The organism is Cupriavidus sp. GW823-FHT07A04 (assembly GCF_058794615.1).
The window spans coordinates 228,905-284,906 of sequence record NZ_JBXAHA010000006.1; the positions used below are offsets into that span (position 1 = coordinate 228,905).

Annotated in this window: 50 protein-coding genes and 2 pseudogenes (2 of these 52 cut by a window edge); 17 read left to right on the plus strand and 35 right to left on the minus strand. The window is 65.2% G+C overall.

From position 1 onward, the window contains the following. Nucleotides 1–221, minus strand: the 5' portion of a protein-coding gene (gene tsaB / locus AC1Q7Q_RS12695) for a tRNA (adenosine(37)-N6)-threonylcarbamoyltransferase complex dimerization subunit type 1 TsaB (protein ID WP_492371674.1). It extends 547 nt beyond the left edge of the window; 221 of the gene's 768 nt are visible here — the first part of the coding sequence; its start codon is at nt 219–221; the stop codon falls past the left edge of the window. 200 nt (nt 222–421) lie between these two features. Between tsaB and AC1Q7Q_RS12700 the strand changes: the two genes are divergently transcribed. Next, complete coding sequence (locus AC1Q7Q_RS12700; RefSeq protein WP_150983548.1) at nt 422–691, plus strand: acyl-CoA-binding protein; 270 nt, start codon at nt 422–424, stop codon at nt 689–691. A gap of 45 nt (nt 692–736) precedes the next feature. Here the strand turns inward: AC1Q7Q_RS12700 and AC1Q7Q_RS12705 are convergent, their stop codons facing one another. Continuing rightward, nucleotides 737–2,206: a DHA2 family efflux MFS transporter permease subunit gene (locus AC1Q7Q_RS12705; RefSeq protein ID WP_492371673.1), complete on the minus strand. Its 1,470-nt coding sequence runs from the start codon at nt 2,204–2,206 to the stop codon at nt 737–739. Then, complete coding sequence (locus AC1Q7Q_RS12710) at nt 2,203–2,673, minus strand: SRPBCC family protein (protein ID WP_492371672.1); 471 nt, start codon at nt 2,671–2,673, stop codon at nt 2,203–2,205. Before AC1Q7Q_RS12710 ends, AC1Q7Q_RS12705 begins: the two co-directional genes overlap by 4 nt. Before the next feature lie 81 nt (nt 2,674–2,754). Between AC1Q7Q_RS12710 and AC1Q7Q_RS12715 the strand changes: the two genes are divergently transcribed. From AC1Q7Q_RS12715 to AC1Q7Q_RS12750, 8 genes are all read left to right on the plus strand, one after another. After that, nucleotides 2,755–3,471, plus strand: a complete 717-nt coding sequence (locus AC1Q7Q_RS12715) for an SGNH/GDSL hydrolase family protein (protein WP_492371671.1) — start codon at nt 2,755–2,757, stop codon at nt 3,469–3,471. Nucleotides 3,472–3,635: 164 nt separating this feature from the next. Further along, entirely contained in the window at nt 3,636–4,079 is a 444-nt protein-coding gene (locus tag AC1Q7Q_RS12720) for a VOC family protein (protein WP_492371670.1), read from the plus strand. 165 nt (nt 4,080–4,244) lie between these two features. After that, nucleotides 4,245–5,432 (plus strand): acyl-CoA dehydrogenase family protein, encoded by a 1,188-nt coding sequence (locus AC1Q7Q_RS12725; RefSeq protein WP_492371669.1) that lies wholly within the window; start codon nt 4,245–4,247, stop codon nt 5,430–5,432. Nucleotides 5,433–5,464: 32 nt separating this feature from the next. After that, the gene (locus AC1Q7Q_RS12730) at nt 5,465–5,809 is read left to right on the plus strand and encodes a DUF3088 domain-containing protein (protein WP_492371668.1); all 345 of its coding nucleotides are present in this window, start codon (nt 5,465–5,467) and stop codon (nt 5,807–5,809) included. A 33-nt stretch (nt 5,810–5,842) separates the two neighbouring features. Then, the gene (locus AC1Q7Q_RS12735) at nt 5,843–7,090 is read left to right on the plus strand and encodes an acyl-CoA dehydrogenase family protein (protein WP_492371667.1); all 1,248 of its coding nucleotides are present in this window, start codon (nt 5,843–5,845) and stop codon (nt 7,088–7,090) included. After that, nucleotides 7,087–8,439, plus strand: a complete 1,353-nt coding sequence (locus tag AC1Q7Q_RS12740; RefSeq protein WP_492371666.1) for an LLM class flavin-dependent oxidoreductase — start codon at nt 7,087–7,089, stop codon at nt 8,437–8,439. The genes AC1Q7Q_RS12735 and AC1Q7Q_RS12740 overlap by 4 nt, the downstream gene beginning before the upstream one ends. A 37-nt stretch (nt 8,440–8,476) precedes the next feature. After that, the gene (locus AC1Q7Q_RS12745; protein WP_492371665.1) at nt 8,477–9,853 is read left to right on the plus strand and encodes an LLM class flavin-dependent oxidoreductase; all 1,377 of its coding nucleotides are present in this window, start codon (nt 8,477–8,479) and stop codon (nt 9,851–9,853) included. Next, on the plus strand, nt 9,850–11,322 hold the full coding sequence (locus AC1Q7Q_RS12750) for a SidA/IucD/PvdA family monooxygenase (RefSeq protein WP_492371664.1): 1,473 nt from the start codon (nt 9,850–9,852) through the stop codon (nt 11,320–11,322). The genes AC1Q7Q_RS12745 and AC1Q7Q_RS12750 overlap by 4 nt, the downstream gene beginning before the upstream one ends. Before the next feature lie 190 nt (nt 11,323–11,512). On the opposite strand, the gene AC1Q7Q_RS12755 is transcribed toward AC1Q7Q_RS12750, so the two are convergent. After that, the gene (locus tag AC1Q7Q_RS12755) at nt 11,513–11,881 is read right to left on the minus strand and encodes a hypothetical protein (protein ID WP_492371663.1); all 369 of its coding nucleotides are present in this window, start codon (nt 11,879–11,881) and stop codon (nt 11,513–11,515) included. Nucleotides 11,882–12,377: 496 nt separating this feature from the next. Between AC1Q7Q_RS12755 and AC1Q7Q_RS12760 the strand changes: the two genes are divergently transcribed. Together AC1Q7Q_RS12760 and AC1Q7Q_RS12765 are read left to right on the plus strand one after the other, a co-directional pair. Continuing rightward, nucleotides 12,378–15,656, plus strand: a complete 3,279-nt coding sequence (locus tag AC1Q7Q_RS12760) for a hybrid sensor histidine kinase/response regulator (protein WP_492371662.1) — start codon at nt 12,378–12,380, stop codon at nt 15,654–15,656. A 46-nt stretch (nt 15,657–15,702) separates the two neighbouring features. Next, nucleotides 15,703–16,353, plus strand: coding sequence for a response regulator (locus AC1Q7Q_RS12765; RefSeq protein ID WP_492371661.1), 651 nt, complete (start codon nt 15,703–15,705; stop codon nt 16,351–16,353). A gap of 278 nt (nt 16,354–16,631) precedes the next feature. Here the strand turns inward: AC1Q7Q_RS12765 and AC1Q7Q_RS12770 are convergent, their stop codons facing one another. Further along, nucleotides 16,632–16,829, minus strand: coding sequence for a hypothetical protein (locus AC1Q7Q_RS12770; RefSeq protein WP_492371660.1), 198 nt, complete (start codon nt 16,827–16,829; stop codon nt 16,632–16,634). 854 nt (nt 16,830–17,683) lie between these two features. Here AC1Q7Q_RS12770 and AC1Q7Q_RS12775 point away from each other — a divergent pair. Further along, nucleotides 17,684–18,310 carry a LuxR C-terminal-related transcriptional regulator gene (locus AC1Q7Q_RS12775; protein WP_492371659.1) on the plus strand — a complete coding sequence of 209 codons (627 nt, stop codon included), beginning with the start codon at nt 17,684–17,686 and terminating at the stop codon, nt 18,308–18,310. Nucleotides 18,311–18,504: 194 nt separating this feature from the next. Then, complete coding sequence (locus AC1Q7Q_RS12780) at nt 18,505–20,829, plus strand: ATP-binding protein (RefSeq protein ID WP_492371658.1); 2,325 nt, start codon at nt 18,505–18,507, stop codon at nt 20,827–20,829. 196 nt (nt 20,830–21,025) lie between these two features. On the opposite strand, the gene AC1Q7Q_RS12785 is transcribed toward AC1Q7Q_RS12780, so the two are convergent. Then, the gene (locus AC1Q7Q_RS12785; protein ID WP_492371657.1) at nt 21,026–21,316 is read right to left on the minus strand and encodes a hypothetical protein; all 291 of its coding nucleotides are present in this window, start codon (nt 21,314–21,316) and stop codon (nt 21,026–21,028) included. A 362-nt stretch (nt 21,317–21,678) separates the two neighbouring features. Here AC1Q7Q_RS12785 and AC1Q7Q_RS12790 point away from each other — a divergent pair. Beyond that, a pseudogene (locus AC1Q7Q_RS12790) lies at nt 21,679–21,885 on the plus strand (hypothetical protein); the annotation flags it as partial. Nucleotides 21,886–21,909: 24 nt separating this feature from the next. On the opposite strand, the gene AC1Q7Q_RS12795 reads toward AC1Q7Q_RS12790, so the two are convergent. From AC1Q7Q_RS12795 to AC1Q7Q_RS12830, 8 genes are all read right to left on the minus strand, one after another. Then, nucleotides 21,910–22,239 (minus strand): hypothetical protein, encoded by a 330-nt coding sequence (locus tag AC1Q7Q_RS12795; protein WP_492371724.1) that lies wholly within the window; start codon nt 22,237–22,239, stop codon nt 21,910–21,912. A gap of 209 nt (nt 22,240–22,448) precedes the next feature. Beyond that, nucleotides 22,449–23,669, minus strand: coding sequence for a fimbrial protein (locus AC1Q7Q_RS12800; protein WP_492371656.1), 1,221 nt, complete (start codon nt 23,667–23,669; stop codon nt 22,449–22,451). A gap of 223 nt (nt 23,670–23,892) precedes the next feature. After that, nucleotides 23,893–26,919: a two-partner secretion domain-containing protein gene (locus AC1Q7Q_RS12805; protein WP_492371655.1), complete on the minus strand. Its 3,027-nt coding sequence runs from the start codon at nt 26,917–26,919 to the stop codon at nt 23,893–23,895. An 81-nt stretch (nt 26,920–27,000) separates the two neighbouring features. Beyond that, complete coding sequence (locus AC1Q7Q_RS12810; protein WP_492371654.1) at nt 27,001–28,821, minus strand: ShlB/FhaC/HecB family hemolysin secretion/activation protein; 1,821 nt, start codon at nt 28,819–28,821, stop codon at nt 27,001–27,003. A gap of 105 nt (nt 28,822–28,926) precedes the next feature. Beyond that, nucleotides 28,927–29,712 (minus strand): fimbria/pilus periplasmic chaperone, encoded by a 786-nt coding sequence (locus AC1Q7Q_RS12815; RefSeq protein WP_492387166.1) that lies wholly within the window; start codon nt 29,710–29,712, stop codon nt 28,927–28,929. A gap of 95 nt (nt 29,713–29,807) precedes the next feature. Next, nucleotides 29,808–32,666, minus strand: coding sequence for a fimbria/pilus outer membrane usher protein (locus AC1Q7Q_RS12820; protein ID WP_492371652.1), 2,859 nt, complete (start codon nt 32,664–32,666; stop codon nt 29,808–29,810). An 88-nt stretch (nt 32,667–32,754) separates the two neighbouring features. Then, nucleotides 32,755–33,519 (minus strand): fimbria/pilus periplasmic chaperone, encoded by a 765-nt coding sequence (locus AC1Q7Q_RS12825; RefSeq protein ID WP_492371651.1) that lies wholly within the window; start codon nt 33,517–33,519, stop codon nt 32,755–32,757. Nucleotides 33,520–33,549: 30 nt separating this feature from the next. Then, nucleotides 33,550–34,137 (minus strand): fimbrial protein, encoded by a 588-nt coding sequence (locus AC1Q7Q_RS12830; protein ID WP_492371650.1) that lies wholly within the window; start codon nt 34,135–34,137, stop codon nt 33,550–33,552. A 387-nt stretch (nt 34,138–34,524) separates the two neighbouring features. Here AC1Q7Q_RS12830 and AC1Q7Q_RS12835 point away from each other — a divergent pair. Then, nucleotides 34,525–34,683: pseudogene (locus tag AC1Q7Q_RS12835) on the plus strand (IS4/Tn5 family transposase DNA-binding protein); the annotation flags it as partial. A 168-nt stretch (nt 34,684–34,851) separates the two neighbouring features. Here the strand turns inward: AC1Q7Q_RS12835 and aceB are convergent. Further along, on the minus strand, nt 34,852–36,438 hold the full coding sequence (gene aceB, locus AC1Q7Q_RS12840) for a malate synthase A (RefSeq protein ID WP_174427333.1): 1,587 nt from the start codon (nt 36,436–36,438) through the stop codon (nt 34,852–34,854). A 43-nt stretch (nt 36,439–36,481) separates the two neighbouring features. Then, on the minus strand, nt 36,482–37,183 hold the full coding sequence (locus tag AC1Q7Q_RS12845) for a haloacid dehalogenase type II (RefSeq protein WP_492371649.1): 702 nt from the start codon (nt 37,181–37,183) through the stop codon (nt 36,482–36,484). Nucleotides 37,184–37,445: 262 nt separating this feature from the next. On the opposite strand from AC1Q7Q_RS12845, the gene AC1Q7Q_RS12850 reads away from it, so the two are divergent. Together AC1Q7Q_RS12850 and AC1Q7Q_RS12855 are read left to right on the plus strand one after the other, a co-directional pair. After that, nucleotides 37,446–38,399: a LysR family transcriptional regulator gene (locus tag AC1Q7Q_RS12850; protein ID WP_150983570.1), complete on the plus strand. Its 954-nt coding sequence runs from the start codon at nt 37,446–37,448 to the stop codon at nt 38,397–38,399. Between the two features lie 123 nt (nt 38,400–38,522). Further along, nucleotides 38,523–38,957, plus strand: a complete 435-nt coding sequence (locus AC1Q7Q_RS12855; protein WP_006161942.1) for a universal stress protein — start codon at nt 38,523–38,525, stop codon at nt 38,955–38,957. Between the two features lie 114 nt (nt 38,958–39,071). Here the strand turns inward: AC1Q7Q_RS12855 and loiP are convergent, their stop codons facing one another. The 19 genes from loiP to ssuC form a co-directional block, all read right to left on the minus strand. Continuing rightward, the gene (gene loiP / locus AC1Q7Q_RS12860) at nt 39,072–39,821 is read right to left on the minus strand and encodes a metalloprotease LoiP (protein ID WP_150983571.1); all 750 of its coding nucleotides are present in this window, start codon (nt 39,819–39,821) and stop codon (nt 39,072–39,074) included. Nucleotides 39,822–40,171: 350 nt separating this feature from the next. Further along, nucleotides 40,172–41,464 carry an isocitrate lyase gene (gene aceA, locus AC1Q7Q_RS12865; protein ID WP_416048836.1) on the minus strand — a complete coding sequence of 431 codons (1,293 nt, stop codon included), beginning with the start codon at nt 41,462–41,464 and terminating at the stop codon, nt 40,172–40,174. A gap of 352 nt (nt 41,465–41,816) precedes the next feature. Then, nucleotides 41,817–42,764 (minus strand): alpha/beta fold hydrolase, encoded by a 948-nt coding sequence (locus AC1Q7Q_RS12870; RefSeq protein ID WP_492371648.1) that lies wholly within the window; start codon nt 42,762–42,764, stop codon nt 41,817–41,819. 105 nt (nt 42,765–42,869) lie between these two features. Further along, nucleotides 42,870–43,271: a gamma-glutamylcyclotransferase family protein gene (locus AC1Q7Q_RS12875; RefSeq protein WP_492371647.1), complete on the minus strand. Its 402-nt coding sequence runs from the start codon at nt 43,269–43,271 to the stop codon at nt 42,870–42,872. 2 nt (nt 43,272–43,273) lie between these two features. Beyond that, nucleotides 43,274–43,771 (minus strand): ribonuclease E activity regulator RraA, encoded by a 498-nt coding sequence (gene rraA, locus AC1Q7Q_RS12880; protein WP_492371646.1) that lies wholly within the window; start codon nt 43,769–43,771, stop codon nt 43,274–43,276. A 63-nt stretch (nt 43,772–43,834) separates the two neighbouring features. Next, nucleotides 43,835–45,100, minus strand: coding sequence for an MFS transporter (locus tag AC1Q7Q_RS12885; RefSeq protein WP_492371645.1), 1,266 nt, complete (start codon nt 45,098–45,100; stop codon nt 43,835–43,837). A 118-nt stretch (nt 45,101–45,218) separates the two neighbouring features. Then, nucleotides 45,219–46,049, minus strand: coding sequence for a LytR/AlgR family response regulator transcription factor (locus AC1Q7Q_RS12890; protein WP_492371644.1), 831 nt, complete (start codon nt 46,047–46,049; stop codon nt 45,219–45,221). Nucleotides 46,050–46,128: 79 nt separating this feature from the next. Next, a complete protein-coding gene (locus tag AC1Q7Q_RS12895; RefSeq protein WP_492371643.1) occupies nt 46,129–47,319 on the minus strand; it encodes a sensor histidine kinase in 1,191 nt (396 codons plus the stop codon). 43 nt (nt 47,320–47,362) lie between these two features. Further along, complete coding sequence (locus AC1Q7Q_RS12900; RefSeq protein ID WP_492371642.1) at nt 47,363–47,791, minus strand: terminase; 429 nt, start codon at nt 47,789–47,791, stop codon at nt 47,363–47,365. Then, entirely contained in the window at nt 47,788–47,994 is a 207-nt protein-coding gene (locus tag AC1Q7Q_RS12905) for a LiaI-LiaF-like domain-containing protein (protein ID WP_150983578.1), read from the minus strand. Before AC1Q7Q_RS12905 ends, AC1Q7Q_RS12900 begins: the two co-directional genes overlap by 4 nt. Before the next feature lie 223 nt (nt 47,995–48,217). Further along, a complete protein-coding gene (locus AC1Q7Q_RS12910; RefSeq protein WP_441630199.1) occupies nt 48,218–49,165 on the minus strand; it encodes a CysB family HTH-type transcriptional regulator in 948 nt (315 codons plus the stop codon). Next, nucleotides 49,162–50,286, minus strand: a complete 1,125-nt coding sequence (locus AC1Q7Q_RS12915) for a sulfate/molybdate ABC transporter ATP-binding protein (protein ID WP_174427321.1) — start codon at nt 50,284–50,286, stop codon at nt 49,162–49,164. Before AC1Q7Q_RS12915 ends, AC1Q7Q_RS12910 begins: the two co-directional genes overlap by 4 nt. Further along, a complete protein-coding gene (gene cysW, locus AC1Q7Q_RS12920; protein WP_416048845.1) occupies nt 50,283–51,224 on the minus strand; it encodes a sulfate ABC transporter permease subunit CysW in 942 nt (313 codons plus the stop codon). The genes AC1Q7Q_RS12915 and cysW overlap by 4 nt, the downstream gene beginning before the upstream one ends. Before the next feature lies 1 nt (nt 51,225). After that, nucleotides 51,226–52,170, minus strand: a complete 945-nt coding sequence (cysT, locus tag AC1Q7Q_RS12925; protein WP_492371641.1) for a sulfate ABC transporter permease subunit CysT — start codon at nt 52,168–52,170, stop codon at nt 51,226–51,228. A 190-nt stretch (nt 52,171–52,360) separates the two neighbouring features. After that, nucleotides 52,361–53,071 carry an RBBP9/YdeN family alpha/beta hydrolase gene (locus tag AC1Q7Q_RS12930; protein ID WP_416048847.1) on the minus strand — a complete coding sequence of 237 codons (711 nt, stop codon included), beginning with the start codon at nt 53,069–53,071 and terminating at the stop codon, nt 52,361–52,363. After that, nucleotides 53,068–53,970 carry an EAL domain-containing protein gene (locus AC1Q7Q_RS12935; RefSeq protein WP_492371640.1) on the minus strand — a complete coding sequence of 301 codons (903 nt, stop codon included), beginning with the start codon at nt 53,968–53,970 and terminating at the stop codon, nt 53,068–53,070. Before AC1Q7Q_RS12935 ends, AC1Q7Q_RS12930 begins: the two co-directional genes overlap by 4 nt. Before the next feature lie 41 nt (nt 53,971–54,011). Next, nucleotides 54,012–54,227 carry a TOBE domain-containing protein gene (locus AC1Q7Q_RS12940; RefSeq protein ID WP_006161487.1) on the minus strand — a complete coding sequence of 72 codons (216 nt, stop codon included), beginning with the start codon at nt 54,225–54,227 and terminating at the stop codon, nt 54,012–54,014. Nucleotides 54,228–54,452: 225 nt separating this feature from the next. After that, nucleotides 54,453–55,328, minus strand: coding sequence for an ATP-binding cassette domain-containing protein (locus AC1Q7Q_RS12945; RefSeq protein WP_492371639.1), 876 nt, complete (start codon nt 55,326–55,328; stop codon nt 54,453–54,455). Nucleotides 55,329–55,354: 26 nt separating this feature from the next. Further along, nucleotides 55,355–56,002, minus strand: partial view of an aliphatic sulfonate ABC transporter permease SsuC gene (gene ssuC / locus AC1Q7Q_RS12950; RefSeq protein WP_043347110.1) — the 3' portion only. Its footprint extends 162 nt past the window's final position; only the last 648 of its 810 coding nucleotides appear in the window; the start codon falls outside the window, past its right edge; it ends in the stop codon at nt 55,355–55,357.

Below are 56,002 nucleotides of genomic sequence, written 5' to 3' on the forward strand. Positions count from 1 at the left end.
AAGGAGCCCGGCCCGGCGCCAAAGGCGATGGCGGCACAGTCCGACAGGGCAATGCCGGCTTCGGCCAGCAACTCGCCGGCGGCCGGCAGCACGCGCGAAGACGAGCGCGGGCCGGTGTGTTCATGACGAACCAGGCACTCCAGGGCGCCGCCATCGGCAATGCGCCCGAGCGCGACGGAACACCACTCGGTGGAGGTTTCAACTGCAAGAATCCAGGACATGGCGAGATTGTATCCGGAGCGGCCCCAAAAGCTGAACTAGCGCGCGGTGCGCACGCCTCGCCCGGGGTGCGCCGGACTGAAGCGTTCTTCGGTTTCTTTCGGCTCAAACGCGCGGTGGCGGGCGCTATCATCGCGGCTACCGGGTTTTTCCCGAACACCGAACCCAAAACGCATCCCCCCCATCCAGCCAGGAGAACCCCATGAGCGACCTGCAGGCACGCTTTGCCCAAGCCCAGATCGACGTCAAGCAATTGACCGAGCGCCCCAGCAACATGACCCTGCTGCGCCTCTACGCGCTGTTCAAGCAAGGCAGCGAGGGTGACGCCCATGGCGACAAGCCGGGCATGACCGATTTCGTCGGCCGCTACAAGTTCGAAGCCTGGGAAACGCTCAAGGGCACCGCCCAGGAAGACGCGCAGGAAAAATACATCGCGCTGGTGGAAGAACTGCGCAGCGGCGCCACCGCCTGAAGCCATATGCCATATGGGTTAGCCGGCGCTCGGCCGGCTAACCCTTCAGGCCTCGGCCAGCGGCCTAGGCCGTATCCGCCAGGCTGCCAGGATGGCGGTGGCAATGACAAGGCCAACCGCCAGGAAGGTCTCGTCGAAGGCGCGAATGCGCGCGGCCGGGTCGCCGTCGGTACCGAGCACCGCACCCTGCGCGGCCAGCCGCCATTGCAGGCCGACGCCGGCCAGGCTTACCCCGATCGCACCGCCCAGTTGCCGGATGAAGTTGATGCAACTGGAACCCTGCGCAATCAGCGAATAATCCACGCCCCGCATCGAGCCCAGCGTCAGCGACGGCAGGATGCAGCCAAGCCCGATCCGCCCCAGCACCGCAAACCCCACCAGCAGCAAGTAAGGCGTGGCCTGGGACCCCATCGCCATCAGCAGGAACGAAGCCGACAGCAGCGCGAGCCCGAACGACACCTGCAGGTGTGGCGGGATGCGATGAGTCAGCCGCCCCGCCGCGGCAATGGTCAGGGCCAGCGCGATGCCGGCCGGCAGCAGCACCAGCCCGGCGCGCGACGGCGTATAGGCCAGCGCCATCTGCATGTAGACGGGCAGCAGGTAGGTCGATCCGAACAGCCCCGCGCCATAGATGAACGCCACCACCGCCCCGGCCGAAAACTGCCGGTAGCTGTACAGGCGCATGTTCATCAGCGGGTTCTCCGCGCGCAACTGCCACAGCACGAACACCACCAGCATCAGCACGCCAAAGCCTGCCAGCGCCATGCCGGCAGGCACGCTCTCGCGCATCTGCACCAGCCCGTTGAGCAGGCTCACGGTGGCAATGCCGGCCAGGCCCAGGCCCTGCCAGTCGAGCGGCTTGCGCTCGCCCATCATGGCCGAGTCCACCGCCATGAAGCGGCGCGCCATCCACAGCCCGATCAGCGTCAGCGGCACCACCACGAAGAAGATCGAGCGCCAGCCGAAGGCCTCCACCAGGAAGCCGCCCACGCTGGGGCCGAGCGCCGGCGCCAGCACCACCCCAAAGCCAAACATGCTGATCGCCTTGCCCTGCTCGCGCTCCTCGAACACCCGCAGGATCAGGATATTGGGCAACGGCTGCAGGATCCCCGCCGCAATGCCCTCGGCCACCCGCATGGCGATCATCACCCCATAGGTGGGCGAGAATCCGCCGACCAGCCCGCCCATGCCCAGCAGCAGCAAGCTGCCAATGAACGTGCGGCGCAAGCCGTAGCGGTTAAGCAGCCAGGGCGTGAGCAGCATCGACAGCGTCATGGCAATCATGAAGCTGGCCGCCACCCATTGCGCGCTGTCCTGCCCCAGCACGAAATGCCGGCTCAGGTCAGGAATGGCTACATTGACGATGGTCGACGACACGATCGAGGAGACCGTGCCCAGCATCAGCGTCAGCAGCACCAGCCAGCGCAGCTGGCTGCCATAGCGTGCCCGCAGCGATTCCCGGGTCGGACCGCCCGGCTGCCCGCGGGAGGCGGGCGACGAGGGCTGCTCGCTCACCCCAGCCGTCCGAGGGCGGCCAGTTCGCGGATTTTGCGCACGGTGTCGAGGTCGGCCTCGTGATAAGCCGACTTGACGATTTCGGCGAAACGATCGTCGCCGCTGTCGTCCACCGCGGGCATGGTGGTCTCGTAGACAAAGCGCAGCAGCAAGGCGCCAGGGCCCGGCGTCTCGATCGCCATGGTCAGGGTGCCGCCGGCGTGCTCGTCGGTAGGGGCGGTTTCATAGCGCACGACGCGGCGCGGCTCGAAGACGACGCGGTCGCGAATCGTGGCCTTGCCGAAATGCAGCTTGCGCTCGACCCAGTCGTCGCCGCGCTCCACGATCTCCGCGCGGTCCAGCCCCATGACAAACAGCTCGGGCTCGGCACTGCGCAGCACCAGCCCTTGCCAGAGCTGCTCCGGCGTGAGCGTGTCCAACTGGATATTTTGTGGATCGTTGATCTCCACCAGGTGCTCGAAACGCAACTTAACTCTCCCGATCTATAGTTAGCCGATATTATGAAGGTCTGTGCCAAGGTCCGCAGCAAAACTTCCCGGAGCCCACCCATGAGCGCCCTGCCGTCTCCCGACACACGAACCGATGTCCTTAGCGCCATCGATCCGCTGCAGGTACTGGTCTACGCCGACTCGCTATCGTGGGGCATCGTGCCGGGCACGCGGCAGCGCCTGCCCTGGCCGGTGCGCTGGCCCGGCCGGCTGGAGCTTGCACTGAACGGTGCCAAGGCCGGCGGGCAGCGCCCCGTGCGGATACTGGAAGACTGCCTCAACGGCCGCCGCACGGTCTGGGACGATCCCTTCAAGCCGGGCCGCAACGGCATCCAGGGCCTGGCGCAGCGCATGGAGATGCACGCGCCACTGGCGCTGGTGATCCTGATGCTCGGCAGCAACGATTTCCAGTCCATGCACCCGCATCACGCCTGGCACGCCGCGCAAGGCATCGGCGCCCTGCTCGACACCATCCGCGGCGCACCCATCGAGCCGGGCATGCCCGTGCCACCGGTGCTGGTGCTGGTGCCCCCGCCCATCACCACGCCGCGCGGGCCGCTGGCGCCGAAGTTTGCCGGCGGCGAGCACAAATGCGCGGGGCTGGCGCAAGCCTTCCAGGAAGTCTGCCGCGCGCGCGGCTGCGACTGGTTCGACACCGGCACGGTCATCCATAGCAGCGAAGTCGACGGCGTGCACCTGGACGCCGCCGACCACATCGCGCTGGGCGATGCGCTGGCACCCGTGGTCGATGCCCTGCTGGCGCCAATGCGCGCCTGAGGCCCTCCGGGGGCCCTCCCGGGGCCGCTTTCAGCCTTGCGCGTCACAGGCGCCGAGTAGAACACTCCTGACAGTACGTGTCAGGAGTGCCGGCGCACAATCCTGATCTTCGGGCGAAGTGCTTCCTTGCGGGCCGCGCCCCCCATTCCAAGCAGGAGACCGCGATGCAATTGCTGATCAATATCGACGTCGACGACCTCGCGCACGGCATCCGCTTCTACCAGCACGGCCTTGGCCTGCGCCTGGCGCGCAAGCTGTTCGACGGCTCCGTGGCGGAAATGCTGGGCGGCGGCGCGCCGATCTACCTGCTGGCCAAGGCACCGGGCACCAGGCCCAGCACGCGCGCCGACGGCCGGCGCGACGATCGCCGGCACTGGACGCCGGCGCATCTCGATTTCGTGGTGGCGGACCTGGAAAGCGCGGTGGAGCGTGCGCTGGAAGCCGGCGCCGAGCTGGAGGACTGGCCGCAGGATTTCGCCTGGGGGCGGCAGGCGATGCTGTCCGACCCTTTTGGCCACGGGCTCTGCCTTATCGAGTGGAAGGGTGACGGTTATAGCGCCGCCGAAACGGGAAAGGAAGCCAGGGTGCCGGCGTTGCAGGATCAATAGCGCCATAGCCCGGCCATGCCCGCGCGGCCGGGCCAAAGGAAGTACGCCGGCTCGCGGCGCAAGGCCATCCACAAAAGTGGATATGCAAGCGCGGTTTGCTTCGTTGGTGGCGCGCAAGCCTTGCTCTATCGTCTCTCGGGTGCAACTTCGAGAAGACAACGCGGCATGTCCAACTTCGACCCGGATCTGAACGATCCCTTCGTCGCCCGCGCGGTGGTACTGCGCGAGACCTTCCATACCGATGCCGTCGCCCGCGACAAGGCTGGCGGCCGGCCTACCGAGCAAATCCGCTTGCTCAAGGAAAGCGGCCTGCTTTCAGCGGGCATTCCCACGGCCTACGGCGGGGGCGGTGCTTCGTGGCTTTCACTGCTGCGCGTGGTGCGCGAATTCGCACGTACCGATGGCTCGCTGGCCCACCTCTTCGGCTACCACCATCTGCCCGTGCACGCCGTGCAGGCGCGCGGCACGCCGGCGCAGCAGGAGCGCTGGCTGCGCGCCGCCGCCAAGGCGCAATGGCTGTGGAGCAACTCGGGCAATGCGCTGTCGAAGACGTCCAGTGCACAGCGCGCCCCCGGCAACGAGGGCTGGGTGGTCACCGGTTTCCGGCCCTTCTCCAGCGGCAGCCATGTGGCCGACGTGATCCAGCTGGCATGGGAGAACGCGCTGGGCCAACGCCTGATGGGCGTGGTGCCCGCCGATCGCGCGGGCATCGTGATCGAGGATGACTGGGATGGCATCGGCCAGCGCCAGACCGGCAGCGGCACCGTGACGTTCAACAGCGTGCTGGTACGCGACGATGAACTGCTCGGCAAACCCGACGATCCGCTCACCCCTTTCGCATCGCTGACCACGCTGCTGCAGCAAAGCGTGCTGCTCAACGTGTTTGTCGGCACGGCACAGGGCGCGCTCGACGAAGGCCGCGCCTATACCGCCACGCAGTCGCGCCCATGGATCCACTCAGGCGTGGAGCGCCATGTCGATGATCCGTGGGTCCAGCGCAAATACGGCGAGCTTGCCATCCGCACCTTGGCGGCAACCGAGCTGGCCGACCAGGCGGCGCGCAGCCTGGATGCCATTTACGGCTACGGACAGGCGCTGACGCTGGAGCAGCGCGGGCCGGTAGCCATCGCGCTGGCTACCGCGAACCTGTACGCAGGGGAAACCGGCCTGGCCGTATCGAACGAGATCTTCGAGGTGATGGGCGCGCGTTCGGCCACCAACGCCAACGGCTTCGACCGTTTCTGGCGCAACGTGCGCACCCACACGCTGCACAACCCGGCCGAGTACAAGAAGCGCACGGTGGGCACGTGGTTGCTCACGGGCGAGTTCCCCTCGCCTGCCATCTATCGCTGACCCCGCCGAACCTGCCGACCCCACCAAACATCATGAGCCGCGACCGACTGTTCCTGCTGCAACCCGGATTTACCGACCCCAAGCATCCCGGCGAACACTTCGTCTGCCCGGACTGCCTGCCGATCGAAGGCCTGCTGGCCAGCGCGCCCGCACTGGCAGCGCGCCTGGACATTTCACGCGAGCCGTTTGCGCGACCGCGCGAGGCGGTGGCCGCCCTGCTGGGCGAGGCGCACCAGGGCCTGCCGGTGCTGATCCTGGGCGACGCCGCGCCGGCACCTGCCGACGCCCAGCGGCATGGCGGACTGCGCTTCGTCACCGATACCCGCCGCATCCTTGCCTTGCTGGCGGAGCGCCATGGCTTTGCCAAGGTGCATTGAGCCTTCGATGACGGCTACCGACCGAGACCCAACATGACCGCCAACGTCGCCTTTCTTCACACGCCGGGCGAACCAGCGCCCGCGCTGTTCGAGCCGGACACCGGCAACCCCTTCATCGCCCGCGCGGTCTCGCTGCGCGAGCGCTTCGCCGACGACGCCATCGCCCGCGACCAGGCCGGCGGGAAACCCGCCGAGCAGATCCGCTTGCTCAAGGAACACGGCCTGCTTACGCTGCTGCTGCCGCGCGAAGTCGGCGGCCAGGGCGAAACCTGGTCGACCGTGCTGCGCATCACGCGCCTGTTCGCGCAGGTGGACGGCTCGCTCGGCCATCTGTTCGGCTATCACTACAGCAGCCTGCTGAGCCCGCGCTTGCGCAACGCACCGGAGAAGGCCGCCAGCCTGTGGCGCCGCTCGGCCGAAGGCAACTGGTTCTGGGGCAACACGGCGAACAGCTTTTCCAGGAGCCTGTTTGGACGGCGCGATGGCGAGTGGTTCGTGCTGGACGGCTATCGCCCCTTCACCTCCGGCTCGCACGTGGCCGACTTCCTGGCGATTGCCTGGGAAGACGCCGACAGCGGCGAACGCCGCTTTGCCGCGATTCCCGCGGACCGCGCAGGCATCGTGATCGAGGACGACTGGGACGGCATCGGCCAGCGCCAGACCGGCAGTGGCCGCGTCACCTACCAGGGTGTGCGCGTGCACGAGAGCGAAGTGCTCGGGCAGCCGGTGCCCTTGAACCCCACCGGCGCGCCGGCCGAGCCCTACCGCACGGTCACGCCGCTGCAGCAGCAAAGCGTGCTGCTCAATGTGTTCATCGGCACGGCGCAAGGCGCGCTGCGCGCCGGGCGTGAATACACGGTGCATGAGTCGCGCCCATGGATTCACTCTGGCGTGGAGCGCCATGTGGACGACCCGTGGGTGCGCCGGCAATACGGCGAGCTCTGGGTCAAGACCCAGGCCGCCACCGCGCTGGCCGACCGCGCGCTGCTCGCGCTCGACGCCGTGATCGCACGCGGCGAAGCGCTCAGCGCCGAGGAGCGCGGCGAAGCAGCCGTGGCCATTGCGGCGGCCAACGTGCTGGCCGGCGAGGTCGCGCTGCAGGTCTCCAGCGAGATCTTCGAGGTCACGGGCGCGCGCTCGGCGGTGCGCAAGACCGGCCTGGACCGCTTCTGGCGCAACGTGCGCATCCATACCCTGCACAACCCGTCCGAGTACAAGACCCGCAATGTCGGCCGCTGGGTGCTGGGCGAAGGCCATCCGGAACCGGGGACCTACCAATGAGTGCATCGAACGGGGCGCGCCAGCGCCAGCTCCACCTCAACATCAACATCCTGCACTCGGGCTTCGTGCCCTCGGCGTGGCGGCTGCCCGACAGCGATCCCGCCGCCTTTACCGACGTGCGGCACTACATCCGCGTGGCGCAGATCGCCGAAGCCGGCAGGCTCGACGCGGTGTTCCTGGCGGACAACGCCGCTATCGTCGACCAGATTCATTTCCGCCCGATCCCGGCGCTGGAACCCACGGTGCTGCTGGCCAGCATCGCGGCAGCGACCACGCATATCGGCCTGATCGGCACGGCGTCCACCAGCTACAACGAGCCCTACAACATCGCGCGGCGCTTCGCCACGCTAGACCATGTGAGCGCGGGGCGCGCCGGCTGGAACGTGGTCACCACGGCCGATGTGCCGTCGGCGCGCAATTTCGGGCGCGATGCGGCGCCGGACCACGCGCAGCGCTATGCGCGGGCGGCCGAATTCACGTCCGTGGTCAAGGCCCTGTGGGACAGCTGGGAGGACGACGCCTTTATCGGCGACAAGGCATCGGGCCGCTTCGTCGACACCGCCAAGGTGCAGCCGATTGCGCACCAGGGCGAGCATTTCAGCGTGCAGGGGCCACTCAACCTGCCGCGCTCGCCGCAAGGCCATCCGGTGGTGGTGCAGGCCGGCGGCTCCGCCGACGGGCGCGAGCTGGCCGCACGCCATGCCGAGGCTGTGTTCTCGGCATCGCAATCGTTCGAGGAATCGCTGGCCTACGGGCGCGAGCTCAAGGCGCGCGCACAAGCGCTTGGGCGCGGGCCCGATGCCGTGCAGGTGCTGGCCGGCCTGACCACCATCATCGGCGCCACCGAAGCCCAGGCCCGCCGGCGGCGCGACGAGCTGATCGACCTGATCCCCTGGGACTACAGCCTGGCGCGGCTGGCTGGCACGCTCGGCATCACGCCGGACCGCCTGAAGCTGGACGAGCGGCTGCCGGACAACCTCGCCCTGCCCGCCAACGGCAATGGCAACCACACCTTCTTCAACGCCACGCTCGCGCTGGCGCGGCGCCATGGCTACACCGTGCGCGAACTGATCCGCGAGCTGGCGGGCGGCGGCGGCCACCGCGTGATCGTGGGCACGCCCGAGCAGATTGCCGACGACATCGAGCACTGGTTCCGCCACGGCGCGGCCGATGGCTTCAACCTGATGCCCGATGCGCTGCCCGACGGGCTGCAGGACTTTGTCGACGGCGTGGTGCCGATCCTGCAGCGGCGCGGCATTTTTCGCACGCAGTACGAAGGCAGCACGCTGCGCGAGCACCTGGGGCTGGCACGGCCGCAGGGCCGGCAAGGCACACGCATAGCCGCCTGATATCCCTCAACAACCGATAAGCAATCGATAAGCAATCATGGCTCAACGTAGCGGTTTCCTCAGCCTGGGCGCCTTCCTTTACCCCAGCGGCCACCATATCGCCGCCTGGCGCCATCCCGATGCCAAGGCCGACGCGGGCATCGACTTCAAGCACTACATCGCGCTCGCCCAGGCCGCCGAGGCGGCGAAGTTCGATCTGGTCTTCCTGGCCGACGGCGTAGGCACGCGCGGCGACGATGTCGAGTTCCTCAGCCGTACCGCGCACAGCTACCAGGCGCAGTTCGAGCCTATTACGCTGCTGTCCGCGCTGGCTGCGGTGACGCAGCGCATCGGCCTGGTCGGCACCGCCTCGACGAGCTTCAACGAGCCGTATCACGTGGCGCGCAAGTTCGCCTCGCTGGACCATATCTCGGGTGGGCGCGCCGGCTGGAACCTGGTCACCTCATCCAACGAGCACGAAGCGCGCAACTTCAACCGCGACCACCATTTCGCCCACGCCGAGCGCTACGAGCGCGCGGCGGAGTTCGCCGATGTGGTCACCGGGCTGTGGAACAGCTGGGAGGACGATGCCTTCCTGCGCGACAAGGCCAGTGGCCGCTACTACGAGCCCGCCAGGCGCCATGTGCTGGGCCATAAGGGGAAGCATTTCTCGGTGCAGGGGCCGCTCAACGTATCGCGCACGCCGCAGGGCCATCCGGTCGTGGTGCAGGCCGGCTCCTCCGAAGCCGGCAAGGAACTGGCCGCACGCACGGGCGAAGCCGTGTTCACGGCGCAGCAGACGGTGGAGGATGCCGTGGCGTTCTACGCTGACGTCAAAGGCCGGCTCGCCCGCTACGGGCGCGAGCCGGATGACCTGAAGATCCTGCCCGGCGTATTCCCGGTGGTGGGCCAGAGTGAAAGCGAAGCCAAAGAGAAATTCGAGCAACTGCAAGCGCTGATCGACCCGGTGGTCGGCCTGGCACTGGTGTCTGGCCTGACGGGCGGCTTCGACCTGTCAGGCTATCCGCTCGACGGCCCGATTCCCGAGTTGCCCGAGACCAATGCCAGCAAGAGCCGCCAGCGCCTGGTGATCGACCTTGCGCGGCGCGAGAACCTGACCATCCGCCAGCTTTACCAGCGCGTTGCGGGTGCGCGCGGCCACTGGCAGGTGATCGGCACGCCCGAGCAGATCGTCGACCAGCTCGAAGAGCGCTTCCGCAAATACGGCGCCGACGGCTACAACATCATGTCGCCGGTGCTGCCGGGCGGACTCACCGATTTCATCGCGCTGGTGCTGCCTGAGCTGCGCCGCCGCGGCCTGTTCCGCGCGGAGTACGACGGCCGCACGCTGCGCGAGCACCTTGGGCTCAAGCGCCCCGCGCATCCAGCCGCTTCCTCCAGGCCCGCCGCCTCAACCCTTGCCGCTGCAGCATGACGACAACTTCTTCCTTCCCCGGCTCCGATCCCGATTTCCTCGCGCGCGAAACGCTGCGCCTGCTCGGCCCCGCGCCCGACAACTGGGTGCCGGACCATGCCGGCATCGACCACAACGTGGCCATCGTTGGTGGCGGCCAGAGCGGCAGCGCCTATGCCTTCGCGCTGCGCCGCGCGGGCATCGGCCGCGTGACGGTGCTCGACGCCGCGCCAGACGGTGCGCTGGCCGGCGTCTGGCGCACGCGCGCCCGCATGCAGAAGCTGCGCACGCCCAAGAACCTGGTCGGGCCGGAGCTCGGCCTGCCGACGCTGGGCTTCCAGGCCTGGTATGAAGCGCGGCACGGCGCCGAGGCCTATGCCGCCATCGACCGCATTGCGCGCCTGGACTGGGCGGATTACCTGGACTGGTACCGCGACTTCCTCGGCGTGCCGGTGCGCTACGCCACGCGTGTGGTACGCATCGAGCCCGTAACCGGCGCCGCGCTGCAGCACTTCCGGCTGCATCTTGACGTGAATGGGCAGCCGCGCATCGAGACCGCGCGCAAGGTCATCCTGGCCAATGGCGTGGCCGGCAATGGCGCGCCGTTCGTGCCCGCTGTGTTGTCGCAGGCCGTGGCCGCCGGGCTGGCCGCGCATACGGCCGATGCCATCGACTTCGGCGCGCTGCGTGGCAAGACGGTAGCCGTGCTGGGCGCGGCGGCCTCCGCCTTCGACGCCGCCGCCGTGGCGCTGGAATCCGGCGCGGCCGCCGTGCACCTGTTCGCGCGCCGCGACCATATCGCCGCCACGCCGGTATCGCGCGTGCGCGCCTACCCCGGCCTTTACGACAATTACCACGCCCTGCCCGATGCCACGCGCTGGGAGCAAGCCATCCGCTATCGGCGCGCCGGATCCACGCCACCGGCCGACTCGGTGGAGCGGGCGCTCAAATTCCCGCAGTTCCATTTGCACCTGAGCACCTCGCTGTGCGCCGCCGAAGTGGAGTCCGGCCGCATCGTCACCGAGGTGCAAGGGCAGACCCTTCGCTTCGACTTTGCGATTGCCGGCACGGGCTACCTGGTGGATCCGTCGGCGCGGGCGGAACTGGCCGACATTGCGCCGCATATCCTGCGCTGGCGCGACCGCTACCAGCCTCCGGCCGATGCGCGCGACGACGAACTCGCCGCGTCGCCTTATCTGGGCAGCGGCCTTGAGTACCTTGAGAAAACACCGGGTGCCGCGCCGTGGCTACGCAATCTCCACATGCATAACCCAGCAGGCTTTGCCAGCGTCGGCGTGCCGCTGGGCGATGTGCCCAGCATGCGGCGCGATATTCCGGCCTCGGTCGCCCGCATCAGCCGGGATCTGCTGCTGGCCGACCTGACGCTGCACGAGCAGCGGATTCGTGGAGACGTGCCGGCGGATTTTGGCGCGGAGTTTTATGCTGGCGCGGTCTGGAAGCCCGCGGGCGCAGCGCTCGCTGCGGCTTGAGGCGGCTTGAGGCGGCTGTCAGCGCCACCGGACGACCCGCCTGGGGTGCGTGCCGCGCCAAGCGGATGCCGCGTGCGCCCATATGGCGGGTTGTAGCTTTCGAACGGCAGGTAGAGGTCGATGCGCCACTGCTTGGATAGCGGCTTGCCCGAAGCGTCGAGAACTTGAAGAGATCAAGCCAGAAATCCCATCAAGATCCAATGTACTTGTAGTACAGATCCAGTTTTTCGTTGTCTTCTGAAACTTCAATATGGAGAATAGCCTCACCGGGCCTGCCATTTTCAAAGAGTACACACTCCATTCCTAATGCCTTTTCATTGGTTTCATAGACATCAATGCATGGCCTTTTCTGCGTACGCGAATCAAAGGCCACCTCCAGTGGCGCAATGGATAGGATCACCCCCTCATCGAAGTATTCATCGATGCACTCGAATATCTCTTCGGCCACTGCGCTGGAAATGCCAAACTTGTGCCGTAGCGCCTGCGCATCTCGCAGGCCGATGGTCTCGATAAATCGCTTCGCCTCGTCATAGGCTTGCTGCCTTGTTGGCGTTCGCATGGGTCGGCTCCGTGATGGCAAGACATCGAGGCGCCAATCTAGCACGCCAAGGACTTGGCGTAAATTCTGCAGGGAGTCCCGTGGATAGGCTCCAAGATCAGCAGAGAAAGAAGGCTGCAAGCTCAGCACAGGTCCTCGCCAGCGCAGCAGTCACCACAGTCACCTTGCCGATCCGCCACGCAAGTCAGCCGGAGCCCCGCTGCCGCCATCACGATCTACCGTCAACTGGCATCGTCCGGGCCCTTCCTGCATGCCGGGATATGATCCGGGGCTATTGAGCAATCGTCGGATCTGGTGTACACATCGAGTTGCCCCACTTTCAGTGACACGTCCAGTGACGCTTATGTATTGCTCGGGGCAGAGCAGGCCATTCTCCGTCCTTTGGCGTGTGCGCGATGCCGGCCACACCGGGCTGCAGCGTGGTGCTGCCGTAGAGGTTTCCAATTTCCCCGGGTATCCATCGCAGACACGATGCCTTTCACCACCTGCCGCGCTAATGGAAAGCAGTCCGATCCGCCACCTTGCCCGCATGCAGAGGCAACTGAGTCTCGTCCTGTTCGTCGTCATTCCGTTGGCGCTGATGTTGGCCGGCACGCTTGGCTGGGGCATGTTCCGCGTTGTGGAGGATCAGGAAGAACGGATCGCCATCCATTTTTCCAGACTCACTGGCTATATCCGGGAGCAGGAGGCCTTCCTGATACGCCTGCGCACGCGAGTCCAGAGCTTGCATCCCGATGATTACACGGGCGATGTCAAGCTGCGGCGCATCGATTCGAGCGTCCATGGCGGCGTGATGCTGTTCGAGGCGCGGGTTCCGCGCACGTCGGTCATGTTCAGCATTGCCTGCAGGGGCACGGCGGACTGTCCTCCGCAAGACAGATCCGTGCTCCGGTTTGGCACATTTTTTTTCGATTACTACAGCGCGTACTGGGCAGCATCCCAACATCCTCCGGCAGATGTCTTCCTGATCGCGACGCACGCCGATACCAGTGTCGGCATGCAGGCGTTCCGCTCCAATTCGGACAACAGGTCCGAGGAGTACGGCGTGGTGTTCTCGATGGGCTCGCAGCATGCCGGCACGCACGCAGGCGGGCGCGACGTTGCATCGGAGGCTGTCAGCTGGCTCCGCGCAGATCCGGCGGCCGGGGGGGCAGGCAAGATGCTCGCCGTCCTGCCTCTTGATGCCGCGGCGGCCATACCGCGAGAGACGCAATCCGGGAACGATACGCTCTACGCTGCCGCGCTGTTGAACCTGGATAGCATTGGCAGTGTTCGGGGTTCTCTGGAAACACCCGGCTACGACGATTTCTGGCTGGAAGACAAGGCCCGCACCGCCTTTGCAGGCAAGGCGCCGATGCCCGCATCGAAGGCGGATGGCGTTAGCTTTGCCGCCGATGGACTGTACTTCCGGCTAAAGGACCCGAGCGGCTCGTGGCACGCGCTATATCGCATCAGCTATCCGACCTTCTTCCGCCATAACAAGGGCCTGCCAGTCATCCTCGCAATGCTGGTGCTATTCGGGCTGGGCGGCGGTTTGTCCTTCGTCCGCTGGCACAACCGGCGCGTGGTAGTGCCGGCGCGCCGGGCGCACGAGCGGCTGGCGGAAACCGACTCATTCATCCACGCGCTCATCGAGACCGCGCCTGTGGCGCTGTGCATTTACAACCGGGCGGACGGTACGGCGCTGTGCGGCAACCATCTGGCAAAGCAATGGCTGAACCTGGACCCGGGCCTGGATCCGGACCTGGATCCGGACCTGGATCCGGACCTGGATACGCACCAGGACCTGCAGTGCGTTCTCGACAATGCCTCCCAGGCCACGCAAGTGCTTGCTGCTACCCTGCCCGGCGCGATCGAGGAAATCCGGGGCGACGGCAGCAGGCCGCTCTCCCTGGCTTTCGCGCCGACCCGCTACCGTGGTCAAGCCGTGCTGCTGTGCGCGTTTGCCGATATCAGCGCACGCAAGGAAATCGAACGCGCCCTGGCCAAGGGAAAGCAGGACGCCGACAACGCGAGCGAGGCCAAGACCACCTTCCTGGCCTCGATGAGCCACGAAATCCGGACGCCGCTGTATGGCGTAATGGGCGCGTTGGAACTCCTGGATCTCACCGGCCTCGGCAACGCGCAGAGGCAGTATGTCCAGACGATCCGTAACTCGTCGGAAATACTGATGCAAATCATCAGCGACGTCCTGGATATCGCCAAGATCGAAGCGCGGCAGCTGTCAGTCGAGGCGGACGACTTCTGCCTGCTATCGCTGGTGGAGGCTAGCGTCAGCCGCTTTGCCGCCAGCGCCCGGCAAAAGGGCCTGCTCCTGTACGCCTGCGTTGCGCCCGATCTGCCTGAGCACCTGCGTGGCGACACCATGCGGATTCAGCAAATACTGAACCATCTCCTGAGCAACGCCATCAAATTTACCGAAACCGGTCACGTGATTCTCCGCGTCCGGCAAGATTCAGCAGAGCGCGATGGCGTGACGCTCGTGTTCCAGGTGGTGGACACGGGGGTCGGGATCGCGCGGGAACGTCAAGCGGAACTCTTCACCCCGTTCTACCGGATCGACAGCAATATGCATACGGTAAGCGGCGCCGGATTGGGCTTGTCCATCTGCATGCGCCTGGCAAGGCTGATGCATGGGGACATCCGGGTGTTCAGCGATCCTGGCCTGGGAAGCAGCGTTTCGCTGATGCTCCCCTTGTCGCACGCTGCGGTGCAGGTACCGTCGCAAGCGCCCGTGCTGACGGGGGAAGCCGTCTACGTGCGATCCCCGGGCAAGGAGTTGACCGACAATGTGTGCGCATGGCTGAAGCGCTGGGGGGCCACCACGCACACGGCAGACGATGTTCCTGTCGATGCTGCGCGGCACGTGCGTGTGCTGGACCTTCTCGTCGCCTACCCGGTGCCCGAGGGCTGGACCGGGAATTATCTGTTTGCCGGCAGCGAGCCTGCCGCGGCGGACGCGGCGTTGTCGGCGGGACGTGGCTACCTGAGTGCGCACAGCATTCAAGCGATCGGCAGCGCCATCGCCCTCGCGGTGCCGGGTATATCCGAGCCAGTTGACAGGCAGGCGGAGCCGCTCGCTGCCTGCGCACAGCTTCGGGTCCTCGTGGCCGAGGATAACGCTATCAACGGCATGATCCTGAAGGAGCAACTTGAACAAATCGGCTGCCTGGTTGTCCTGGTCTGCGATGGGGTGGATGCGCTGGCCCGATGGCACCCCGATCTGTTCGATGTCGTGATCACGGACATCAACATGCCGAGGGCAAATGGCTACGAGTTGGCCGAAGCGTTGAGACAACAAGGCTACGAGGGCCCTATTATCGGGATCACCGCCAATGCGATGCGCGAAGAGGAGCAACGCTGCATGGACGCAGGCATGACGTCCTGGCTGGTCAAGCCATTTGACCTGGGGGCGCTACGGTCTCATCTGCGCTCGCCTGCGGTCATACGGCACGCGCCGGAGGCAGTCCCGGAGTCCCCGGCCAGCCATGATGAAATCGGGATCGTGCCGCTCAGGTTCCGCGACGTATTCTCCGAGACCATGCGTGGCGATATCACGGCGCTCAATCGAGCAAGCGTGAATTCGTCCACCGGCGCTGCCCTGGATACGTTGCATCGTATCCGCGGAGCACTTGCTACCGTAAAATTGTTCAGACTCGTGAAATACTGTGAAGCCCTGGAGGAAGACATTCGCAGCGAAGGCCTTCAGCAAAAGCAGAAGGCAGGCATAACGCTGGTTGCCTCGCAGATCGAGGCCATTCTCGCTGAGTTTTGACAATCGACCAGGCGGCGGCTTCCCTTTATCCGATTTTTTGAACTCCATGAAAAAGACCAAAATCATCTTAGCGGACGATCATCCCCTGGTACTCATGGGAATACGCGAAGTCATCGAACGGGACCTGCGTTTCGTGGTGGTGGATTCCGCCTCGGGCCCCTCGGACCTGATCGCCAAGATTCCCCTTGCCCGTCCGGATATTATTGTCACCGACTTTGCCATGCCCGGTGATCCGGTCTTCGGGGATGGACTGAAGCTCATCGCATACCTGGCCAGGACGTTCCCCGGCGTCAAGCTGCTGGTGCTGACAATGCTCACCAACCCGATCATCGTATCGGCCCTTTACGATACCGGCGTGCACGGCGTGGTGTTCAAGGGCGACTCTCTCAACGACATCCTCGCCGCCCTGTTCGCGATCCGGAGTGGCCGCAGATACATTCCAGCATCCCTCCAGGGGTCTCTTCGCGAGAACTCGGGGTCGGATTCCATTGGCGAGCGAATCAAGACGCTGTCGCCGCGGGAATATGAAGTGCTTCGCCATTTCGTTGGCGGGGAATCGGTTCAGGACATCGCCAGGCAGTTCAACCGCAGTATCAAGACCGTGAGTGGCCACAAGGTGGCAGCAATGCAGAAGCTCGGTGTCACAACCGACCAGCAGCTCATTACCTTCTGCATTGCTACCGAGCTTTTTCAGTAGCGGGGCGCTATGGATGCGCCCTGCCGGGCGCACAAAAAAAAACCCAAGCTGCCCGCGAGGGTCGCTTGGGTGGGTAGAAGTCCGGGCAGAGGGGGGGGAATCCTCGCCGGAATCGGGAGTCGGCATCACCAGGGAATGTTGATGCCGACGACCTCAAGAATACTGAAGTCATCACGCCTCTTCTACCAGAATAATCTGGTTCTGCAGCAACGTGCCGGCACACAGCCAGTTCGACATTGACAGCTGCCGGGCGGCTGGCTAGCGGGGATGGTTGATCATCATCGACCAGAACGACGCAAGAATCCCCACCACTTGGCAGGTGCGCGCCGGATAACTTCCCTGGCTTCATCCGCACCGTAGAAGCCTATTTTCTTTAATTTCCCAGCCGACAATATCACAATTCCCAATTCATTATAATTTAAGTATTTTGTATACTTTATTACAATTTTATTAGCGAAAAAGAATTGTAATTCCACGATAGACAGAATCTCGATATCTGACGCGCGCAAAGAACAGCGCGCGTTCCAGATGAGGTTAAGGTCTTTGTGCACACCAGATGACCAACTCGGGAGGGATTTTTCGAATGGGGCCACACCTGACCTTGATGAGAGGCTGACTTGCACTGGCGGGCACCCGATCTCACACGCGTTGTTAAGCGTGGCGATAATCTCAATTCATTTATTTTTACCGAAAACAAGAACTGTCCTGTGTCGCTACCGGGGAATTCTGGCGAATATCTGCTGACACATGCGATCCATACCGGGGCTTTGGCGGCCAATATGCACTTTCATGTAACCAAGCCATCGGAAGGTCTTGCCCGCCCCCGATTGATCTGGGTCACGCCTTGCCGCTACCCGCAGGAGGATTGGCTTGATGTCAGGCCCTGCCGCCTTGAAGCAGGGGCGAGATATTGCTACGCCATTCCGGTCATCGCTATTTGCCGTGCCGCTGTTACGCGGCTGGAGATTTACAACCCCTTGCCATACCGATCGCCCGAAATAATCGAAGTGGCCCGCCAGGCCGGCCGCGCCAGCCTGTGTGTGCTGCTGCCAGCCGGCGGCTACGCGGCCGCCGCCACGCCAGAGATTTCCGAGACCGAATATCCGGGAGCCGTTCATCCGAGTGCAGGCCAACGTGTAGTGGATGGTCGCGGCATCCCGGATGGGCCGGCTCTACGGAGCGGGGCGCGCCGCGCCGGGCACGGTCCGCCGGGCGCCGGATCGGTTTTACACAGATTCGTTGATCGGAGGGCTTAGTTGTGCCAATCAGAGTGCTTCTTGCGGATGACCATTCCACGTCGCGGAAAAAGACGCGCCAGGTGTTAGCGCTGATGGATGAAGTCCAGATCGTTGGAGAACCCGTGGATTCCGCCGAACTGATGCAGTGGCCGGGCAGAGCCAGGGCCGATGTCCTGCTCTGCGCCTTTCATCGTCCGGGCCGGCGACATGACGACAATATCGCATTGCTGGATCTTCTGCATGGCACCTGTCCTCGCTTGAAGGTTGTGATCATCACGAAGGTATCCAGCCCCTTGGTCCTGCGAGCCATGATCGTCTCGGGTGCCCATGGTCTGCTGCTGAGGAGCGACCCGGCCAGGGAGATCGCGGGTGCCATCCGGGCCGTCGCGCGAGGGCGAATGTACATCGCGCAATCGGTGCGCAAGTTGATGGCTCACTCCCGGATGGCGGAGGAGCCGATCGACGTCTTTGCCAACGACTGCATTTCGGCACGGGAGACCGAAGTGCTGCGCCGCTATACGCGAGGCATGACCGTCGGTGAGATCGCCACGGCGCTGGGGCGCAGCGTCAAGACCGTGAGCACGCAGCGCATTGCGGGCATGAAAAAACTGGGCCTTGCGAACGACCGCGAGCTGTACGAGTACGCGTTCGCATTTCGGTTTGCCCCTGCCAACGAGGATACCGCTGCAGTGGAGACCGTCAAGTCGCTGCGTGGATAACGACACTCCGGGGTCTTGCCAGCGGCATTGCGGGGGGGATGGGGGGCTATGGCAAATCACTGCTGAAATCAAAGATTGAGAATTGTCCGATAGGAAAGAATTCCGATCGACGGCAATATTCAATCATGCATTTCCACCGACTTCGTGCTGGGCGCCGTAGCGTCAAGATATCGCCGCCGCGCGTAGCCGTTGTGATGCTATATCTCCTGGCAGCGACGTTGCTGCTGTGCGCGGGCATGGCCGCGGTGCTGTACCTGGAGTCTCAATTCGAGAGAAGTATTTCTGCCTATCGGCGCCAGATGAATGCTGCGGCGTATAACGCGCAGATTTTCCTGGGGCGACGTAGCTCGCTGCTGAGATCCTTGATCGACTCCATATCCGAAGGCAGCGGCGAGCCTGTCCAGTTGCCGACAAGCGCGGCCCATCGCATCGAAGGGATTTCGCTCGCCATCGATCGGCAAGCCGGGAAGAGCTGGACCTTGTATGTGACTGAACGGGACAGGGACGCCATCGCGCGTTCAGGCGCCCATCTGGTCTACTGGACCGCTGCCAAGTCCACTCAGGTAGGGCTGGAGAGCGACCGCCGTGGAATCCGGGAGGCTCTCTCGCCCGAGGTGACAAACATGCTGGTTGCGCGGCACGCGCAATCGGCTGACACCGGGTCGATTATCTGGGCCAGCGATCGCACGCATCACCGTCTTTACATGTTTGGCCGGGTCGATCCTGGCGAGAAAACAGCCGGCTGGCTTGGATTGGCGTTGGACAATGTCGAGCCGGGTCTTCTGCTGTCCAAGCCTGGCCTAAGCTATATGCTGCTGGACCGTCAGGATAACGTTGTTCTCGAAAGCACGGGAGATGCCGAATTAAGGCGCGATCTGGCGAGAATGACGCGCGAGGATGCGTTTATTCGATACGGAATGGGCCCAATACCCAAGTACCTAACGCTCAGCAAGGCGGTAGGCGACGACGGCTGGCGTGTTGTGTATGTCATTCGTGCGAGCGCGCTGCTGAACGCATGCATGCCGGCTATCCGGCTGGCACTGGGGGGCTTCGTTCTGCTGATCATCGGCATGGGCATCGGCATCGTGTATATCAATCGGCACCAGGTGCGGCCGGCGCAGCGGCAATTTGACAGCCTGATTGAAAGCGAAGCGTTTAGCCGATCCATTATCGAGGCGGCACCGGTGGCATTGTGTGTGCTTCGCCGCCGCGACGGCAACGTGCCACTTGCCAACGGATTGGCGCGAAGCTGGTTTGATCCCGACGTCTCGTGGCGCGAAGCCGCACTGTCCAATGACCGCCATCCGGGCACCGGCCGCGAACTGGTGCTGCATGACGGCCGCAGCGTCTATGTATCTTTCGCGTCGGCGCGCTACCAGGGCGAAGACGTGGTGATCTGCGCGTTCAGCGACATCACCGCCCACAAGGAAATGGAAGCAGCAACGCAGCTGGCCATTCAACGGGCGGAAGCCGCCAATGAGGCCAAGACCGTTTTCCTGACCACCATGAGTCATGAAATTCGTACGCCACTTTACGGCATCCTGGGAACACTTGAGCTCCTGGCCTTGAGCGGCGCGTCAGGGCAGCAGCGGGAGTACATCAAGGCCATCGAAGGGGCCTCGGCTTCACTATTGCAGGTAGTGGATAACGCGCTGGACATCTCGAGGATCGAAGCCGGGAGCCTGATGCTCGAACCGGCTGCCTTCTCGCCGCTCGACCTGACGGAAGACGTGCTTTGCTCGTACGCTGCGCGCGCGCAAGGCAAGGGCCTGCTCATCTACGCCTGTATCGATGCGGACATTCCCGGGAGCGTACTGGGCGACGCGGTTCGCGTGCGCCAGATCCTGAACAACCTGCTGAGCAACGCCATCAAGTTCACGCAGATGGGCCGGGTGGTGCTGCGCGCGCGGATGGTGGCAACCCGGCCGGAAGGCGTCGAGCTGATGTGGCAAGTGGCGGACACCGGCGTCGGCATTGCCGCGCAAAGCCAGGAGCGCATCTTCGAGTCGTATTATCAGGCAAGCGGTAGCCGGCAGCCGGCCGCCAGTTCTGGACTCGGGCTTTCGATCTGCCATCGGCTTGCCCAGTTGATGGGCGGCGCTATCCAGGTGGTAAGCGAGCCTGGGCTCGGAAGCCTCTTCTCGGCTACGCTGCCCTTCTCGTTGTCCATCGATGCACCGGATATCGAGATGCCTCAACTACGGCCTGGCGTGGTGTACGTGCGCTCGGACGTGAGGGAGGTCGCTACGCACCTGTGTGCCTGGCTACGCCGTTGGGGTGCCATCGCACAGCCTTACTCCGAAACGCGGGGTGGCTTGCATCGGGACGACATATTGATCGACGTGCGGCCATCGGCGCGCATTGAGATCCCCTGGGCGGGACTCAGGATCCTGGCGATACCGTTTGGCCCCGATCATCCGCAGAGGACCGGGGGTGGCTGGCAGGTGAACGGATACAGCCTACGGGCGATCGGCCTTGCAGTCCAGTTTGCGCAGAACGATGTTGGCCAAAGCCGCTGATCACGCCCAGGCACCCGTGGCTCGCGTTAACCTGGCATGATGTTGGCAAGGGATTGCCATCCAATCCGCCCAAGATAGGCCGCTAAAGAAGGCTGCAATGGATACACGCGAGGCCTTGGCAGACGACGAGAGTTGAGCGACCCAATCGGCTCCGGGCTTTGGACTTCATCTACGTCTGCGCTTGGCCGTCTACCCACTATCCATCGCCACCCTCCCCCTCATCGTCCTGCGCGGCCAACTCGCTCAACACCAGCGGTTCATGCGCGAGCACGGCCGCCAGCGAAAGCAGATGACTCTGCGCCTCTTCGGTGATGTTGCACAAGGAACCGCCGGCAGCGTTCTCGACCGCCACCGACAGCAGCGCGTTGAGTTGCGCGGTTTTTTCCGCGGCAAGGCTTAGCGGGCTTTCGGAAGGCGCGTGGGCCGTGAGGAAGGTGTCGCGCCCGGCGCGCTGGGCGGTGATGTTGTAGTGCGGATACCTATGCATCGGGCGCCCTCCGTTGGGAGGCGCGCAGGCGCTGGCAGAGGATGGCTGGCTTGGAGGATACGATTTGCCCGGGATGGGCGAGCGAAGACTGGGGCATGGGTGTGCCTCCTACTTAAGCGATGTCAACCCGCTCCCCGCTGTCAAATGGGGTTGACAGCCGGAAAGAAGGAACCGGTGAGCTCGAAAGCTCCCCCGCCCAGGCCCGCCCGTAGGGGCGCGCAAAGGCAAGACGAACAAAAGCCATATAGAGGCACATGTCCGCGTTCTTAGCAGGCTGTCAAACCCGGTCGCTGTGTTTGCAACGACCTGCGCAGTATAAGGGCACAAAGTACGCTCAAAACCGCCCGCTACAAAAAGTCACAGTGCTACGCCATCGGTGGGTAGAAAACACCGAATCAACGCTTTCCAAGCGACAGATCAGTTTTACGGAAGCGGAAAGCCACGGCAAGAAACGGGGGACGCGACGCCAGCGCTTCCTGACGGAGATGGAAAGCGTGGTGCCGTGGTCGCGCCAGATTGCGGCTGTCGAGCCGTACTACCCCAAGGGCAAACGTGGACGGCAGCCGATGGTTGGTGGCCATGAATTATCCACGTCACCAAATCAAGGCGTAGTACCCCAGATAGAACAGGGCAGTGCCTGCCAACAGCGAGAGCATTGTCCAAGCGAACCTCCCGGCAGTCGGCTGACGCGAGTACTTCCACCCCGCCGATGCCCAAGCCACAGCAGGGCCGACCAAAAAAAGGACGATCGCGGCTTGGCCCCGCCATGACACCGAACAATGCTTGATGTCCCAACAGCCGTGCCACTGCTCGATGAGCGGCCATGCGTATTTCTCTGCCAATTTCGCGGCTAGTAGAGCCGACTGCCTCATCGCTACCAGCGCCATGGCGAAAAAAGCCACACACCAAGCGAGGCGCGTCATGCGACTTCCCACAGCAGGATCTTTTTCGATTTTCCTAAATCCGAGTACCACGCCGACCCAAGCCCCACGGTAAAGCGCAGGAAGTTATTGAGCCGGCCGCGGCCAGTACCGCGACGATGCGTGGACTCGGGTGAGGTAGCGCCTCGATTTCATCTGATGGCGCTCATATGGTCAGCGCAGCGTTGCCAACCTGGTTCTGGACACCATCCTCAGGGGAAAGTGAAGGTGAATTCGGCGGAGCCTCCCGCGTAGCCGGCCTTGATCTCGGCGTCGCCACCGGTGCGGATGTACTGCGCCGACAGCGGGAGCTTTGCTGTCCTGCCCGGCTTGTCGAGCGTCATCTCGTACTTCCTGGCAGCGCCCGGATCGCCATAGGCGATGCGCTCCCGGCTGCCATCCTCGCGCGTCATGATGATGCCGAACCCCTGGGCCAGGCTTTGCCCGCCCGGCGCGCTGAGCCGCAACACCGTCTTGTCTGCATTGGGCGGCGTCGCCTTGTCCCTGAAGCTGATCTTGGGCTTGGCGTTGGCCGCGCAATTGCTCAGGGCGATCTCGAAGTGCTTCGGTGGGGAAGTGTCGTTGAGCTTCTTGAACCGATCGATGGGGATACTCCCCAGATCGACCGGAATGATCTGATTGGCCACCACATCGCATTTGTTCGGAATCGGGGGCGGCGGGCCGCCACCGATGCCGACGATACCCGTGCTGTCGTAGGTAATGGACTGATGGCATCCCGGGCCCAAGGTGGGCACCTGGAACGTGCTGCCCAGGCTCACTCCCACCGACTTCAGAAAATCCGCCGCATAGATCTTCACCTGGAGACCACCCGCAACATGGGTCACCTTGATCTCGCCCGGGGGGAGCGCATTCGGGTCCTTGGTCAGCACCAGGTACTGTTTGTAGCTGGCGATGGTGGACCCGGTCTTTATCCCCAGATTGGGTTGAAACAAGACATCGATCTTCTCGACGGCAAGCGGGTCGGCCTCTTTGCGCAGGGTTCTGGCGACACCGTCCGACGATAGTGCTTCCCACTTGAAGCCGATGCCGTCAATATTCGTTGGCACAATGCCATCCGCACCGACGGGCGGCCCGAACCCCATTGCCCAGTGGGCGCCCGTGACCAGATCGTGAGCGACCACTGCCGACGTCGCACCAAAGGTGAAGGACGTCGACAACGCGAACCGCCGCTCCATCAGGATCGTGCCGATGGCCGTACTGCTGGTCAGGGGATTGGTGACCGTCCACGGCTGGATCTCCTGCGGATTGGGGTTCGTGCAGTTGATGGCCATGCGGTTTTCAAATTGTGCCTGGGCGCTGCCGCTCACCAACCCCAGCATCAGCATTAGCGCGGCAATGAACAGGCGTACCGGTTGGCGCGCCGCCCGTGCAATTCCCGACAGCCCGGCAATAGGCAGTACATTCGTATTCATGCAGCTCTCCATCTCCCCCCCCCTGTCTCGCCAGCCTTTCGAGGTGGCGTCAAAATCCATGGTGCGCGCGGCCGACAGGACCCGCCACCTGCGCCGCCAGCAACGCATATCCGTCCTTGTGTTCCATGGCGCGGTACTGAAATGCCCTTGCATGCCATGCCGAAACACGGCACGCAAGGGGCCTGCCTGCTAGGCAGGCAGGTCAGTGGACTGCTTCAGCAACTTACTGAATGATGGTGCCGTAGTTGATGCCGGCCTGCGGCAGCAGGGCAGCATTGCCGGAAACCCGGTTGCCTTGCATGAGACCGAAGTTCACACCGACCAGGCCACCATAGCTCTGGGCGTAGCTCGACACGAAGTCGATCTTGCCGCTGGCCGTCGAGTAATTGACTTCGCCCTGATTCAGGCCAACCAGGCCGCCCATCGTCACGTAGTTGCCACCGCTGACCGTGCCGGAAGCCGACGAAGCACTGACCGCGCCGTGGTTCTGGCCAACCAGGCCACCCACCACGCTGCGGCTTTCACCCTTGACGTTGCCGCTGGCTACGCCCGACACGATCGCGGCGCCATTGCTGGCGACGTTGGTGCCGACCAGGCCGCCGACAAAGCTGTTGGTATTGGCATAGACTTCGCCGCTCGCTTCCACCGCCAGCAGGTTGCCGCCGTTGTAGCCGACCAGGCCGCCGGTGTGGCTGTTGCTGCCGCCCGAGGTCTTGCCTCGCGCCACCGAACTCTGGATGGTGCCGCTGTAGTTGCTGCCGACCAGGCCGCCCACGCGGTTGTTGGCGCCGCCGATCACGGCGCCGGTGGCTTCCGCGCCGAAGATGGTGCCGCCCTCGTTGCTGCCGGCCAGGCCGCCCACATCGATGCCCGAAGTATCCCTGACCAGGCCGCTGGTCTTGACATTGATCAGGCTACCGTTCCGGTTCTGCCCCACCAGGCCGCCGATGGCCGCGGCACCGCTGCCGTCTACGCGGCCACTGGTGCTGGCATCGGCAATCCGGCCGCCGCTGTCGTTGAGGCCAACCAGGCCACCGATCACGGCGTTGCTGGAAGAGCCTGTGTCGCCGGCGGAGAAGACGCGCTCGATGACGCCACCGTTGTTGTAGCCCACCAGGCCGCCCACGTTCAGGCCGCCGTTGGATGTGCCGACGGTGCCCCGGCTGGACGAATCGGCGATATAGGCGTTAGGCCCGGCGTTCAGCCCGACCAGGCCGCCCACGCCGCCCATGGCCGTGCGCTGCATGTATCCGCCGATCTTGGCATCCGACCTGCTGCGTGTCACGCTGCCCGCGTTTTCGCCGACCAGGCCACCGATCGACTGGGTCAGGTTGCTGCCAGACAGACTGGAGGCGCTCACCGAAGCGCGGTCGATGGAGCCGTCGATGAGGTTCTTCCCCACCAGGCCACCCATTGAATGGGCCCGCCCGCTGTTGCTAGACAGGCATACGCCAGTGGCGTTGACGTTGGAGATGGTGCCGGAATTCTGCCCCACCAGCCCGCCCAGCGCAGCGGCGCCGGCATTGCCAGACGTCGCGTTGACCGTCAACGCCGCCAGGCCGAGGTTGCTGATGCTGCCGGACGATGCCGAGAACAGGCCGGACAAAGGCCCGGTGCTGGTCACCTTGAGATTGCTCAAGGTATTGCCCAGGCCGTCGAAGGTGCCGTAGAACGTGCCGTAGTCGCCGCCGATCGACTTCAGGCTGCCGCCGCTGATCTTGTTGCCCAGCACGTAGTAGCCGCCCAGATTGTCGTTGATGCCCTGCAGCTGCGCGAGGTTCTGGATCACGTTATAGGAAAAGCCGTTCGACCTGAACGACGCCCCCGTCCCGGACAAGGTGACCACCGCGCCGTTGTTCAGGTTCAGCGAACGGCCATAGTTCAACGCCAGGCCGTTGCCGGCTCCGCTGAGCGTGACCTTGTTGTTCAGGTTGATATCCTTGGCGTCGCCGGCGGTCATGGCCAGGCTGGCGTTGACGCCGGTGGCGCTCAGCGCTCCGTTCACATTGACATCGCCAGCCGAGGTCAGCGTCAGCTTGTTGCCGCTGCTCCACTCGATCGGCGCGTTGACCAAAAGATTGCCAACGGTGCTGGCCAGCTCGATATTGGTGGTGCCGAGGTTGCGCGAGAGCGTGTCACTATATGCGGTAATTTCGCCACTGCCGGCGGTCTGGCCGACGTTGACATCCATCCCGCTGAGCTTCCAGGTGCCCGTCTGCCCGTTATTGGCCTGGGTGTTGACCTGGGTGCCCAACTGCACCTGCACATCGGCGCCGCGGGTCTCGATGGTGCCGCCGTTGCCCGGGCCGGCCATCGCGCTGGCGTTCAGGTTGCCGGCCACGCGCACGACGCCGGCGCTGCCGCCGTCCAGCGTGATCTTGCCGGCATTGCCGCGCAAGGTCTTGGCCTCGATCATGCCCGTATTGTTCACCACCGCCTGCTGCAAGCTGCCGGCGGCACGGGCCGTCATCAGCACCTGGCCACCGTCGGCCTTGAGCAGGCCGCCGTTTTGCACCAGCGAGCCTACCAGGCCGCCATTCACCTGCAGGTTGAGCAGGTTGCTGGCGTCGAAGCTCACGGTGAAGTCATTGCCGGCGCCTAGCGCCACCCGGCCCATCTGCGCCTGGATAAGGCCAGTGTTGTTCACCGTCGTGCCCAGCAGCGCCACGCTGCCACCCGGCGCGGCGGTAATCCGGCCGGCATTGATGATCGACGCACCCGCGCCGCCGGCAAAGCGGTAGGTCCCGCTGTTGAAATCCGCGTTGGTGATGTCCTGCGTCGAGGCCACCAGGCCGCCCACGTTGACCTGGGCGGTCTGCCCAAACACCATCCCGTTGGGGTTGACCAGGAAAACGCGGCCATTGGCATCGATCTGGCCCTGGATATTGCTGGCATTCGCACTGATCACGCGGTTGAGCGCGATCGAGTTGCTGTCGGGCTGGTTGAAGGTGACTCTCTCCTTCGCGCCAACGCTGAACCCGTTCCAGTTGATGATCAGCTTGTCGCTCGACTGGTTGATCGACATGGCCTGGCCATCGTTGTAGGTCGCGACATTGCCGGTGCCCGATACGATCACATTGCCGGTCGGCAAGGCATGCGCCGGCGCAAGCGCCCCCAGCCCCAACAGCGCAACAGCGGCGGCAATCACGCGCCTGGCACCGCCAGACTTGCCGCGGCGGCGAGCCCCTTCGCTGGCGACGTTCCAGCATCCCTGGGCCTGATTCCAGACCAGTGCATAGCTTTTGTTCATATTGACCTCTTTCCTTGTTATTGAGAATGCTGCAACCATCCCGGCAGCACGGGTACTGCACCGACACGGTCCACGGCGCGCTCAGAAGTACTGCGCGCCCTGAACCCAAAACCTGGGGCTGCGCACCGGCCCCCCGCTTGCGTCGCGCTGGCCCAGCGGCCAGGCCAGCGCCAGGCTGATCTGATGTCCCTGCCCGGCCCAGGCGCCACCGATGCCCGCCCCCGTCAACCGGCGCGTGTTGCGCTCCCTGGTCCAGGGCTGCTTGTTGGTGTCCACCACGCTCTTGTCCACGAAGGCGCTCAACTGCCAGCCAGGGGCCACCGCGTAGCGCAGCTCCAGGCTGGCCTGCCAGCCCTGGTCGCCGCTGCCGGCGCCGAGCGCGTAGGCGCGCACGCCATAGGGCCCGCCCATGCCGAACTTCTCCGAGCCGTCCAGGTTGCCGGACGCCCATTGCGCATTGGCCTGGGCATAGAGCTGGAAGCGATTGCTCAGTCGCTGCAGGCGCGCCGCGCTCAGGTTCATCTTGCTGAAGCTGCCGCCGGTTCTCGCGCTGACCTGGTCGATGAACTCGGTGTACGGATCGTCGATGCGAAGCCGTCCCGTGCTGTAGCTCGCCGAGAACATGGTCTGCCCGCCGCCGAATACGTTGTCCTGGCCGTTGCCGTTCACGCCAGCGGTCCACAGCCCCACGCGCTTGCCGACGTTGCTCTCGAAGAGATCCATCTCGTCGCGCAGCCGCTTGTCGTCGTACTGCAGCTGGGCGCCCAGGTTGAAGGCGCGGCCGCGCAGCAGCGGCTGCGAGACGAAGACGCTGCGGATGCTGGCGCGGCCGTGCGCTTCCAGCACCGCGAAATTCTTGCCGAGGTGATAGCCCATATCCGAGTACGACACGCCCACGCGTGTGGACCAGGGACCGGCCGGCAACTGGTAGCCGGCGCGGTAGTAGCGCTGCCGCTTGTCGCTGCCAAGCACGCGCAGGCTCAACTGGTCCCCCAGCCGCAACGGGTTGTTCAGGTAGAAGCTGCCGCCCAGGCGGTATTCGCCGGTGTAGTAGCCGCCGTAGTTGTCCGCCTCCAGACTGCCGCCGGCCAGCGGCCCGGGCTCCGCCTCGACCAGCAGGTCGGTGGTACCGGGCTCGGTGCCGGACTGCAAGGTACCCTTGGCCTGGGCGCCGGGGATATCGTTGAGCAGCAGCAGGCTGCTTTCCAGTTCCGCACTATGCACCGCCTCGCCGCGCCTGAGCCTCGACAGCGGCTGGCGCAGCACGCCGTCGAACGCGCGCGATTTATTCTGCAGCACGACCTGCCCGTACCTGCCCTCCATCACTTCGAGCCGGATCAAGCCATCTTCGATATCCTGCGGCGGCAGGAAGGCGCGCGCCAGCAGGTAGCCGTGCGCGTGGTAATACGCGGTGATGCGGTCCGCCGCCGCGCGCAGGCCTGCGAGGTCCTGCTCGCTGCCGTTCAGGTCGCTCAGCAAGGGCAGCAGTTGCGCCGAGTCGAATACCTTGTTCCCGTCGATGCGAAAGCCCTGCACCTTCAGGCGTATCCCCGGGTCGGCGGACGCGGTGGGCACGCTGCGCTCGTCCGCCTTGGGCAGGTCCAGCTCCAGACTGGACGGCGCAGGGAGTTCCGGACGCACGGTCTCGAGATCGCGCATGGTCTGCCCGGCCCTGGGTATGCTGGGTACATTCGCCGCATTCGCCGCATTGGGCGCACCGGGCACCTGCGCATGCCCCGCGACCGGCAGCAGCAACATCAGGCCGACACCGCAGGCACGCAGCCCGAAGGCGCGGCGCGCGGCCCGGTCACCGACCGCCCGGCGGGCTTGTGCATAGGCATCGACATCGACATCGACATCGACAAAAGTTCCACGGCCAGCAGTCACTTGATTTCTTCTCATGGCAATCCATTCATTTCACGAGCGGCCCAATCGATGTGCATGCGCCGCTCTCAGCCCGATGGCGTTGGACTTCCTCATCGAGCCACCCATCAACCTGCGTCGAAACTACCTTTTGACATTTGCATTGCCGACGATCAGTTCGCCGCTGTCCCTGACGGCTTCGTAATGCACCACCGCCTCGTCCGAGGCGGCGCCCTTCAAGCCGGGCAGCGTGAACCGCGTGACGCCAAGCGGCGCGATGGTCTGGCCGTCCAGTTCCACCGATGCGCCCCCGCGCCCGACGGCCATCCGCGCCAGCGACACGTGGTAAGGCGTGGGGTTGCTTGCTTCCAGGACGGCGCCGCCCGCCTTGCCTGCATTGCCGAACGCCCATGTCACCTGCCCGATGGCCTCGTCCGCGGTGCCGGGCAATCCCGCCGGCCGGAACAGCAGCTTCATGCGCGTGCGGTAAGACAGGCGCAGCAGACTGGCGGTGTCCCCGGCCAGCGGCGGCACCTCCAGAAAGTTGATCCAGAACACCGACTCGCGATCCCCGGGCAGCGGCTCACCGGTGTAGCGCAGCCGGAGCACCGTCTTGCGCTCCGGGTCCAGCCTGAGCAAGGGTGGCGACAAGATGAAGGGCACGCTCAGCGTGGCCGGATCGGCATTGACCTCCCCCTGGTCCAGCCAGGCCTGGACCAGGATCGGGCTGTCGCCGGCATTGCGCAGCCTCACGCTCAGCGCCGACAGCTCGGCGGGGTAGACGAAGCGGGTGCCGATGATCGACAACGCCGCCAGCGCCCCGGCCGGCGCCAGGCAAAGCAGCAAGGCCAGCATGGCCCCAGCGCCGCGCCACCGCCGCTCGCAGCGCTGCCTGCGATCGCTGCCGCCCGCAATGATCGGATGGGTCATGCAGCTCGGCCTTCCCTGGTTCAGCATGCCGGCCGGATTGCCTTGCGCTGCCGTCCTGGTGCTCAACGGTTGCCCGGCTCCGGGTTGATTCGGCCTCACGGACGCGCCGCCAGCTCTTTGCTGCCCACGCCGCCGGCCGGCAATGGAAGGCATGGCAGGTCCAGCATCTCGTAGCCGCTGCGTTTGCCCTGCACGCGCGCGGGCAGCGTGTAGTCGATCACGCAGCGCTCTTCGGGCTTCTTGCCCCATTCGACGCGGATCGAGCCGCGGTCCTTCTCGGTGCGCACCACCAGGCGGCTGCCCTGGCCCACGGCGCCGATCGCCATGCCGCCTTCGGCATCGATGGCGGTGGCGGCGAAGGGCAGCAGTTCGCCATTGGGCATGCGGCTGTTGATGAGCACGGCGCGCGCCTTGCGGGTTTCGTAGGTGAGCATCACCACCGAGCCAGCGCGCGGCGCGACGCTGCGCGAGGTCACCTTCAATTCGACGTCGTCGGGGATGCCCTTGGGATCGACATCGATGCTGTTCAACTGATAAGGGATCAGGCTGGGTACGACCGCGTAGCCGCGCCGGTCCACGCTGGCGCCGCCGTAGCCGACCCGGGCGCCCTGCGCATCCGCCGCATGGACCACGCCGATGGTCTCGCCAAGGGTCTGTGCCATGGATATGCCGCCCGGATGAACGACCAGGCCGCCCTGCGCGCTGGCCGACGCCTGCCGATAGCCTTGACCCTGGCCAATGCTGGCGCCCAGCGTGACGTCAGACAGGCGCCAGTTGATGCTGGCGTTGCCCGAGGCGGCATTGCGCCGGTCGTCATAAGTGCCGGAGAGCGAGTACGAGCCCTTGCCCTGCTGGTCGATGATCCCCGAAACGCCGGAAGACACCTGCGTGCCGGCACTGTCGTCGTGCGTGACGAAGGCGTTCAGGACGGGAGCGCCGCGGGCGGACTTTCCCAGTGGAATCGACAGGTTGAGGCTGACCAGCGTGCTGCTGCCGCTGCTCGCTCCCCCATACAAGGCCCCACCGCCCCCCGCGTTCTGCACGCGCTGCACGGACACGGAATAGGTGTTGCCGCGCCACTGGTTGCTATAGCCCAGCGTGAAACTGAGCGCCTGGCCACGCTGGTTCCAGTACTGGAGCGAAGAGCCGTTGAGGTAGACATTGCCGCCGCTCGCGCCGAGCGTCTGGCTAATGTTGGCATCCACTCTGCTGCGCGTGCGCGCGAACGAATCGGCCGCCGCGCCGCGCTCGACGGCATCGTGCAGCATCAGCGCATCGCGCAGGCCAAGATAGCCACGCGTGGAATAGCGGTACGCCAGCAGCGAGAAGTTGGTACCGCTGTTCGGCAAATTCTTGCTGTACGAAACACGGAAGCTGGAGCCACGCAGGCTATCGCCGTTTGGCACGGCGGCCCTGGCCCACGTGACGTCGGCGCCAAAGCCACCGAAGCGCGTGTTGAGCGCCCCGCCCAGCAGCCCGGACACATAGTTGCTGGCGAAGGCCACACCACCGTAGCCGGTGGCCATATTGTTGATGCCGTGTTGCAGCGTGCCCTGCATGACGTACTGTCCGCTGCCTTGCAGAGCGGGGTCGCTAGCCCTGCCCGCGGTCACGCTGTAGCGCGTGACACCGGGCCGCAACAACTGCACGGTGGTGGCAAAGGGCACCAGGAAGGTACGCGCCTGCCCGTTGGCCTCGGTCACGGTCACCTGCAGGTCGCCGCCGTAGCTGGCAACCTGCAGGTCATTGATCTCGAACGGCCCCGGTGCCACGGTGGTCTCGTAGACCAGGAAGCCGCGCTGGTGGACCGAGACCCGGGCGTTCGAGCCGGCGGTACCGCGCACCACAGGTGCGTAGTAGCGCTGCGTCTCGGGCAGCATGCGGTCGTCGCTGAAGATCTGCGCGCCGCGGAAAGACACCGAATCGAACAACTCGCCGCTGGTCGAGCTCTCGCCGACCAGCAATTGCGAGCGCAGCTCGGGCAGATCGGTCTGGCCATAGATATAGCCACGCTGATAGCGCGTGCCAGTCGGCGCCGACCAGGTGACCGAGCCGTTGTGGCGCAATCGCAGCGGCCCGAGGTTTGCCCCCAGGTTCAGGCCCGCGTAGGCCTGGGTGGTGTTGCGTCCCTGGCTCTGCGTGGTGAAGACATTGGTGTTGTAGTTGAGGAGCAGCGCCGGAACGCCACTGTCCCAACGCTGCGGATCGACATAGTTCTTCGATGTGGTCAGCCGCAGATAGTATTGCGGCACGGAAAGATAGATCGCCTGCTCCGCCTGGTCGAACTTGAGTTCGGCGCCGGGAACATAGTTGCCGATGTCGGCACAGACCGGGCCTTCCGGCATCGGGTTGGGCGGCCGCGCGGGATCCTGGCCGCGCGCGCTCTTGCGCAGATCGACACCTGCGCGGGTGAGCAGATCGCGGTCGTAGCATGCCTGCGCGCTTTCCCGGCCCGCAACCTGCCGGAACTCGATATCCTCGGTGCCGCGCCATTGGCCATTGACATGCAGTTCGACGCGGTACTTGCCCGGCGCGACAATATCCAGCCGCTCGAAACGGCTGGTATCGATCGTGATGCCCTCGGTGCCCTGCGCCAGCATGTAGGAGTCGAATATCACCCGTTTGCCGTCCAGGGCGGACAGCAGCCGCGGCTCGGGCCCGTTTCCATCGCTGCCGGCACTTCGCGCGCGCTCCGGGTCACCATCCTGTGCCCCTTTACGTTCCTGCGCCGGGGTCTCGCCAATCGGCGCGCCAAGATCCATGGACTGGCGCGTCCCCGCGCCCTGCCCACCCACAACGGTCGCCGCCGCCCAGGCGGCAGGCGACATCGCGATCGCCGCCACGGCGCCGATCAGGCGAGGCGCAAGGCGCCCCGGCCTGGAGGCCGGCAGCGCAGCCACGCTGCCGGCGCGAGCCGGGCCAGCGGGTTGAACAAGGCGAACTGAGGATTGCATAGACCGACGAATTTGTCCTATCTGCGGAAGCTGGAGGCCGCTGTGCAACGGACACAGTGAAAGGAATCGGGACAGGCGTGCTTAGCGGCTAATTTGCCAATGCCTTCTCTTCCGTGTACCGGCCACCGTAGTCGTTGATGACTTCGTATCGGACCAGGGCACCGGGGTGATTTCCGGGCTTTGCTTCGGGTAGCACAAAGGTCTCCTTGCCGAGCGGGGCCACCATGCCACCACCCGCGGCGACAAACTTGCCCTCCAGCCTGGTGTCGACCCGGCCAAAGGAAACGTAGTAGGGCGTAGGGTTGCTGACCTCCACGGCAAGCTGCTTCGCCGTCTTTCCGGCCGGCCCCTGGCCATCCACGGTGACCAGCTTCCAGGCAAGCTTGCCGGGAGCGGCATCGACGTCCTTCAGTTGCACAGGCCGGAAGAAAACCTTGATACGGCTGCGGAAGGCGAACAGAAGCGCATTCTCGGCGTCCTCCTTCTTCGAGGGCACCTCCAGCACATTGAGCCAGAACACCGTCTCGCGGTCGGCCGGCAGTGGTTCCTGCGTATAGACGATACGCAGCACCGCGCCCTTGCTCGGCTCTACCCGGCCCACCGCCGGCGCGAGCATGAAGGGAACGCGGACTTTCTCGGGCGGCATGTCCGGCTGGCCATCGTCCAGCCAGTTCTGCACGAGAACGGGCTCGCTGCCGATGTTGTTCAGCCTTACGGTAACCTCCCGGGCATCGGACGGGAATACCAGTCGCGTACCCTGTATGACAATGGAAGCCTGCGCCACGCTGGCGCAGGCGGCGAGCGCCACGACACCGGCGGCAAGAAGTGAAGAGATGCGAGCGACCGACGTCATGGCATTCCTGGCAATGAAACCTGGCTCGATTTAGTAGTAGGCCATCGTGTAGCGGATGAACGAGTTACCCGCACCCGCAGTGACGGCGGCAGCGGTCTGGACATAGGCCGCGCTGTAGGTCAGCGTTGCGGTGTTGTCCGCGATCGTGGCCACCTGCGGGTTCGTCTGAGCCAGGTGCAGCGGGATCTTGCCGGTGGCCTTGTTGCCGTTGTCGCTGATCTCGATCTGCACGCCCTTTGCCGCAGCGGTGCCCTGCAGGATCAGGTTGCCGGTGGCGGGATCGATGTTGGCGGAGCCCGTATCAAAGGAGATAGAGGCCTTCGTTTTATCCTTGCAGGCCGTGCCGCCGCCCAGCACCAGGCTGAACGGTACTGCGGGAGATTTCGTGCCAACGGCGGTGAAGATGATCGGGTCCACGCTGCCCAGATCCACGGTGGTGCGGTTGTTGGGCCCGGCCGGCTTGCCGTTGATGGTGCAGGTCACGTCCGTGATGGAGCCGGTGAAGTCCAGATGGCCGTCGAACGCATGCGACAACGAGGGAGCCATGGCGGCCATGACCACACAGCCTGCTGCGAGAGAACCGAGAACAGTACGTTTCCCGAGAATAGTACGCTTCATGTGATTTCCTTCTTCCGTTGGTAATTGGGGCAATGCATCAAGCTATTAGATGCACCCCGGTTTAAATGCAGGTCCACAGGGGACCGATGCACCGGCTTCCGAATCGAACCGCACCCTGCCTGACGCATTCCACGCCAGAGGCAGTCACGGAAAGATACGCAATGGCACTGAGGCCACTCGACGGTGACCAAATCATAGATCTCATGAAATAAAATAAGCCCAAGACAATTCTTGTTTTTCTGAAAAACAATTAAATCAATACCTGGATACTTCAAGCCCTATCGTCATAGGAAAGTCGAAGCCACGCCTTGACAGCATTCGGCCGGTCACTAGTGGAATCTGGGCACAGCGGGCTGTGAGCATGCGCGGACTCGCCTTCACGCTCGAATTTTTTGGCGCGAATGGACAACGAGCCGGGGCGCGCGGGCGGACGATGAATTCGAGGGGCTGGATCTCAGCGATCCAAGGCGGGATCGACGTGCAAAGGCGCTGCGCAAACGGCTTGCGGCCAGGCCGACGGCAAGCATTCGGGGCGCGTGTGATGGATGCGTGGAGACCACCCATCACTACCTATCGATTTCCCGCCGACGAGGAGATCGAGTGAGTGCGCCCTGCCGGGCGCACCATAAAAAAACCGCAGCACCAGGCTGCGGTTTGCTGCGGTTTTTTTTGCACCGGGGCAAAAGCCCCGGCCAAGCGAATGCTACCGCCCGATCAGATCTCTTCGTACAGCGGCAGCGTCAGGAACTCGGCAAAGTCCTCCGACGTGGACATCTGCTCGAAGATCTCGCCGGCGCGGTCATACGTCGTGGTGTCGCCACCGACGAAAGCCTTGACCTTGGCCAGCTCTTCCGGGATCAGCGCGCGCACCATCTCGGCGGTCACCTTGCGGCCGTCTTCCAGCTTGCCCTTGGGCGAGCGGATCCACTGCCACACCTGCGAGCGCGAGATTTCGGCGGTGGCGGCGTCTTCCATCAGGTTGTGAATGGGCACGCAGCCGTTGCCTGCCAGCCAGGAGCCGAGGTAGTGGATGCCGACGTTGATGTTCATGCGCAGGCCGGCTTCGGTGATCGGGGTTTCCGGCTGGAAGTCCAGCAGGTCCTTGGCCGCCACGTTGACGTCGTCGCGCTGCTTGTCGAACTGGTTGGGCTTGTCGCCCAGCACGGCCACGAATTCCTTCATGGCCGGCTCGACCAGGCCCGGGTGAGCCACCCAGCCGCCGTCGTAGCCGTCGGTGGCGTCACGCTTCTTGTCGTTGATGATGCCTTGCATGGCGATGGCGTTCTTCTCCGGATCGTTCTTGATCGGGATCAGTGCGCTCATGCCGCCGATGGCGGGCGCGCCGCGCTTGTGGCAGGTCTTGAGCAGCAGCAGTGCGTACGAGCGCATGAACGGCGCGGTCATGGTGACCTTGGCGCGGTCGGCCAGGCAGAAGTTCTTGTCGACCTTGAACTTCTTGATGCACGAGAAGATGTAGTCCCAGCGGCCAGCGTTCAGGCCGGCGCTGTGCTCGCGCAGCTCATACAGGATTTCTTCCATCTCGAAGGCGGCCAGGATCGTTTCGATCAGCACGGTTGCCTTGACGGTGCCTTGCGGCAAGCCGATTTCGTTCTGGGCCATGACGAAGACGTCGTTCCACAGACGCGCTTCGAGGTGGCTTTCCATCTTCGGCAGGTAGAAGAAGGGGCCGGCGCCGCGAGCGATCTGTTCCTTGGCGTTATGGAACAGGAACAGCGCGAAATCGAAGATGCCGCCGGAAACACGCTGGCCGTCGATGGTGACGTGCTTCTCGTCCAGGTGCCAGCCGCGCGGGCGCACTTGCAGCGTGGCGATCTTGTCGTTCAGCTTGTAGTGCTTGCCGTTGGAATCCAGCGTGAGGGTGCGGCGCACGGCGGCCTTGAGGTTGACCTGGCCCTGCAACTGGTTGTGCCAGTTGGGGGTGTTGGAGTCCTCGAAGTCGGTCATGTAGCTGTCCGCGCCGGAGTTGAACGCGTTGATGACCATCTTGGCTTCGACCGGGCCGGTGATTTCCACGCGGCGGCAATGCAGTGCCGGCGGCACCGGCGCGACCTTCCAGTCGCCTTCGCGCACGCTCTTGGTCTGCGCAAGGAAGTCGGGCAGCTCGCCGGCGTCCAGGCGCTTGGTGCGCTCGACGCGGGCAGCCAGCAGTTCCTGGCGGCGCGGCTCGAAGGCGCGGTGCAGTTTGTCCACCAGGGCCAGGGCCGCCGGCGTGAGGATGTCTTCGTAGGCCGGCAGGATTTCGCCGGTAATCTTCATGCCCGCAGGCAGCGTGATGGCCATCAGTGTTCTCCTGTGATCGATGGTTGATTTAAGGTGCCCGCCGTCAAACCGCCGCACCTTGGATGCGGACGAATTCGAGCAGGTCATTCATGTCGTGCCCGGTGCCGGAAGGGCTCACATCGAGCCGCTCCGCCGGATGACCGGCACGGTTGATCCAGAACGTGGTGTAGCCGTACCAGGTGGCGCCGCAAGCGTCCCAGCCATTGGACGAGACGAAGAGGATCTCCCCTGCCGGCACGCCAAACGCCTTGGGGCCCAGCGCGTAGGCCTCGGGCGCCGTCTTGTACATGCGCACCGCGTCGACCGACAGCACGTGGTCGAACAGCCCGTGCATGCCTGCGCTCTTGACCGAGATATCCAGCATCTGCGGATTGCCGTTGGAGAGAATGCCCAGCGGCAACCCGGCTGCCCGCAGGCGCTTGAGCGCGCCGAGGTTTTCCGGGAAGGCCGACAAGCACGCGTACTCCTTGAGCAGCTGCGCCTCCAGGGCCGGGTCCAGCTCCAGTTGCAGGCGCTCGGCCGCATAGCGCAGCGCATCCACCGTCAGCGCCCAGAACGGCTTGTAGTAGGCGCCGTCGGGCGCGGCCATCGAGCGGATGCGGGTGTAGTCGATCTGACGCTCGCGCCACAGCAGCGCCAGCGCCTCGCCCTTGCCCGGAAACAATTGCTCCGCGCGCGCGGTGACGGAATACACGTCGAACAGCGTGCCATAGGCATCGAAGACGACTGCGCGGATCTTTTGCATGAGCTGGAGCGGTTCCTTTGGACAAATCCGACAAACCCGGCATACCCGGCAGGCCAGCGCCACTGCGTGGGCCTGTACACCAATGAATGCATAGCATTGTAGGGAGACGTTGCAGTGCGGCAAAGTCGGTCGGGGTCACTTGATCTTTTACTTTTACCCCACTAATCTTCGCTAACGGTGTAAAGATAAGGCACCAAATCCACCCCATTGCCTCACCCACCCCTTGCTTTGGGCGGCATGAGGCACAAAACTGGCGAGCTTCGTGGATCATTTCAAACAATTGGAGACATTCGTCTCGGTAGCCGCGCGCGGCAGCCTTTCGGCGGCCGCGGCGGCTGAAGGCGTGGCGCCGGCCATCATCGGCCGGCGCATCGATGCGCTGGAAGAGCGCCTGGGCGTCAAGCTGCTGCTGCGCACCACGCGCAAGATCAGCCTGACCTTCGAAGGCTCGGCCTTCCTGGAAGACTGCCAGCGCATCCTCAACGACCTGCACAACGCCGAGGCCAGCGTCTCGGCGGGCGGCGTCAAGGCCAGCGGCCACCTGCGCGTGACCGCGCCGGCGGGCTACGGACGCAAGCACGTGGCGCCGCTGGTGCCGTTGTTCATCGAATCGCACCCGGATGTGACCATCACGCTGGACCTGTCGGACCGCGTGGTGGATCTCGTCAACGAGGGCTTCGACTGCGCCATCCGCCTGGGCGACCTGCCCGACTCCAGCCTGGTGTCGATCCGCCTGGCGGAGAACCGGCGCGTGGTGGTGGCGTCCCCCGACTACCTGGCGCGCCATGGCGTGCCCGCCCTGCCCGAGGATCTCACCCGTCACAACTGCCTGGCCTTCGGCGCCAGCGCCAACGTGCAGCGCGGCTGGGCCTTCCAGCAGGAAGGCCGCGCGGTCACGGTCAAGGTGGGCGGCACCATGGAATGCACCGATGGCGCGGTGCTGCACGCATGGTGCCTGCATGGCCACGGGCTGGCATGGCGCTCCTGGTGGGAAGTCGGGCAGGAAATCGCTAGCGGCCGGCTGGTCACGGTGCTCGACGAGTTCCAGGCGCCACCCATCGGCATCCACGCTGTCTTCCCGCAGCGCAAGCACCTGCCGCTGCGGGTACGGCTGTTCATCGACCACCTGAAGAACACCTATGGGAACCCGGCCTACTGGCGCCGCGCGGAACAGGCATCTGCCGCCGGCAAGCCGCAACTGGCGGTCAATTCCTAGTTCGATTTGATTTAGGGCAATGCCGCATGCGCCACCCCTGCCTACAATGAAAGCTGACAGGTGCCGTGCGGCCTGCCTCCGTCCAAAGGTAAATCCGGTCCATTCGCCCCAAAGGAGTCCAGCATGTTCAAGCACATCCTGCTACCCACCGACGGTTCGGAACTGTCCAAGAAGGCCATCGACGGCGCGCTGGAGCTGGCCAAGACAATCAACGCGCGGGTCACCGCCTATGTCTGCCTGGAGGAGTATCCCTACACGCCGTTCAGCGAGATCGTGGTGGAGGCGCCACAGGCCTTCAGGGACCGCATCGAAAGCCAGGCCAAGCTATACCTGAAGGAAGTGGAAACCGCCGCCCGGGCCGACGGCATCAGCTTTGACGCCGACATGTCCACCTTTGCGGTGCCCTACCTGGGCATCATCGACGCGGCCGAGCGCCATGGCTGCGACGTGATCTTCATGGCCTCGCACGGCAGGCGCGGCTTGTCGGGCTTGCTGCTGGGCAGCGAAACCCAGAAGGTGCTGACGCACACCGACATCCCGGTGATCGTGTATCGCTGAGCGCGCCCTGGCGACAGACGACGAACGATAAACGACAAAAAGGCTGGCCACCCCGAACAGGGCAGCCAGCCTTTTTGCCTGCCCGGCCCGCCTATGCGGCAAGGCCGGCCCGGATCAGCTGCCCTTATTGATACGGTCTTCGATGTGCTTGGCGCGGTCGTCCGAGCCAGGGTGCGACGAGAACATGCTGGACTTGCCGCCATCGAGCTTGGCCAGCTTCTGGAACGCCGTGACCAGGCCGCGGGTATTGGCCTTGTTCTTGGTCAGCACGTCGAACGAGTAGTCGTCGGCGGCGCTTTCCTGCGTTTGCGAGAATTGCGCGTTGATCAGTTGCTCGCCCATTTCGCCCAGTTGCGAGGCCGACAGCGCAGCCACCGTGCCACCGGCGGCGGCCAGCGCGCCGCGCGCCGCCATGGCGGTGTACGCCACCTGCATCTTGTTCTTGGTGTGGCCCAGCGCCACGTGGCCCAGCTCATGCCCCACCACGCCGCGCACTTCGTCGTCGGTCATCATGTCCATCAGGCCGCTGTACACTCGCACGCAGCCGTTGGCCATGGCCCAGGCGTTGACGTCCTTGGTCAGGTAGACCTTGGCGTTGACGCTGGGCAGGCCGCTCGACTGCAGGCCCGCCATGATCTTGGTCAGGCGCTTGTTGTAGGTGCTGCCAGGGGCCGCGATCTTGTTGGCCTTGTCGAGCTCGGCGCAAGACTGGTCGGACATGGCCTTGACGTCGCCATCGCTCAGCGAGGCCGCCTTGAACAGCGAGGTGCCGGCGCCCATCATGCCGTCGACATTGGTGCCGGCACAGCCGGCCAAGGCAGCGCAGAGCGCGACGATAGCGGCCAGGGAAAGTTTGTGCTTCATGTTTGTTGCCTTCTTGGGATCGACACCGGCCGGGTTGCTCGCCAGTGACTTGAGTGGAGATGTGCCGGCGGCTGGCCGGCGACCTGCGGTGTGGCGCTGCTTACACACGGGCAGCATCATATCGCCTAAAACATCTCAATCGGCACACAAATGACATAATTGCTACAGACACAATTTTTAACATTCTTCGCAGGCCGACCCCAAAAAGCAAAAAACCGCGCCGTCCCTGAGAGGGAGACGGCGCGGCGCCTAATTGAGGGGCGTGATGGTCGCACGCCCTTCAAGATGACCGGCTATCGGGCCAGTCAGCCATTCAGCCATTCAGCTTTTCGATCTCGCGATCTGAAGCCTCAGGCTACTTTCTTGTCGAAGAATTGTTCGTCTTCGGTCGAACCCTTGAGGGCGGTCGTGGACGACTGGCCGCCTTCGATGGTCTGGGTCACGGCGTCGAAGTAACCGGTGCCGACTTCGCGCTGGTGCTTGACGGCGGTGAAGCCCTTCTCAGCGGCCGTGAACTCATTTTCCTGCAGTTCGACGAATGCGCTCATATGGTTGCGGGCATAGCCGTAGGCCAGGTTGAACATCGAGTAATTCAGCGAGTGGAAGCCGGCCAGCGTGATGAACTGGAACTTGTAGCCCATGGCGCCCAGTTCCTTCTGGAACTTGGCGATGGTGGCATCGTCCAGGTTTTTCTTCCAGTTGAACGACGGCGAGCAGTTGTAGGCCAGCATCTTGCCCGGGAACTTGGCGTGAACAGCTTCGGCAAACTTCTTGGCGAATTCCAGGTCAGGCTTGCCGGTTTCGCACCACACCAGGTCGGCCACTTCGGCGTAGGCCAGGGCACGGGAGATCGATTGCTCGATGCCCGGCTTGACGCGGTAGAAGCCTTCCACCGTGCGCTCGCCGGTGCAGAACGGGCGATCGCGCTCGTCCACGTCGGACGTCAGCAAATCCGCGGCCTCGGCATCGGTACGGGCGATCACCAGGGTCGGCACGCCGGACACGTCGGCGGCCAGGCGCGCGGCGGTCAGCTTGGCAACGGCTTCACGCGTCGGCACCAGCACCTTGCCACCCATGTGGCCGCACTTCTTGACCGAAGCCAGCTGGTCTTCGAAGTGAACGCCGGCAGCGCCTGCGTCGATCATCGACTTCATCAGTTCGAAGGCATTGAGCACGCCGCCGAAACCGGCTTCGGCATCAGCCACGATCGGCGCGAAGAAATCAGTATCGCCCTTGCCTTCGCTCCACTGGATCTGGTCGGCGCGCTGGAAGGTGTTGTTGATGCGGCGCACCACTTGCGGCACCGAGTTGGCCGGGTACAGCGACTGGTCGGGGTACATTTCGCCGGCCAGGTTGGCGTCGCCTGCGACTTGCCAGCCCGACAGGTAGATGGCCTTGAGGCCAGCCTTGACCTGTTGCATGGCCTGGTTGCCGGTCAGCGCGCCCAGCGTGTTGACGAACGGCTCGGTGTTCAGCAGGTGCCACAGCTTCTCGGCACCGCGGCGGGCCAAGGTGTGCTCGATCTGCACGGAGCCGCGCAGGCGCACGACGTCATCCGCCGTGTAGTGACGCGCGACGCCCTTCCAGCGAGGATTGGTATCCCATTCTTTTTGCAGGTTCTTTGCTTCGGTTTCGCGGGACATTTCACTCTCCTAGTGTGTAGGGCGGGGATGGCATTGGAAACTTGCGACAGGCTTGGCGGACTGTGGTGCCGACTTGCCGACCGGGGCACTTTCGGGGGTGTTTCGGCGGCGCTGCTCTGCTGGCCTCGCCACCCCTGTTTTTTGCCGCTCAGGTCATGTGTCTTATATAAGAGTGTAGGGAAACACCTCGCGTCGCAACAGCTCGGAATGCAATCCTTGTTTAGTTTTTTTCTCTTTTATAATCAATAATTTACAATATATTTTTCACGATGCGGCAAGCAATCTTCCATCATGAGAAATGCCCGTTGTGCTACGCATCACCATTTTTTGCCGCGCAGAACAGCTTTCCGCATTATGAAATTCCGGGATTTGGCGCCATCCGTGCCTGCCGCAATGCCAGCGACTCGGGGCCACCATCGATATGCCCGGCCAGGTCGCGCACCATCGCCGCCATGCCGGCGGGGTCCGCCAGCGGCAGCCAGTGGCGCGCGCAGACCTCCCGGCGCCACCAGCGCTCCACCCAGCGCGACAGATCCTCGGACAGCGCCGGCCTGACATAGCGATCCAGCAGCGGCACGATCACCTGCACCGGCGCGTGCGCGTGGCGCTCGCCCGGTGAAAGCAGGCGCGGCAGCATATTGGCGCGGTACAACGCCAGCCCGTGACGGCCGTCCGCGGCCTGGGTGGGGTTGGGATCCGCCTCGATACCCTCGGTCCGTCTCAGGTAAAGCGGCCAGGCGCGGCCCATCCAGAGCCGCCAGCTCAGCTCGGGCAGCCACGGCAGGTGGAAGATATAGATATACCAGGACGAGGCCATCTGCCGCAGCGAGCGCGAAAGCGCCGTGAACGACAGGCGCCGGTTTCCCCGCATCCAGTGGCCGACATGGTCCAGGCAAGGCCCGGAGCACGACGTGAACGAAGCGATGCGGCCACGCAGGCGTGGCTCGGTGACAAACTCCCAGCACTGGATCGAGCCCCAGTCATGGCCGACCAGGTGGACGGGCGCATCGGGAGAAACGGCGTCGATCACCGCGCTGAAATCTTCCGCCAGGCGCTCCAGGCGATAGGCCGCCATGCCCTTTGGCGCCGAAGAGCTGCCGGCGCCGCGCACATCGTAGGCCACGACATAATAGTCATTGGCCAGCAGAGGCGCCACGCCGTGCCAGACCGCGCTGTTGTCCGGATAGCCGTGCACCAGCACCATGGCCGGGTGCGCGGGATCGCCCCAGGTCTTGATGGCAAGCCGCACGCCGCCGGACTGGACGAATCGCTGGTTGGGAAGGGAATGGGGAGCGTGCATGCTTAACCATGACATCGGACGATGGAATGGTTGCCGATGCTACGCCAAGACCGGCCGCGCGGCGAGCGCGCGGCATGGCGTTTCAAACGCAAGCGGACTAACGGGCTAGCGGGCGCGCCGGTAGGCCACCCAGTCTCCGGATGCAATGCGCGGCAGGCCCGCGACCGCGTCCTCGCCCACCGGGTAAAGCAGGCAGGTGACGGCTTGACCGCCAACCGCCACCACGCGCTCCTCGCGCACGAACAATGAGGCCTGGCCCGGATAGACCTCCTCGATCTCGTCGAGCACCGGCACCAGCGCGGCATCGACCTCGTACAAGTCGCCGGCCACGCCGGGCGCGGCGGCATCCAGCACCAGCCCGGGATACGTGCCGAAGTCATAGAGCCGCCCCGCCACGGCCGCGCTGCCGATCAGGCGCGGCGCGGCAATGCCGTGCCTGCGCGCGGCCGCGTTGAGGTCGTTGACTTCGCCCGCGCGCAGCGTGCCATAGACAAAGACCACCGGCATGCTCAGCCCTCCAGCTTGGTGTCCGCCACCAGCACGCCATCGGCGTCAACATAGATCCAGTTGCCGGGTCGCACCACGGCGCCGGGCATTTGCACCGTGCCCTCGCGCTCGCCCACATTGCGCCTCTGGCTCTTTTGCGGATGCAGGGCCAGGGCGCGCACGCCGATGTCGCACACCGCAAGCTCCCCGCTGTCACGCACGCAGCCATTGACGAGGATGCCGGCCCAGCCGTTCTTCTCGGCCAGCACGCCGAGGTTGCCGCCCACCAGCGCGCAGCGCAGCGAGCCGCCGCCATCGACCACCAGCACGCGGCCGTTGCCCGGTGATTCAACCGCCTCGCGCACCAGGGAATTGTCCTCGAACACCTTGAGCGTGGCCGCCGGGCCAGAGAACGCGGCGCGCTTGCCGAAATGCTGGAATACCGGCGACAGCACGCGCAGCGAGCCGTCGGCCAGGCGCGCCTCATTGGCATCGCACAGATCAGTGGTAGCAAAGCTCATGAAGGACTCCCGAATCGGAAAAGTGGAAATTGGATGAGGTACGGGTGCGTGCGTCCGTCCGTGTCAGCCGGCGGCCGCCCGCTTGCCTGCCACCTCGCGGCGGGAGCGGTTGCCATTGCCAACCGTGACAGCGGTGAAGATCGCCAGCATCTGGAAGGCGCCGATCATGAAGAACACCCAGCTCGGCCAGTGCGCGTCCATCAGCATGCCGAAGAACAGCGGCCCGCTGGCCAGGCCGATATCCAGGCCAGAGTAGACCACGCCATAAACCCGGCCCGTGGCGCCGGCAGGCGCTGCCGCACGTACCAGCAGGTCGCGCGAAGGCCCAGCCGTGCCCGCGCCAAAGCCGATCACACCCATCAGCACCGGCACCATCACGGCCGGCAGCACGCCCAGCCCCACCACGATCGCGACCAAGCCCGACAGCGTGAAGCTCATTGCGATCAGGCGGTCGTGGTTGCTGGTGCGTCCCGCGGCAAAGCCACCCACGATCATGCCGCCCGCGCTGCATAACATATAGACGGTGTACGACGCCGTGGCGAGCGTCAGCGGCATGGCGTAGAGCTGGGTCAGCGCGGTCGGCGCGAAGCTCTGGATGCCGGAAAACGAAAAGGTGGTGACGAGGAAGAAGGCCCAGCAGATCCACACTTGCGGCAGCTTCAGGAACGCCAGCATGCTGCCGCCCGCCTTGGCCGCCGCGGTGGCCGCCCTGGGCGCCGCGCCGGCGCCAGCGCGGGGATCCAGCACATGCCGAAAAGCCAGCAGCACGGCCAGCGCGCCAAAGGCCACCGCCGAGGCGCTGGCGAGCGCGGTGCGCCAGCTGCCGAGCTCTGCAATGGTGACCAGGAAGATCGGCGCCGCGGCCCAGCCTAGGTTGCCCGAGATGCCATGCACCGAGAACGCATGCCCCAGCCGCGGCTGGGAAACATGCTTGTTGAGCAAGGTGAAATCGGCCGGATGGAACACGCCGTTGCCAATCCCGGCAACGCCCGCGCCAAGCAGCAGCATCGCGTAGCTCGGGCTGATCGACAGCAGCAAGGCCGCCGCGCCCAGCAGCCCGAGGCCGCCAAACAGCACCGGCGTCGCGCCAAAACGGTCCACCACGAAGCCCGACGCGGTCTGCACCACGGCCGACACGGCAAAGAACACCGTCATCAGCAAGCCCAGCTCCGCATAGCTCAGGCCGAACTCGGCCTTGATCCACGGGAACAGGGGCGCCAGCAGCAGGTGAAAGAAGTGGGAAACGCCGTGGGCCAGGCCGACCAGGCCGATGACCTGGGCGTCGTGGCGCAGCGGATTGCGAACGGGATCGAGGGTGGCGGCAGTCATCGGGCGGCTATCAGGCTGGGCTTGGCATGGCGCGCCGGCCATGCTGCCAGGCTCAACAGGCGCGCTGCGAATACCGCATCATAGAGTAAAACAACCCGTGACAGGGGTGCCCTGCGCGTTACATCTGTTTAAACAGATAGGCGTACTGACGCGCCACCGGCAAGGTTTCAGGGCGATTGCGCAGCTTGAGCGCGAGCCGCCCCAGCGACTGGTTCACGGCACTGGCCACGCAGTCGATATTGACCACCGTGCCGCGATGGATCTGCCAGAAGCGCTCGGGGTCGAGCTGCTGCGACAGCTCGCGCAGGCTGGTGCGGATCAACGCCTCGCCGCTAGCGGACACCACGTTGACGTACTTGTCCGTCGCCTCCAGGTAGATCACCTCATCCACCGGAATGATGCGGATCTCCTGGCCGACCAGCGCCTTGATAAAGCGCAGGTAGCCATGTTGCGGCGCGCCCACCGGCGCATGCTGCCCGGGGCCACCGCCTGGCTCCATGGTCTCCAGGCGCGCCAGCAATTGCGCCAGGCGATCGGTATCGAGGGCGGCGCCGCCCTCCTCGCTGGCCTGCGCCTGGGCCGCCAGCCTCGCCTTGAGGCGGTGCACCGTGGCCTCCAGCCGCTCGGGTTGCACTGGCTTGAGCACGTAATCGACTGCCTCGCGCTCGAAGGCTTCCAGCGCGAACTGGTCGTACGCCGTGACGAACACCACCAGCGGCGGCGGATCGAACGCCATCAGCTCGCGCGCCACGTCCATGCCGCTCATGCCTGGCATGCGGATATCGAGAAACGCGACCTGGGGCTGGTGCTGGCGGGCCGCCTCCAGCGCGGACACGCCGTCATGGACCACGCTGACGATCTGCGCCTCGGGCCAGAGGCTGGACAATTCGGCATGCAAGGCGCGCGCGAGCAGCGGCTCGTCGTCGGCGATCAACAGGGTCGGGGCCATGGAAACGGTAGTAAGGGGCGGATGGGTCGATGCAGTCTAAGCAGTCTAAGCAGTCGAAGCGGCTAAGCAGCGGGGTGCATCAAGAATGCGAAATGCCTTGCGTGGCAGTGCTCACAGGGGGGATGGCGCGCGCGCCGGCGGCCTTGCACGCGGGCACCGGCATGGGTGCGTGGGCGGCGGCAGGCGCCGCCGTGCGCACAACGGGCAACGTCAGCCGGACGATCACGCCGCGTGGCGTGTTTTCTTCCATCTGCATGCTGGCCGCCGCCCCGAAAATCCGCGCCAGCCGCTCGCGCACATGGGTCAGCCCAAGGCCGGAGCCCTTGGTCACGGCATGTCCGAAACCCACCCCGGTATCGGTGATGATCACCTGCACGGCGTTGTCGCCCTGCGCCCGGGCCGACAGCACGATCCTGCCGCCATGCATGCACGGCTCGATGCCGTGGCTGACCGCGTTCTCCACCAGCGGCTGGATCAGCATGGGCGGGATCTCGACCTCCGCCAGCTCGGGCGGAAGCTCGATCTCATAGGCCAGGCGCGTGCCGAAACGCAGCGCCTGGATGTCCAGGTAGCTGCGCAGCAACTCGAACTCCTGGCGCAGCGTGCATTGCTCGGCGCGCGTGTGGGACAGCGACATGCGCAGGAAGCCGATCAGCCGCTGCAGCAGGCGCCTTGCGGCCTGCTGGTCGGTGGCAATCAGGCAATCCAGGTTGGCCAGGGAGTTGAACAGGAAATGCGGCTCGATCTGCGCCTGCAGGGCCATCAGCTGCGCGCGCACCAGCTGCTTCTCGGCCTCTTCGCGCTGCAGCGCGTCAAGCGCGGCCTGCCGTTCGAGATGGGCGAGCTTCTCGCGCGACCAGTAGAAGTAAATCATGCTGGCCGACGCAAGCATGCCCACTACCAGGCACATGCGCAGCATATCGGTAGCTTCCTCGAAGGACTTCGCCGGCTCGCTCAGTACCACGCGCGTGGTCCAGCTGCCCATGATCACGCCCAGCGGCACGGCAACGGCGGTCAGGCACAGGAAGGGCCAGCGCCTGGGGCGATCATTCCACCAGATCAGTACGCGGGCGATGTCGATCAGCAGCCAGATCGACAGGCCGATAAGCTGACTGTAGACGAAGTTGTGCCACAGCGAGCCGCCCGTGCGAAAACCGTAGTTCAGGCTGACCGCGATGATGGTGTTCGCGCACAGCACGAACACCAGGTCGCGCGCGAGGATCGAGATCCTGGAGGGAATGGCGGCGGGACAGCGATCCAGCGCTTTCATAGGGGCAAGGTCGAGGATAACTGAGCGTTATTGTAAAGGCCGATCACAGGCGCTGACAGCCGTCGCCCGGCTCGCATGTACGCTGCGGCACGTTGGCGTCATCAATCGCGGGATCGGCACCGTGGCCGTGCAACGCGGCCCACCACTGCCCCGACAGCACATAGCGCGGAAACGTGATCCATTGCTCGGCCAGGATGCGCCGGGCGATGTCGAGCGGGCCGGCAAACGGCTCGGGCCTGACCGCCTCGAGCCGGTGCCCGCGCCCTTGCAGCATCATCGACAAGGCCATGCACAGCACACCAAGCCCTACAGCAGGCACGGACAGCGACAGCACGCCATAGACCAGCAGCACATTGCCGGCCATGAACATCGGCACCGCGACGATGTGCAGCAGCAGGCTGCGAGGGTGATTGTGATTGCGGGCGTAACCGCGCCATTGCCAGCTCAGCAGCCCTTCAGGGCGCGCGCTCATGGCTTCGGGCCGCGCTGGTCGACGCGCCGCCAGGCCAGGCGGCGCACAAGCACGATGGCGCCCAGGGCGATCAGCAGCACGGGCCAGCCATCCCGCACCAGGTAGGCCGGCAGCAGGCCGCCGTTTTGCGCGAGGAACACCGCGCCCAATGCAATCAGGATGATCGGGGCGATCAGCCCCTTGCCGCCACGGCCTTGTTTCATCTCGCTCTCCTCTCGTGCGGACCCGCGCACCGTCGATATTGCGGTGCATCAAGCCATGTGACGGTATCAACGTATTCCGCCACGGACAGTAGCGACTTTACGCGGACACCGGTCGCTACGAAAGTGGCGTGCGACGAATGGAAAGCGGATGGCGCGAATCGCGAGGATGCGGCGCGATCGGCACCGGGCCTGCCCAGGTGCCGCTAGCCCGGGCTGTCTGCCGTCAGGCCTCGACCACCTGCCCGCCCGCCGGCTCGGACAGCGCGCTGCTGACCGTGTCGCGCGAGAGGTGCGGCGCGAACATGTTGATGAAGGCGTGCGCGTAGCCGCGCAGGTAGGCGCCGCGGCGCACGGCCACGCTGGTGGTGTTGGGCTCGAACAGATGGTCGGCCGCGATCCGCACCAGCCCGGCGTCCTTGCGTTCGTCGTATGCCATCGAGGCGATGATGCCCACGCCCAGCTCCAGCTCCGCGTAGGTCTTGATGACGTCCGCGTCCATCGCGGTCAGCACGATCTCCGGCTGCAGGCCGGCGGCGGCAAAGGCGCCATCGATCTTGCGGCGCCCGGTGAAGCCGGCATCGTAGGTAATGATCGGGAAGCCGGCGATGTCTTCCAGCGTCGGCTCCGGCAGGTGCGTCAGCGGGTGATCCGGCGAAACCACCAGCACGTGGCGCCAGGTATAGGCCTCGAACGAGGTCAGCCCGGCCTCGCTGGCCACCGCCTCGGTTGCGATACCGATATCGGCCTGGCCGCTCAGCACCAGCTCCACGATGTGCGCGGGCGAGGCTTCCTGCAGCGCCAGCGTCACATGGGGGTAGGCACGGCGAAAACTCTGCACCACCTTGGGCAAGGCATAGCGCGCCTGGGTGTGGGTGGTGGCCACCGTCAGGCGACCGGTATGGCGCCCGGCGAATTCGTCGCCCGCCTGGCGCAGGTTCTCGGCCTCGAGCAACAGGCGCTCGACGATGCGCACGATTTCGCGCCCGGGCTCGGTCAGGCCGGTCAGGCGCTTGCCGTAGCGCTCGAAGATCTCGACGCCGAGCTCTTCCTCCAGCTCGCGGATCTGGCGCGAGACGCCGGGCTGCGAGGTGTAGAGCGCATTGGCCACCTCAGTCAGGTTGAATTGGCGGCGCACCGCCTCGCGGATGGAACGCAGTTGCTGGAAGTTCATTGTGCGGCTCCTGCCGGCGTGCCCCTGGCGCTAGCCGGGGCGGATGAATGGGGTTGGACGAAGACACGCAGCCGGCGCGGCCGCACGGCGAGCAGCTCACCCTCGCGGAAGCCCTGGTGGCGGAAACGCTCGAGCGGCAGCGCCACTTCGATGACTTCCTGGGTGTCTTCACGTTCCAGTTCGAGCTGGGCCACGGGGCCCAGGGTGAGCGCGCGGCGCAGCGTCACGGCAATGCCGTCGGTGCCGGGCGAATAGCGCTCGAGGTCGAGATCGTGCGGGCGGACATAGGCCACGGCGTCGCCGGCGGTCTCATGGCCGCTGCCGATCACCGGCAGGATCGAATCGCCGGTATGCAGCAGGCCGCCCCGCTCCCCGACCTCAAGCCGGCCGTGGAACAGGTTGACGTTGCCGAGAAAGCCGAACACGAACGGCGTGGCCGGATGGTTGTAGACCGCCTCCGGCGTGCCCGCCTGCTCCACATGGCCGCGGTTCATCAGCACCACCTGGTCGGCCACTTCGAGCGCCTCTTCCTGGTCGTGGGTGACGAACACGCTGGTGACATGGAGCTCGTCGTGCAGGCGGCGCAGCCAGCGGCGCAGTTCCTTGCGCACCTTGGCGTCGAGCGCGCCGAACGGCTCGTCGAGCAGCAGCACGCGCGGCTCCACCGCCAGCGCGCGGGCCAGCGCAATGCGCTGGCGCTGGCCGCCGGACAACTGCGGCGGATAGCGCTCGGCCAGCCAGTCGAGCTGCACCAGTTCCAGCAGCGCGCGCACCTTGTCGCGGATCTGCGCCTCGCTGGGACGCTCGGCACGCGGCTTGACGCGCAGGCCGAAAGCCACGTTCTCGAACACCGTCATGTGCTTGAACAGCGCGTAATGCTGAAACACAAAACCGACCTGGCGCTGGCGCACATGCTGGTGCGAGGCATCGCGCCCTTCCAGCAGGATCTGGCCGGCGTCCGCGCGTTCCAGGCCGGCGATGATCCGCAGCAGCGTGGTCTTGCCGCAGCCCGAGGGCCCCAGCAACGCCGTCAGCTGGCCTTCATCGAAATCGAGGGTGACGTCGTCGAGCGCAACGAAATTGCCGAAGCGCTTCTGCACATTCTTGACCTGGATGCTCATGATGCCTGTCCTTGCAATTTGCCAGCGCTCGGGTTCTCCGGCGCAAAGTTCTCGTCTTCCCTGTGCTCGCGGCTCGCCCGGTACTCCACCAGCGTCTTGATGCCAAGCGTGACCAGGGCCAGCAGTGTGAGCAGCGACGCCACCGCAAAGGCGGCCGCGAAGTTGTATTCGTTGTAGAGAATCTCCACGTGCAGCGGCATGGTGTTGGTCAGGCCGCGGATATGGCCCGATACCACCGAAACCGCGCCGAACTCGCCCATCGCCCGCGCATTGCACAGGATCACGCCATACAGCAGGCCCCAGCGGATGTTGGGCAGCGTGATGCGGCGGAAGGTCTGCCAGCCCGAGGCGCCCAGCACGATGGCGGCCTCCTCCTCCTCGCTGCCCTGCGCCTGCATCAGCGGGATCAACTCGCGCGCCACAAACGGAAAGGTGACGAAGATGGTGGCCAGCACGATGCCCGGCACCGCGAACATGATCTTGATGTCGTGCGCCTCCAGCCACGGCCCCAGCCAGCCCTGCGCGCCGAACAGCAGCACATAGACCAGGCCGGAGATCACCGGCGACACCGAGAACGGCAGGTCGATCAGCGTGGTCAGCAGGCTCTTGCCGCGGAAATCGAACTTGGCGATGGCCCAGGACGCCGCCACGCCAAACACCACATTGAGCGGCACCGCGATGACGGCCACCAGCAAGGTGAGCTGGATCGCGGCCACGGCATCGGGCTCCACCAGCGAATCGAAATAAGTCTGCACGCCTTTGCGCAGCGCTTCATAAAACACCGAAGCCAGCGGGATGAACAGGAACAGCGCGAGGAACAGCACCGCGATCGCGATCAGGGTGTAGCGCACCCACGGCGCTTCACCCGTGGCATCCCGGAAACGCGTGGCGGCGGGGGCAGCACGGCCGCCCAGGCCCTTGGTAACGACGCCAGCCATTTCAGCTCTCCTTGTCCGGCGAGACGGACGCTCGCACGGCCTGGTGGTGGCGGCGCGTCCACGCTTGCAGCAGGTTGATCAGCAGCAGCAGCGCGAAGGAGATCACCAGCATCACCACCGCCACCGCGGTTGCGCCCGCGTAGTCGTATTGCTCCAGCTTGGAATAGATCATCAGCGGCGCGATCTCGGAGACCATCGGCATGTTGCCGGAGATGAATACCACCGAGCCGTACTCGCCGGTGCCTCGTGCGAACGACAGCGCAAACCCGGTCAGCAGCGCCGGCAGGATGGTTGGCAGGATCACGCGGACAAAGGTCTGCAGGCGCGTGGCGCCCAGGCTGGCCGCGGCTTCTTCCAGCTCCTGCTCCGCGTCTTCGAGCACCGGCTGCACCGTGCGCACCACGAACGGCAGCCCGATAAAGGTCAGCGCCACCACCACGCCCAGCGGGGTGAAGGCCACCTTGATGCCCAGCGGCTCCAGGTAGCGGCCGATCCAGCCGTTGCCGGCGAACAGCGCGGTCAGCGCAATGCCGGCCACCGCGGTGGGCAAGGCAAAGGGCAGATCGACCAGCGCATCGACCAGGCGCTTGCCGGGGAAGCGGTAGCGCACCAGCACCCAGGCCACGATCAGCCCGAACACCGTGTTCACGATGGCGGCGATCAGCGAGGCGCCGAAGCTCAGTTGCAGGGAGGCGACCACCCGGGGCGAGCTCACCGCGGCCCAGAAAGCCTCCCAGGTCATGGTGAAGGTCTTGAGGAAGGTGGCCGACAGCGGGATCAGGACGATCAGCGTCAGGTAGAACAGCGTGAAGCCCAGCGAGAGGCCAAAGCCTGGCAGCACGGTAAAGCGCTGCTTGCCTAGCTTGGGCGGCGCGCTCTTGCGCGCTTGGGGGGCATCCGGCCTCGCCGGGGGCGGATTGTCCGCCAGGGAAATCGAGGGTGGCATGTTGTCTCGTCTGTGCCGTCAGTGTCGTATCCGCCTCCGGAGAATGGCTTCCGGGCGGAATTCGCCGGAAACCGAAGCAGCGGGGGCGGCTTCTTTATGACGCCGGCGCATAACACACCGGCCTACGAGACAAATTTTGCAGATACCGCCTTATAAACAGAACGAATCTTTGCGTATGTTCTTAGGCGTTTTAGATATAAGGGAACGTGGACGACACTTCCAGCCCGCCTTCCCAAGGCCCGGCGCGGTCTCCGGACGGGCCGGCGCTGCCGTCCGCCTCGATCCGCTGGATCAAGGTATCGAGCAAGGCGAGCCCCTCGGGCCACTGGTCAAGCCCGGAATCGGCGTTAATGTGACCCAGCATGCCCGCGTCATGGAGCTCGCTGCCCCACAGCGTGCCCCAGCTGAACGCGGTGCGCTGCTGCATCCAGGGATCGTTGCGGCTGGCCACCAGGATGGTGGGAAACGGCAGCCGGTACGCGGGCAGCAGCCCGGCCACGCCAAACTTGTCGGGGTCTGCCGGCGCCACCAGCACCGCGCCCGCGATGCCCTCGGGGTCGAGCGCTGCCTGGCGCAAGGTGGCCAGGCAGCCGAAGCTGTGCGCCACCAGGATGGCCCCGCGCGGCGCCACGCGCTGCGCCCGCATGACGCTTTCCGACACGCGCTCGGCCCACAGCGGCAGGCTCGGGCGCGACCAGTCGTGCTGCTCCACGCGCTGCCAGTCCGGGAAGCGCTGCTCCCAACGGCTCTGCCAGTGGCCCGGGCCACTGCCATGCAACCCTGGCACTGTCAGGATCTGCAAGCCCTTGGGCACCTTCAACCGTACGTCGGCGGGTCGCGCGCTTGCGCCCGCCTGGCCGCCGCGCTGCTCCCGCGCGGCCGGCCTCTTCGTCTGCGTCATATCGGCTCCTTGGTCAACGCCATCGGGACGCCGCCGGATCCGCTCCGGGGCACCCCGCCCTTGAACTCCTGAATGCCAGCCTCGCCGGACACTGCATGCAGGTGGCGCGCGCTCACCGCCGCGCCGGTGAAGCTGCCCTGCCCCAGCACGATGCCAGCGGCCTGCAGCCGCTCGGCGTTCTCGGCGTTCTCCAGCCGGCGCCCGATCAGCGTCACGCCGGCGCTGTCGGCGCTGGCCTGCAGCCCCGCCAGCTGGCGGTCGGTCCAATTGCGGCGCATGTCCAGCTTGAGCCAGTCGGGCAACGCGTGCGCCATCAGCGCGCCGGCTTCCGCCGGGTCCGATGCCTGCAGGCTCACCGCAAAGCCGTTGCGGCGGTAGTTGCCCACCACATGCAGCAGCAGCGGCAGGTCGTCGTTGGCGCTGGCCGGCACCTGGATCACGAACCGGTCCAGCGGCAGGCCGAGCGACTGCAGCGCGCGCCGGAAGGCCGCGCCGTGATCGTCGGCCACGGCGGCCAGCAACCGGTTGTGCACGTTGAGCACCAGCTTGCGATCGCCATCGGCCGCGAAATAATTGATGGCATGCACCAGGCGCGAGAGCCGGTCAAGCGAGACCAGCGAGGCATCGTCCGCCGCCATCGCAAACAGCTTCCATGCGGTCAGGCCGACGCCGTCGCCGGCGTATGTGCGCAGCGTGCCTTCGTGCGCCACCACGTCGCGGCTGGACAGGGTGATGAGCGGCTCGAACGCGCTGGTCAGCGAGCAGTTATAGAACTGGCCCTGCACCTGCCCACGCTCGTCGCGCCACAGCTGGCGATCGCTCTCCGGGCGGCGCGGCAGCCCTTCCAGATAGTGGGTGAGCGCCGTCGGTGCCGCGCCTGCTTCGTTCGCGCTTGCCATTGCGATTTCCTTTGCGTTGCGCTTGCGCCTCGGGCGAGGCTTCAAAGCTTGGCCAGGGATACCTCGGTAGCCTTGACCAGGGCAACGACTTCGCTGCCGATGGTAAGGCCGAGGTCCTTGACCGAGCGGGTGGTGATGACCGAGGTGACGATGCCGGCCGGCGTCTCGACGTCGACCTCCGAGACCACAGGGCCTTCGATGATGGCGGCAACCTTGCCGCGGAACTGGTTACGTACGTTGATTGCCTGAATGCTCATGATAGAAGTTCCTTTGCGTGAGTGAAAATGAGAAATGCGTAAAACCTGGGTTCAGCGGATGGCCCCGCGCGGGTGAGTGACGTTGCCCGCTCACCCATGAGCTGCCACCGCTTGCGCGGGTTGCGCCGGCATCGCTCGAGGCTGGCCGCGCGTCCGTTGTTTCATGCTTGTTTGCTGCTTCCTTGGCGGGCTGCCCGCATTGCTGCCTGCGCCGCTGCTTGCACCCTAGATCGCCCAGCGCACTGAATCGAACGTGCGCGCCACCGACCAGTCCACTGCAGGCAACAATGCTTGCCCGTGCTGGCTCTCATCGACAGCCGGCGTGCCCTCACGCCGCATCACCCGGCGCAGCACCGCGTCCTCCAGTTGCGCGAACGCCGCCGAGCCGCGCTGGCGCGGACGCGGCAGCGCCACCCTCTGGTCCAGCGCGATGCGGCCGTCTTCGATCAGCACCACGCGGTCGGCCAGTGCTACCGCTTCCGATACATCGTGGGTGACCAGCAGCGCCGTGAAGCCCAGGCGCTGCCACAAGGCTTCGATCAAGCCCTGCATCTCGATGCGGGTCAGCGCATCCAGCGCGCCCAGCGGCTCGTCCAGCAGCAGCAAGCGCGGGTGATGCACCAGCGCGCGCGCCAGTGCCACACGCTGGCGCTGCCCGCCCGACAGGCGCGCCGGCCACTCGCCCGCTCGCTCGGCCAGGCCAACCTGGCCCAGTACCCTGGCCGCATCGGCCAGCCGCGCGCGCGGCAGCCCCAGCGCCACGTTGTCCAGTACCGTCTTCCACGGCAGCAGGCGAGCGTCCTGGAACATCACCCGGACCGCCTCGCGCTGCCTGTTGCCAGGTGCGCCGTCCAGCGTCACGCCACCGCCGTCACTGTCTTCCAGGCCGCCCACCAGCCGCAGCAAGGTGCTCTTGCCGCAACCGCTGCGGCCCACGATGGCCAGGAACTCGCCGGGCGCGGCCTGCAGGTCGATGCCGTGCAGCACCTCGCGCCCGCCGTAGCGCTTCACCACCTGCTGCACGCGCAGCGCGAGGCCTTTGCCATCCTGGCTGGCAGGCACATCGGCCAGCGCGGCTTGCTCGATCAGGTTGCTTTGCATATCGGGTTCTCCTTGGCCGGCGGCGCTCAGTGCGCCTGGTAGCCGGGGTGCCAGCGCAGCCAGAACCGCTCCAGCCCGCGTGACAGCAGATCCGCCAGCTTGCCCAGCAGCGCGTAGAGCAGGATGCCCACCAGCACTACGTCGGTCTGCAGGAACTCGCGCGCATTCATGGTCATGTAGCCGATGCCCGACTGCGCCGAGATGGTCTCGGCCACGATCAGGATCACCCACATCAGGCCGAGCGAGAAACGCACGCCGACCAGGATGTTGGGCAAGGCGCCCGGCAGGATCACCTCGCGGTAAAGGCGCCAGCCCGACAGGCCGTAGCTCTTCGCCATCTCGATCAGCCCGGGGTCGACCGCGCGGATGCCGTGGTAGGTGTTCAGGTAGATCGGGAAAAACACGCCCAGCGAAACCAGGAACAGCTTGGCGGTCTCGTCGATGCCGAACCACAGGATCACCAGCGGGATCAGCGCCAGCGGCGGAATGTTGCGCACCATCTGCAAGGTGCTGTCGAGCAGGGTCGCGGCCGGCCGGAAGGTGCCCGTCAGCAGGCCCAGCGCCAGCCCGAAGCCGCCGCCGATGGTGAAGCCGAGCACGGCGCGCCAGGTACTGACCCACACGTGGCGCCACAGCTCGCCGGTCACGGACAGGCCCCAGGCGGCCTTCACCAC

What these genes read in the sequence shown, in the direction of transcription:
- AC1Q7Q_RS12700 (WP_150983548.1), top strand. Translation starts at nt 422, where the DNA reads ATGAGCGACCTGCAGGCACGCTTTGCCCAAGCCCAGATCGACGTCAAG.
- AC1Q7Q_RS12715 (WP_492371671.1), top strand. Translation starts at nt 2,755, where the DNA reads ATGAGCGCCCTGCCGTCTCCCGACACACGAACCGATGTCCTTAGCGCC.
- AC1Q7Q_RS12720 (WP_492371670.1), top strand. Translation starts at nt 3,636, where the DNA reads ATGCAATTGCTGATCAATATCGACGTCGACGACCTCGCGCACGGCATC.
- AC1Q7Q_RS12725 (WP_492371669.1), top strand. Translation starts at nt 4,245, where the DNA reads ATGTCCAACTTCGACCCGGATCTGAACGATCCCTTCGTCGCCCGCGCG.
- AC1Q7Q_RS12730 (WP_492371668.1), top strand. Translation starts at nt 5,465, where the DNA reads ATGAGCCGCGACCGACTGTTCCTGCTGCAACCCGGATTTACCGACCCC.
- AC1Q7Q_RS12735 (WP_492371667.1), top strand. Translation starts at nt 5,843, where the DNA reads ATGACCGCCAACGTCGCCTTTCTTCACACGCCGGGCGAACCAGCGCCC.
- AC1Q7Q_RS12740 (WP_492371666.1), top strand. Translation starts at nt 7,087, where the DNA reads ATGAGTGCATCGAACGGGGCGCGCCAGCGCCAGCTCCACCTCAACATC.
- AC1Q7Q_RS12745 (WP_492371665.1), top strand. Translation starts at nt 8,477, where the DNA reads ATGGCTCAACGTAGCGGTTTCCTCAGCCTGGGCGCCTTCCTTTACCCC.
- AC1Q7Q_RS12750 (WP_492371664.1), top strand. Translation starts at nt 9,850, where the DNA reads ATGACGACAACTTCTTCCTTCCCCGGCTCCGATCCCGATTTCCTCGCG.
- AC1Q7Q_RS12755 (WP_492371663.1), bottom strand. Translation starts at nt 11,881, where the DNA reads ATGCGAACGCCAACAAGGCAGCAAGCCTATGACGAGGCGAAGCGATTT.
- AC1Q7Q_RS12760 (WP_492371662.1), top strand. Translation starts at nt 12,378, where the DNA reads ATGGAAAGCAGTCCGATCCGCCACCTTGCCCGCATGCAGAGGCAACTG.
- AC1Q7Q_RS12765 (WP_492371661.1), top strand. Translation starts at nt 15,703, where the DNA reads ATGAAAAAGACCAAAATCATCTTAGCGGACGATCATCCCCTGGTACTC.
- AC1Q7Q_RS12775 (WP_492371659.1), top strand. Translation starts at nt 17,684, where the DNA reads ATGGATGAAGTCCAGATCGTTGGAGAACCCGTGGATTCCGCCGAACTG.
- AC1Q7Q_RS12780 (WP_492371658.1), top strand. Translation starts at nt 18,505, where the DNA reads ATGCTATATCTCCTGGCAGCGACGTTGCTGCTGTGCGCGGGCATGGCC.
- AC1Q7Q_RS12785 (WP_492371657.1), bottom strand. Translation starts at nt 21,316, where the DNA reads ATGCATAGGTATCCGCACTACAACATCACCGCCCAGCGCGCCGGGCGC.
- AC1Q7Q_RS12795 (WP_492371724.1), bottom strand. Translation starts at nt 22,239, where the DNA reads ATGACGCGCCTCGCTTGGTGTGTGGCTTTTTTCGCCATGGCGCTGGTA.
- AC1Q7Q_RS12800 (WP_492371656.1), bottom strand. Translation starts at nt 23,669, where the DNA reads ATGAATACGAATGTACTGCCTATTGCCGGGCTGTCGGGAATTGCACGG.
- AC1Q7Q_RS12805 (WP_492371655.1), bottom strand. Translation starts at nt 26,919, where the DNA reads ATGAACAAAAGCTATGCACTGGTCTGGAATCAGGCCCAGGGATGCTGG.
- AC1Q7Q_RS12810 (WP_492371654.1), bottom strand. Translation starts at nt 28,821, where the DNA reads ATGAGAAGAAATCAAGTGACTGCTGGCCGTGGAACTTTTGTCGATGTC.
- AC1Q7Q_RS12815 (WP_492387166.1), bottom strand. Translation starts at nt 29,712, where the DNA reads ATGACCCATCCGATCATTGCGGGCGGCAGCGATCGCAGGCAGCGCTGC.
- AC1Q7Q_RS12820 (WP_492371652.1), bottom strand. Translation starts at nt 32,666, where the DNA reads ATGCAATCCTCAGTTCGCCTTGTTCAACCCGCTGGCCCGGCTCGCGCC.
- AC1Q7Q_RS12825 (WP_492371651.1), bottom strand. Translation starts at nt 33,519, where the DNA reads ATGACGTCGGTCGCTCGCATCTCTTCACTTCTTGCCGCCGGTGTCGTG.
- AC1Q7Q_RS12830 (WP_492371650.1), bottom strand. Translation starts at nt 34,137, where the DNA reads ATGAAGCGTACTATTCTCGGGAAACGTACTGTTCTCGGTTCTCTCGCA.
- aceB (WP_174427333.1), bottom strand. Translation starts at nt 36,438, where the DNA reads ATGGCCATCACGCTGCCTGCGGGCATGAAGATTACCGGCGAAATCCTG.
- AC1Q7Q_RS12845 (WP_492371649.1), bottom strand. Translation starts at nt 37,183, where the DNA reads ATGCAAAAGATCCGCGCAGTCGTCTTCGATGCCTATGGCACGCTGTTC.
- AC1Q7Q_RS12855 (WP_006161942.1), top strand. Translation starts at nt 38,523, where the DNA reads ATGTTCAAGCACATCCTGCTACCCACCGACGGTTCGGAACTGTCCAAG.
- loiP (WP_150983571.1), bottom strand. Translation starts at nt 39,821, where the DNA reads ATGAAGCACAAACTTTCCCTGGCCGCTATCGTCGCGCTCTGCGCTGCC.
- aceA (WP_416048836.1), bottom strand. Translation starts at nt 41,464, where the DNA reads ATGTCCCGCGAAACCGAAGCAAAGAACCTGCAAAAAGAATGGGATACC.
- AC1Q7Q_RS12870 (WP_492371648.1), bottom strand. Translation starts at nt 42,764, where the DNA reads ATGCACGCTCCCCATTCCCTTCCCAACCAGCGATTCGTCCAGTCCGGC.
- AC1Q7Q_RS12875 (WP_492371647.1), bottom strand. Translation starts at nt 43,271, where the DNA reads ATGCCGGTGGTCTTTGTCTATGGCACGCTGCGCGCGGGCGAAGTCAAC.
- rraA (WP_492371646.1), bottom strand. Translation starts at nt 43,771, where the DNA reads ATGAGCTTTGCTACCACTGATCTGTGCGATGCCAATGAGGCGCGCCTG.
- AC1Q7Q_RS12885 (WP_492371645.1), bottom strand. Translation starts at nt 45,100, where the DNA reads ATGACTGCCGCCACCCTCGATCCCGTTCGCAATCCGCTGCGCCACGAC.
- AC1Q7Q_RS12890 (WP_492371644.1), bottom strand. Translation starts at nt 46,049, where the DNA reads ATGGCCCCGACCCTGTTGATCGCCGACGACGAGCCGCTGCTCGCGCGC.
- AC1Q7Q_RS12895 (WP_492371643.1), bottom strand. Translation starts at nt 47,319, where the DNA reads ATGAAAGCGCTGGATCGCTGTCCCGCCGCCATTCCCTCCAGGATCTCG.
- AC1Q7Q_RS12900 (WP_492371642.1), bottom strand. Translation starts at nt 47,791, where the DNA reads ATGAGCGCGCGCCCTGAAGGGCTGCTGAGCTGGCAATGGCGCGGTTAC.
- AC1Q7Q_RS12905 (WP_150983578.1), bottom strand. Translation starts at nt 47,994, where the DNA reads ATGAAACAAGGCCGTGGCGGCAAGGGGCTGATCGCCCCGATCATCCTG.
- AC1Q7Q_RS12910 (WP_441630199.1), bottom strand. Translation starts at nt 49,165, where the DNA reads ATGAACTTCCAGCAACTGCGTTCCATCCGCGAGGCGGTGCGCCGCCAA.
- AC1Q7Q_RS12915 (WP_174427321.1), bottom strand. Translation starts at nt 50,286, where the DNA reads ATGAGCATCCAGGTCAAGAATGTGCAGAAGCGCTTCGGCAATTTCGTT.
- cysW (WP_416048845.1), bottom strand. Translation starts at nt 51,224, where the DNA reads ATGGCTGGCGTCGTTACCAAGGGCCTGGGCGGCCGTGCTGCCCCCGCC.
- cysT (WP_492371641.1), bottom strand. Translation starts at nt 52,170, where the DNA reads ATGCCACCCTCGATTTCCCTGGCGGACAATCCGCCCCCGGCGAGGCCG.
- AC1Q7Q_RS12930 (WP_416048847.1), bottom strand. Translation starts at nt 53,071, where the DNA reads ATGACGCAGACGAAGAGGCCGGCCGCGCGGGAGCAGCGCGGCGGCCAG.
- AC1Q7Q_RS12935 (WP_492371640.1), bottom strand. Translation starts at nt 53,970, where the DNA reads ATGGCAAGCGCGAACGAAGCAGGCGCGGCACCGACGGCGCTCACCCAC.
- AC1Q7Q_RS12940 (WP_006161487.1), bottom strand. Translation starts at nt 54,227, where the DNA reads ATGAGCATTCAGGCAATCAACGTACGTAACCAGTTCCGCGGCAAGGTT.
- AC1Q7Q_RS12945 (WP_492371639.1), bottom strand. Translation starts at nt 55,328, where the DNA reads ATGCAAAGCAACCTGATCGAGCAAGCCGCGCTGGCCGATGTGCCTGCC.